Consider the following 57,671-nt stretch of genomic DNA (forward strand, 5'->3'; position numbering starts at 1 on the left):
TTGACATTTTTAATTTCAAATAAAAAATGACACCTTCTATGATTTATATATTCATCATAAAAGATAGCATTTTTACTATTTTTTAAATTACATACTTTTTAAGTCATCATCATTTGCCCTCATTGATAAATTAAAATATAGGCATTGACTGCTTAGTGGCATATACAAAAATAAGTCGCTATCCACTATCTTTAGTGAAAACATTCTTTTATCTGACATTTGTTTCTTCCTTTCTTCAAATAAAAAAGAAGATAGATACTGCCTTGCATATTGCTATGATTTTTTCATAATTATATATTAAATTTTTAAGTCTTTATTATTTAACATCTTGCTAAACATATCATGATACATATCTTTAGAAAATTCTTCTATCTTGGTAATACTTGATATCTTATTTCCTGCATCTTTTGATGAAGCTCCGCAAAGATAAAAGGCTTCATTTTCTGTTCCATAATCTATTGCAATATATCTATCGTGATACTTTTTACTGGCTATTTTTAACTTCAAATCTATGTTAGGATAGCCTTTTCTAAAATCATCTAAGATATTTTTTGTAAGCATATCCTTATTTTTAACATTATCACTAAAGACTATGATTTGAGTTTTATCTCTTGCAGCCCTTAAAAGTTCCAATGTTTTAAGCCCTATATAGTTATCTATAACATAAATACTTCTCTTTGCTGATTTATATATTTTCGTATAAGCAACATTAGCTTCTATCTTATCTCCATTCATCAAAAGGAAATGTTTATATGTTTCAGGGTCTATAAAATTATCCATTACCTTTTTCAAATCTTCTTTTGTAGCCATTTTAGATTTTATTTCTGCAATATCATTTGTGTTTTGGTTGGTTTGAATAGCAATTTGTACTAATTCCTTTGAACTGATAAAATCCTGATTTTCAATAATAAAGTCTTTCATCTGCTTAAACATTCGTATTAAAGCCTTGCTCTGTATAACTGCAAGCTCTCCCCTTAATACAGTCATAAGCATATATATTCCCTGTTCTGTAAAAGCATAAGGTAGTTTTCTACGCCCACCCCAACTTGATGTCGATTTTTTCGATATCAAGTTTTCAAACTCTGACTTCGTCAGCTGAAACATAAAATCAGTATCAAATTTCTCCAAATTATTTTTTACTTGTTCGTTAAATCTTGTCGTCGTATACCCGTAAATTTCAGCAAGTTCAAAATCAAGCATAACCTTTTGATTTCTTATATAGTAAATCTTATTCTTAATAGTATCTTCATTGATTACTACAATTTCCTTATTTTGTTCTGCCACAAAATGTACCTCCAATATATTTTTTTATCATAATCAGTTTATAGTCCACAAGCCCATTCTATCATTACAAATTTAGTTTAATTTATATAATTATACCAAAAATATTACTTCTTTTCTATCTCTCATTTTCCTTATGTGATTTCCAATCTGATATTAGACCCCTATTATTGTTTTTTATTATTTTTTAGATATAATTTCTTTAGAAGTGGATATATGGTAATAGTACCACTTCACTAGATATATAAACCCTTAATGATAGCTTTTTTAATAGTGTCAGTCTATAATGTTCTATAATCATTTCATTAGGGGTTTCCCCTTTATATTTCTTTTTCTTTAAACTTTTTTCTTTTAGATATACTCTTCTTAACATTAAATATATATTCTCTATATTTGATTTTTGTGTTGGACTTTTTGAATCACAATAAAATATTTTAGTTTTTTTTCTTAATTTTTCTTTGCTATAGCATATTTCATTCACTTTTAAAAATTTACTTCCTCTATCTAATAATAAACAACTAAAGAGCTTTTTAAATGTTAAATATCCTATTTTAGCTTCTATTCCATCAAATACTCTAACTACTTCTTTTTGAGTTTTTTCTTAACCCTATACTTGTATAGCAAATTATTCTTATTAACTCCATATGGCTCTAATACGCCTTTATTTATGAAGTTGTATATAGTTTTCTCACATACAGATTATTCTTGCTAGCTTCTCCATGATGCATCTGCTCATTTGTTTACAAATTATATGATAACATATCTACCTGTTTTTTATACTTTTTCGTCATTTAATTATACAATTAAAAAAATGCCACCTCCTATGATTTAATTCATCATAAAAGATAGCATTTTACTAATAATTTTTAGGCTTTATTGAGCATAACCATTGATATATTCTCTTAGTAAGTATCCATAGCAATATTCCAATAACGGTTAGTAAAACTCCAACAGTTAAAGAAATGATTAGGTCAGGGTAAACTCCTAAACTAATGCTAGCATTATTTAACCAATGTAAGTCTATTTTCAGCAATTCAAGCACAAATTTCACAATACTCAAAAATATTGTAAGTGGTCCACTAATCATAAAAGCCCACGCAGTTATTCCTGTTACAGGGAATATTACTAACCAAATACATGTAGCTATGATATACCACATACACCACTTTAAACTTTTCATACTTATCTCCTTTTTTCTACTCCCACTCAATTGTTGCAGCAGGCTTAGATGAAATATCGTATACTACTCTATTTACTCCTCTAACTTCATTAACTATTCTATTTGAAACTATTTCTAAAAATTCATATGGTAGTCTTGAGAATGTTGCAGTCATAAAGTCAATAGTATTTACTGATCTTATCGCTACTACATATTCATATGTTCTAACATCTCCCATAACACCTACTGTTTTAACAGGTAATAGCACTACAAATGCTTGGCTTACCTTGTCGTATAGATCATTTTTTATTAATTCTTCTATAAATATATTATCTGCTTCTTGTAATAGTCTAACTTTTTCTTCTGTAACTTCTTCTATTACCCTAATACCTAAACCAGGCCCTGGGAATGGATGTCTTTTTATTAACTCATCACGTAGTCCTAAATTTTTACCTAGTCTTCTTACTTCATCTTTGAATAAGTTTCTTAAAGGTTCTATTAATTCAAATTTACAGTCTTTTGGTAAACCTCCAACATTATGGTGTGATTTAATAGTATGTGATAAACCATCTTCACTAGCTGATTCTATTACATCAGGGTATATAGTTCCTTGTGCTAAGAACTTAATTTCTTTTTCTTCTTGTAATTTTTTAGCTTGTTCATTGAATACTTCTATGAACTCTTTACCTATTATCTTTCTTTTTTCTTCAGGTTCTACTACACCTTTTAATTTTTCTAAGAATCTCTTTCTAGCATCCACAAAGACTATATTAAATCCATCTATACCTTCATATTGTTTTTTTACCTTTATTGCTTCATCTTTTCTTAATAGGCCAGTATCAACGAATACACAAACTAGCTTATCTCCTATTGCCTTATTAATCAATAATGCTGCAACAGATGAATCTACTCCTCCAGATAGACCTAATAGGACTTTTTGTCCATTAGTTTTTTTCTTTATATCCTCTATCTTTTCCTTTATTACATCTCCCATTTTCCAGTTTTTTTCTATCTTACATATATCAAATACGAAGTTTTCTATCATATTTTTACCATATTGTGAGTGAAGCACTTCTGGATGGAATTGCAATGCATATACCTTATCATCATTACAAACTGCTGCATTAGATGAGCTTGTTTTAGCGATAGTTCTAAATCCTTGTGCCATTTTTGTAATATGATCTCCATGACTCATCCAAACTAATGACTCTTTCGGAACACCTTTAAATAGTGGATTTTCTTCTTCAATAATTTCTAATGTTGCCTTACCGAATTCTCTCTTATCTGACTTTTCAACCATTCCACCATTTAAATATGTAATTAATTGCATACCATAACATATTCCTAATATTGGTATATTCAAACTAAATATTTTTTTATCTATACTAGGTGAGTTTTCTTCATACACTGAAGCTGGTCCACCTGAAAAAATTATTCCTTTTACATCATTTCCTATCTTACTAACATCAACTCTTGATGTGATTTCACAGTACACTTCCATTTCTCTAATTCTTCTTGCAATCAATTGGCTATATTGTGAACCATAATCAATAATTAATATTTTTTCTCTCATCTATTACAACTCCTTTTTAATCTTAATGTATTTAAAAGCACTGATATTGAACTCAATATCATACACATAGACGCTATCATGGGCGTTAATTGTATACCGAATATTCCTGTTGCTATCATTATCCCAAATATATTATATATCAAAGTAAAGAAAAGATTTTCTTTAATATATTTAAGACAAAGTTTGCTATACTCCTGCAATACAGGTATATCCATTAAATCATTTATTACAACATCACTAGTTTCTAATGTAGGTACAGCTCCATTATTAATAGCTATCCCTATATCAGCACTATTAATTGCCGTTATATCATTTATCCCATCACCTACCATAGCTACAACCTTATTCTTTTCAAGAATATTTTCAATATACCTACTCTTATTATACGGCAAAACCTCAAAGGCATATTTTTCTATGCCTAGTTTATCTGCAATATATCTTGTAGTATACATATTGTCACCACTTAGTATACTTGTATCTATGTGATTTTCTTTGCAGTAATTAATAAATAAAGGGGTATTGTCATTAATATCATCAATTAATGTAACTAAACCTCTAATTTCTTTGTATTTAGATATTAGTATAACAGTTTTACCTTCTTTTGACAAGTCATCATATTTATTATTTATTTCACTTACATCTATACCTTTTCTTTTTAAAAGATTTATGCTACCTACAAGATAATCTGAATACCCTACACCTAGACCTTGGTAATTTCTAACCTTAATATCCTTATCCTCAACTACATATTTTCTTTTTAGATATTCTTTAATTGCCTTTGCTAGTGGATGTGATAAGTTTTTTTCCATATTATACACAATATCTATATCTTCTTGTAATATCTCAATGTCCTTTATACTTGGTTTCCCTTTAGTCAAAGTCCCAGTCTTATCAAAAACTATCTTATCTATTCTAGTTGCATTTAATATTGCACTTCCATCTTTAATTAAGATATTCTTTTTTGCTAAGCTACCTATTGTAACAACAAGGCATATAGGGATGGATAACCCTATTGCACAAGGACAAGAAATTAAAAGAACACATATTGCATTATTTATACTTCTACCTAATATATATGTTACAATGGCTATTAAAATTACCGTAGGTACAAATATTTTTGTTACCTTGTCTGTAAAATTTGTAATGGGAGATTGAATTTCACATGCTAATTCCAACATATTTTTTATCTTGTAAATCACCATATCTTCTTTTTTAATATCAACCACATATTTAATACTACCATCTATTAACTTACAGCCTGCATAAACTCTATCATTTTCTCTTTTTATCTTTTGCTTGCTCTCACCTGTTATTAACTTTTCATCAAAGATTCCATAACCTTCTATTATCTTCCCATCAAAACTTGCAACCATGTCTTTATTTAAACTTAGTACAGTCCCTATTTCAATATTTTCTTTAATGGGTATAATATTAGTTAAATTTTCTATAGCCTTACTAGTATTTTTCTTCAATCTTTTTTCTATCTTTTTTCCTAATAGTACTATGAATATGGTCATACAAATACCATCAAAATATATTAGATTGTTTTTCAAATTAAATACACTATACAAAAAAGAAATTAATACTCCCAAACTAATTAGTGAGTACATAGTAAATGTTAGTTTAAATATACTTTTTACACCAATTAGCAATATATCCCTTGATAAGATAAGTACAATTAAGCTTAATATTAACTGTACATACTCACTATTTTGTATATGAAACATAGCTAAAATTAGAACTATAATAGCTATTATTCCAATAGGAAGTAAATTAACTTCTTTTTCCTCTATATTCTCATTGTCTTTAATCAATTCATATCCTAGCTTAGAAACAATATTAACAATATCTACACTATTATCATCTTCTACTACAAGTTTTTCAGAAACAAAATTAACTTTAGCCCTAACACCATATTTTTCTAGGCCTTCTTCTATTTTCACAGCACAAGCACTACAACTCATACCTTTTATTCTATATATCTTCATGATCTCTCCAAATAGTAAGTAATGTTAAGTCATCTTCAAGTGTATATGTATCTAATGTATCTTTTAAAGCTAGTATATTATTTCTTTTCTTTAAAAAGTTTTCTTTTAGTCTTTCAAAACCATATAGCTTATCATCTTTAACAGCTTCAGTTATTCCATCAGTATACAAAAGTATTACATCATCTTTTGAAAAGCTTCTAGTTTTAACCTCAAAGTTAACTAAGTCTGGGAAATCCTCTTTAGAAAATACTCCTAAAACTTGCCCTTCTGTCTGTAATTCTTCCACCTTATTATCATGTATTAAAAGTGCTGGTTCTTGTGAGGCTTTACAGTAGCTTATGGTATTTTCTTTTGTATTAAGTAAGATGTAAAACATACTTGCAAATTTACCCATAGGAAATATCTTATTTATTCTTTCATTCAAAAGACTCATTAAGTCTTCTATGTTCATATAGTTTTTGAATTCTGAGTGTATAACAGCTTTTAGCATTGTTGATAGTAGGGCAGCTGGTATTCCATGTCCTGATATATCTGCAAAAACTACAGCTATCTTATCCTCATCTATTTTAAATATGTCACAAAAGTCTCCTCCTATTTTTTGTGATGGACTAAATATATATTCTATATTATATCCCTTAAAATTAATCTTTTCTGGAGGCATAAGTTTCTTTTGTATATCATTTGCAAGAGCTAATTCCTTTTCAAGATTTTTGTATAGCCCTTTAATCTTATTATTTAACGCTATATTTTCTGCTCTTAACTGTGATTGCATTGAAAGATTTTTTACACTGGCTAATATTTCATCTGTGTTAATAGGTTTTTCTATTATACTATCTACACCCATTTTTACAGTTCTTAACGCCTTATATGCTGTTACCTTATTAATTAAAAGTATTACCTTACTATTAGGATTTTTCTTTTTTATCTTTTGTATTTCTTCAAGCTTTTCTTCCTGATATTTCTCAAAATTTATTATATATATATCCTTATCTAAGCTATCGTGTTCCTTATTTAAAAATCTTTCTTCTTTTCTTTCTTTAGTCTGAAAACCGTTAGTAACAAAAAGATTTCTTAATAGGTTTCTAGTATAGCTGTTATCGATGTATAACTTTACGACAAAAGAAGAAAATATCTTTATCTTATTGTATTCTTCCAAGGTTTGAAACACTCTAAAATACTTATTCATTTCTGCCGTAAATACTTCTTTTGATATGAAGGCTATATCCATATTTTTTGATTTTACAAGTCTGAATACTTTTAATAAATAAATTAAGAATGGGGGATTTATATCTAAATCCCCTAAATCTAATATTATTGTATCAATTTCGTCGTCTATATTAGCTATCTTCTTGTAAGTCTCTTCTTCATTTGAAAAAACTATATATTTTTCCATTTTATCTCATTTCTTCAACTAAATCTGCTAAAATTCCATTTATGAAATTCTTAGTTTTTACATCTCCATAAATTTTAGCTATTTCTACTGCTTCGTTTATTACTATTTCATGTCCAATTTTACAATTTACTATTTCATAAAATGACATCTTTAAAAGTACCTTTTCTACTACACCTAGTCTTTCATATGTCCAACCTTTTAGGTGTTTTTTAATATTTACAACTAAATCTTTTTCATTTTCAAGATAACCATCTATATATTTTACAAAAAATTCTTCTTTAGACTTACTTAACTTATTAACTTCTAAAAATTCTTTAGATCTAGTTTTAGCATCTGCGTTAACTATTTCATGTTCAAATAATATTTTAAATATTTCTTCTCTAATTTTTCTTTGTTCCATTTTTATCCTAATCTAATTCTTCTATATTATCATTTTCACTACTTATTTTTTCTTCTACATTAGTAGACTTAATTTCTTCAACAACTTCTTGATTATTAACCTTACTTATACTCAAATTAATTTTTTTAACATTTAGACCTAACATCTTCTTTATATACTCTTCTAGTTCCTTACTAATTAAGTCTAATTTGCTATTCATTTCATCAGTTTTAAAGTTTTCTATACTTGCGTTAATAATAGCACCATTAACTGTTCTTTTAGCAACTACTTTTGCTTGCTTTACAATATTTTTTGATTCTAAGAAATTCTTTGAAACTTCTTCTAGTGTTTTTAATGTAACTTCAATATTACCATTAGAACCCTTAATTACAACTGATTTTTTCTTTTTAAATACTTTTTCTAATAATGAGAATATTAGTATTAATAAGTAGACTACTATTGCTATTTCAAGTCCAAATCTTGCTATTGCATCATTTGAAAGTTCCATAGAACATTCATCTAATATATAAGTTATTAGACTTGGATTAACTACTAAAAAGTATAGTACTAATATTAGGGATAATAAAAGTAATGTATTAATTATACGTGATATCCATTTAAACATTGTTGCCTCCTATTCTTCATCAACCTTTTCAACTTTTTCGATAACTACATTTATTTCTCTAACATCTACTCCAGCTAATTCTTCTACTTTTTCTTTAATTGCCTTTTGTACATTTTGAGCAACTTCTTTTATTTTACTTCCATATACAACACATATTGAAACATCAATAACGCATTCAGTTTCTCCCATTTCAACTTCCAAACTTTTCTTACTGTCTTGTTTGAATAAGTTAGTAATTTTTGTTTTTATTTCTGGGTCACTAACACCTACAACATTTTCAACATTTTTTAGTACTTCCACTACTATATCTTTTATTACATTAGGTGATATTACTATATTTCCAAATTCGTTCATATTTTCTCCTTTTCTAACTCTATTATACAATTATATCATATAGCGTTATTTCAACTCAATACGTAAATTATTTTTACCCACTATACTTATTAATTCTTCAATGTTTTTCTTAGATAAATATATATATCTATTAGTTTTTGTAGGTAATTTTTGTTTTTGCTTATAGAAAACTACCTTTGAGTATCCACCATTTTTTAATATATATTTTTTTAATTTTCCCAAATTATCCTCATCTACATTGTCTAGTAGTATATTGGTTATACTTGCCTTATGCTTTCCTATCTCACTTAATTTTACTAATAATCCATTTTTTAAAACCAGATTATATTCACTTAAAAAGATATGTTTGTTCTTTATTACATCTAACACTTCTTCTCTAGGAAAACTTAATTTTAAACCAAGCATTTTTTCTTCCATATCAAGTAGTTCTAATATTTCATACTCTTTTGTATCTTTTTGTATGTATTTAACATCATCCTTTTTATCATCAAAAAATATTGTCCTACATACATCTTCTTTTTGTTCTTTTTTCTTTAATGCCATGCTATATATCTCATCAACATTCAAAACGACTTCTTTTCTTGTTATTCCCAAGCTATCAAAAACTCCTGCATCAGCTAATATTTGACACTGTTTTTTTGTTATACCATATTCAAGTAGTCTATAGCAAAAATCAAGAATATTCAAAAACTTACCTTTTTTTCTCTCATTTAATATATCATTACTAAACGATACCGATATACCAGATATATTGCATAGTCCATAACGTATACCATCTTTTTCTACGGTAAATTTCACATCTGATAAATTAATATCTGGCTTTAATATATTAACTTCTTTTGCTACATCTTTTAGATTATCATGTATACCTAATTGAGAATTTAAGTATGAGCAGAAGAATTCTTTTGTATAATTAGTCTTAAAATACGCTGTATAATATGAGAGCATTGCATAAGGTATGGTATGTGACTTATTAAATCCATATTCTCCAAACTTTTCAATTTGATTATACAAAACTTCTACCTTGTATCTATCAAATCCTCTATTAACTGAGTCTTCTATAAATCTTTTTTTATAGTTTTCAAGTATGTCCATCTTTTTCTTACTTATTGCTTTTCTCAAGTCATCTGCTTCATTTAAATCAAAGCCTGCAATTATTCTTGCTATTTTCATAACCTGTTCTTGATAAATTATTACACCATAAGTTGAGCTTAAAACTTCTTCTAATTGTGGGAATAAATACTCTACCTTACCATTACCATTTTTTATACTTATTAACTTATCAATCATACCGCTTTTTAATGGTCCTGGTCTGTATAGTGCTAAAACTGTAGATATATCTTGAAACTCATTTATTATATATCTTTTAATTAACTCTGTTATTCCTCTTGCTTCTACTTGAAATATACCCAAAGTCTTCCCCTTGTTATATTCCTCAAAAGTATTCTTGTCATCTAGGGGTATATCATCTAATTTCACATTAGTTAACTTTGTACATGAACTTAATATATCAAGGTTTGACAACGATAAGAAATCCATCTTTAAAAGTCCCATAGTTTCTAACTCTTCCATTTGATACTGAGTTATATTAACATTAAGTAAACTATCAAAATTAATAGGAACTATATCTGTTAACTTTTCACTAGATATTATTACACCTGATGGGTGTATGGAACTATGTCTAACATTACCCTTAAGTTTTTCTACAACTTCATCTATTACATATTTATTTTCTCTATTTTTAAATACTCTTTTTAAATCCTTTATTAGAGCTTTTTCTTTCATTGTAGAAAAGGTTATAATATTTGAAACGTAGTCTTTACCATACTTATCCATTACATACTGTATTATCTTGTCTTTTTTTGCTGTTTCAAAGTCTAGGTCTATATCAGGCATATTCTTTCTTGCAATATTTAAAAATCTTTCAAACATAAGGTCATATTTTAATGGGTCTACCTTTGTAATACCTAATAGATACGAAACTATACTACCACTAGCACTACCTCTTCCAGGCCCTACTAATATATCATTTTGTCTTGCATACCTTACTATATCTTCAACTATTAAAAAATATCCATTAAATCCCATCTTTGATATTATCTCTAGTTCATAATCAGCTCTTTTTTTAGCTTCATCATATCTTTTAGTATATTTTTTTGCTAAGTTGTCATACACTAAATTTTTTAAATACTGTTCTTGAGGTATATCAAACTGTAATTTGGGTACTTTTTTACTAGATAAGTCTAACTCCATCTTGTACTCTTCTAATATTTTTTCTGTATTTTCTATAGCCTTATCTAAAATATTTTTATCTAAAAAACTTAAGTCTTCCCTTATTTCTTCTTCAGTCTTAAAGTAAAGGCCTTTTTCTTCATACCCCTTCTTATTACCTATTCTTGCAACTATTTTCTGTAACTTTCTGTCTTCTTTTTGTAAATAGAATGTATCATTAACTGCTATTAATTCTACATCCATTTCTTTTGATATCTCTATATACTTTACTAGTCTTTTTTCGTCATTTAAAAAACATGGTAATTCTAAGTAAATATCCTTAAATTTACTAGAATATTCTTTTAATACCTCTCTTACATTAGAATATTCTAAGTCCTTCATTAAAACATATACCTCAGAATTAAGTGAACCTGTAGTTACTAATATATTATTGCATTTTGATATATCAGATATATCTAATACACCTTTTTTCACGTATGATAGACTTGATAAATTCACTAATTCCTTATACCCTTTTTCTCCTTTTGCATAAAGAGTTAAAATATATTTACCCTCTCTTTTTACACCATACACAAAAACTGTTAGTCCCATTAAAAGATTAATGTTGTTTTTCTTGCACAAATTGTACATTTTCATAGCTGAGCACATAGACTTATCTACTAGACCTAGTCCTTTTAACCCTAATTCACTGACTTTTTTAACATAATCACTTATCTTACCTACACCTTCTAAAAGGGTGTAGTCAGTATATACTTTAAGATTTATATACATCTACATCTTCTCCAAACAATCTATGAAATAGTCTATCTCCTCTTTAGTATTATGTAAGCCTAAAGATACCCTTATAGATGAATTAGCCTCTTCTTCACTTAATCCCATTGCAATTAGTACAGGAGAAGCACTAAGGCTACCTGACATACAAGCAGATCCTCCACTTACCATGATACCCTTCATATCAAGCATAGGTAAAAGAGTTTGTATATTTTTACCCTTAACTTGTATACTCAATATATCATCTATCCTATTTTCACCATTTACAATGCACTTGTCACTTAGTTTAGATAATAGGTATCTATTTAATTCTTTTATGTACGCTCTTTCATCTTTCATATTTTTATACGCTAACTCTAGTGCATATGCACTTGCAAGTATAGCATCAAGATTTTCTGTACCTGCCCTCTTATTTCTTTCTTGAGGACCACCATATATTAGCTTTTCTACTGGTATATCATCACGTAAATAAAGGACACCTACACCTTTTGGTCCATAAAACTTGTGTGCTGAACCTGTCATACTATCTATTCCTAATAGGTAGGGGTCTACTTCCATCTTACCTAATAGTTGTGCACCATCGACATGGAAATATATTCCAGTATTAGCTAATAGCTTTGATATTTTATCTATAGGTTGTCTTACTCCAGTTTCATTATTAACTGCCATAACACTAACAAGTGCTGTATTTGTATTTAAATATTTTTTTAAATCTTCTACATCTACTTGTCCATTAGGTAAAGTTTTTACATAGTGTACAATGTACCCCTCGTCTGATAATCTATTCATTAATTTCAAAATACTTGAGTGCTCTATGTTTGATGTTATTATCTCTTTTTTATCAGTTTTAGATAAAAGCCCTCTTATAGCCAAATTATTTGATTCTGTTGCTCCAGATGTAAAAAGTATATCTTGCGTTTTTACATTTAGTAAACTTGCAACAGTAGCTCTAGCCTTTTCTAACATAACCCTTGATTCACGTCCCATACTATGAACTGATGAAGGATTTGCATAATATTTTTCTAAGCATTCTACTAGGTAATCCAATACTTCTTTTCTAATTTTTGTAGATGCTGCATTATCTAAATAAACACTTCTCATTTTTACTCCTATTTTTCTTTATTTACAGCCTTATTATATCATATTTTAAAATTGAAAAGTAGGTTTATTTTATGTTATACTAATTACAGGTGATTTTATGAGATTAATAGTTGGATTAGGTAATCCAGGTGATGAGTACAAAAACACAAGACACAATCTTGGATTTATTGTCCTTGACAATTACCTTACTGAAAAGAATTTGATAAATGGTCTTAAAAAAGATTTTAAATCTGAATATTTAAAGTTTAATGACTGTTTCTTTCAAAAACCTCTTACATACATGAATGATTCAGGTGTTGCAATAGAACAGTTGATGAAGTATTACAAGATAAGTGTCAATGACCTTTATGTAATATATGATGATATGGATATGGAAGTAGGTAAAATACGTATCAAAAATTCTGGTAAATCTGGTGGTCATAATGGTATAAAGTCTATTATATCCCACTGTGGTGACGGATTTACAAGAATAAAAGTAGGAATAGGACATAAAAAAAATGACGCAGTTTCTCATGTACTTGGTACATTTCCTAAAGAAGACAAAGAAATTTTAAACGCAAAACTTACTATACTAAATGAACTAATAGATGACATACTAAATGGTGTAAGTTTTAATAAGTTACAAAATATGTATAGCGGGAAAGGAATAAATGGAAATAAGGAAAAGTAATATCTCTGACATACCCAGGTTATTAGAGATATCTAATGATGCCAAAGAATTTATGAAAAAAAATGGCCTTAACCAATGGAACAATGGTTATCCAAATGAAAAAACTTTTAAAAATGACGTTTTAGATGATATAGGTTACTGTGTTGTCAAAGAAAACATTGTAATTGGATATTTTGCACTAGTATTTGGAAAAGAAAAAACGTACGAAAAAACATATGAGGGTAACTTTAAATACACTGGCGATTATTCAACAATACATCGTTTAATGATTTGCGGGGATTATAGGGGTAAGAACTTAACAAAAGATATATTCTTATACATACAAAAACTTACTCAAGATAAATTAGTACAATTTGTACGAATAGATACACATAAAGATAATATACCTATGAAAAAAGCAATTTTTTCTAATGGTTTTAAATATTCTGCCATAATACATGTAGAAGATGGTAGTGAAAGAATGGCTTTTGAAAAGGAGGTTAATAATGGACTATAAGGTTACATTATTTCAATTTATGGGTGGTTTAGGACTATTCCTATTTAGTATTAAATATATGGGTGATGGTCTACAAATGTCAGCTGGTGACAGATTAAGAAATTTATTAGATAAATATACCACCAATCCATTTTTAGGAGTTTTAACAGGGATACTTGTTACTATTCTTTTACAATCAAGTTCTGGAACTACTGTTATAGTAGTTGGATTAGTTGGAGCTGGACTGCTTAACTTAAAACAAGCAATAGGGATAATAATGGGGGCAAATATTGGTACTACCATTACAACCTTTATTATCGGGTTTAATCTTTCAAAATATTCACTTCCTATTATATTTTTAGGAGCTGCACTACTATTTTTCACAAAAAGATCTACTTTGAATAATATAGGTAGAATACTATATGGTTTTGGAGGAATATTTTATGCATTGACTTTAATGTCATCTGCCATGCAACCTCTTAAGTATGAACCTTGGTTTACACAACTTATGATAGACCTTGGTAAGAATTCAATATTAGGTGTTTTTGTAGGTACTGGTCTTACTATGCTAATACAAGCATCTTCTGCGACTATAAGCATACTACAAAATCTGTACTCCGAACATATTATAACCCTTAAAGCAACATTGCCAGTTTTATTCGGAGATAATATAGGGACTACAATAACTGCAATAATTGCATGTATAGGTGCTACACGTTCAGCAAAAAGAGTTGCAGCATCACACGTACTATTTAATGTAATAGGTACAGTAATATTCTCAATATTACTAACACCATTTACTGAATTTGTACTATTTATTGAAAAACTACTTAAAGTTCCACCTAAATTGACAATTGCTCTAGCACACGCAACATTTAATGGTGTTAACACTTTAATTTTATTCCCATTTATTGGGGCACTTGCGTATATAGTAACAAAACTAATACCATATAACGAAGATGAAGAAACATATAAGCCAAAATTCCTAGACACTATGCTTATACACAACGCTCCATCAGTAGCACTTGGACAAGCAAAAAAAGAATTGTCTGTTATGTTAACTAAGGCAAGAGAAAATTTAGAAAGATCTGTTAACTACTTCCAAACTAGAGATCCTAATGTTGGTAATAGGGTTGCAATTAAGGAAGATGAATTAAATAACTTAGATAGGGCTATAAACAACTATCTTACTGTACTATTCCATGAACATTTGGCACAAACAGACAGTGAAATAGGTTCAAACTTAATGGATATGTCACGTGATATAGAAAGAATTGGAGATCACGCTATGGCATTAGTTAGAGATGTAGACTATCAAATTAAAAAAGGCATGGCTTTTTCTGATGATGCTAAGTATGAAGTTACAATATTATCAAATATTACAAACGAAATGCTTAAACTTGCCTACGAGGCTTTTGTTAATAATGATAAAGAAAAAGCAATAGAAGCACTAGACTTACATAATTCTATTTATGTATACGAAAAAAAATCACGTAAAAAACATATAAATCGTTTGAGAAACGGTGAATGCGATATTAAAGCAGGACTATACTATGTTGATATTATCTGTCACTTTACAAGAATATGTGACCATGGTAGAAACGTAGTTGAAAAAGTAATAAATAACCAAATATAGGAGGATAATATGAAATTTAATTTAGAAAAAAATGGTGGTCTTTTAGTTGAAATATATTTTGAAGGCCTAAGCTGTGAATGTAAGCTATATAATCATTTAAAAGAAAAGAAAATATTTGAAGGTAAATTAGGACAAGTTTATGTTAATACCTTTGAAAATGTTGCCTTTGTTGGACTAGGTAAAAAGGATGAACTTGATTTAAATGAAGTACGTACAGCATTTTTCAATCTTGCTAAAGAATTAGAAAAAAATAACGTAAATGAAATTAGTTTAACTGTTGAAAAAATTGATGGTGTTTGTATGGCTGGATTTACATCAGCTGTTGTTGAAGGTTTAAAACAAGCTGAATACAAGTTTGATAGATTCCATACAGATAGAAAAGAAGCTTTCGAATTAACTGTTAACTACACATTAAATATTGAAGAAGAAAAATTACCTGTTATACAAAAAGCAATAGACGAAACTCAAAGCTTAATTGATTCTGTCTTTATTACTAGAGATCTTGTAAATCTTCCATCAAATTATATTTACCCAGAAACATTGGCTAATAAGGCAAAAGAATTATTAGAAAAAGTTGGTGTAAAAGTTACAATATATGGAGAAGAAGAAGCAAGAAAGATGGGATTAAATGCCTTCCTTGCAGTAGGTAGCGGTTCAGATAGAGAACCTAAGTTTATAGTAATGGAATATTCAAATGATCCAACATCTAATGAAAAATTAGCTCTTGTTGGTAAAGGAATTACATATGATTCAGGTGGATATTCACTAAAACCAAGTGATGGAATGAAGACTATGTTTGATGACATGGGTGGAGCTGGAACAGTTATAGGTACTATACATGCAATTGCAAAATCTAAATTAAAAGCTAATGTAGTTGGTGTAGTTGGAGCTTGTGAAAATGCTTTATCTGGTCATTCATACAAACCTGGTGATATTGTAACATCATTCTCAGGTAAGACTATAGAAATTGATAATACAGATGCTGAAGGTAGAGTTACATTAGCTGACTCTGTATACTATGCTTCAACTGTAATGAAAGCTACTAAGGTAATAGACCTTGCAACTCTAACAGGTGCTTGTCTTGTAGCATTTGGTGAAGTTTATACAGGTGCTGTAACAAATAACCAAGAATTCTTTAATCAAGTTGTAAGTGCTGCTAAATTATCTGGTGAAAAGATATGGCAATTACCTACAGATAAAGAATTTGCTAAATTAAATAAATCAAGAGTTGCAGACATTAAGAACACTGGTGGAAGAATGGGTGGAACTATTACAGCAGGTATGTTTGTTGGAGAATTCAATAACAACTTACCTTGGATACACTTAGATATAGCTGGTACTGCATTCTTATCAAAGGCATACAGCTACTTATCTGTTGGTGCAACTGGAATACACGTTAAAACATTATACAACCTTGTTAAGGGATTATAGAGAAAAAAAAGTGTCAAATTTAATTTGGCACTTTTTTAGTATTCTATTGAATTTTTAAATTTTAGGTAGTATAATATATATGTGTATCGGTTTCTAAGGAGGTTATATGGAATTAACAATAAATGATATTGCTAAATTAGCCAATGTTTCTAAGACTACAGTTTCAAGATTTTTAAATGGTAAGTATGAATTTATGTCTTCTGATACTAGAAAACGTATTCAAGAGATAATAGACAGTACTGGATATACTCCTAGTAATCTTGCAAGAAGTCTTAAAACAAGAAAAGGTAAGATTATAGGTCTGACTATTGCTGATATGCAAAATCAATTTTCTAGTTTCATCTTCAAAGGTATTAGTGAAGTTTGTTGTAAAAAAGGTTATCACGTTTTAGTGACTGAAGTTAATGGAGATGAGAAAGACGCAATAAATTCTCTATTATCATATAATATAGATGGGTTAATAATTAATACAATAGGTGGTAATGATGAATATATTATAGACCTTGCAAAGAAAAAAAATATACCTATAGTCCTAGCTGATAGAAGTATAGGCTCAAAAAACACTATAGATACCGTTACTTGCGATAATTATATAGCTAGCTATAATTTGATGAAACATTTAAAAAAACAAGGTTTTGAAAATGTAGCTTTTTTTACAAGCAATATGAAGAATAATAGTGTTAAGAATTTAAGGTATAGTGCATTTTGTGATGCTATGTCAGATATTTTTAAAAGAAACCCTAAAGACACTACCTATATTGATAACTTTAACTTAAAAGACTTTATACAAAAATACAGAAATTCTAATACAGCCATATTTTGTGTAAATGGATCTATATTACTTAAAGTTTTAGATGAGGTTAATAATCTTAATCTATCATTAAAAGAAGAAAATATAGGGATTTGTAGTTTTGATGATTGGGGATGGCAAGAATTATTAAATATCACAACTATACGCCAAGATTCATATGAGTGTGGTAAGATATGTGCTAATCTTTTATTCAAGAGACTAGAAAATATGGATAAAACTGTTGAATTTATAGAATTACCAACAAAATTAATTGTAAGAAATTCAACAAAAAATGAGGTGTAACATGAAAAATATATTATTATTAGGTGAACCACTAGCGTTGTTGGTTGCTGAAGAAATAGGTGATTTAGAAGATATTAATACGTTCTATAAAACAACAGCAGGGGCTGAGTTAAATGTTGCTGTTGGTTTAACTAGGTTAGGTTTTAATACACAATATGTCACAAATTTAGGTGATGATCCTTTTGGAAAGTCAATATATAATTTTATAAAAAAAGAACATATAGGTCTAAAATATATTAATATTTTAGAAAATAAAAAAACTGGAATAATTTTAAAAGCTAAAACAAATGTAGGTGACCCCAAAGTATATTATTATAGAACCAATAGTGCTGCAACAAAATTAGATATTTCGAATATAGAAAATATTGATTTTGAAAATATCTGCTTATTACATATTACTGGAATACCTCTTGCAATTTCAAATTCATTCAGAAATGCTATATTTTACGCAATAGAAAAAGCTAAAAAACATAATATTACAATAACTTTTGATCCAAATATTAGGCTATCGATGTGGAAGGATATGGATGACTTAAAAGATACTATACTTAAAGTCGCAAGATTATCTGATTACTTTATGCCTGGTTTAAATGAATGTAAGACTTTGATATCTGAAACTAATATTAATAATATTAAGGAAAAGTTCTTATCCACAGGTATTAAAAGGATAATAATTAAAGATGGTTCTCTTGGATCATATTACATAGATAAAAATCAAACAATATTTGAACCAAGTTTTATTGTTAAAAAAGTTGTAGATACAGTTGGTGCAGGTGATGGATTTGCTGTTGGGATAATAAGCTCTATATTAGAAAATATAGACTTACATTCTATGCTAATACGTGCTAACGCTATTGGAGCAATACAAGTAACAAGTAAAAGTGATAATGAAGATTTACCATCAAGAAATGAATTATCTAATTTTATATCTAAAAATGAAAGGAAAAAATTATGAAACAAAAAATTTTAAGTAAAATTAAAGAAAATGGCTTAGTTGCTGTTGTTCGTGGTACAGATGATATTAATGCTGTAGAAATTTCAGAAAAAATAATAGAAGGTGGAATAAAAACTATTGAACTTACATTTTCTACTAGATATGCAGACAGTGCAATAAATAAATTAAGTAGAAAATACCATGATGATGAAAATATTTTAATTGGTGCTGGTACTGTATTAGATGATATTACAGCAAGAATTGCCATATTAAATGGTGCTCAATTTGTTGTATCTCCTCATTTTGATAAGAAGATTTCTAAAGTATGTAATAGATACTCTATTCCATATTTAGCAGGTTGTGGTAGTGTTACAGAAGTTATATCAGCAATTGAAAATGGATCTGATATAGTAAAAATATTCCCTGGAGGAGTATTAGGAACTAACTTTATTAAAGATGTACATGGACCTATTCCTTATGCAAATATGATGCCATCAGGTGGTGTAAATATCGATAATATGGATAAATGGATAAACGCTGGTGCATACGCTATAGGTATAGGATCTGCACTAACAAAAGGTGGTATGGATAAAATCGTTGATACTACTAAAGCATTCGTTGAAAAATATAATGGGATAAAATAAGGGTAGGCTAAAAACTTACCCTACTCTTCATATATTTTTTTAATAATTTTATCTATATTAACCTCTTCAAATCTTATCTCATCAATATCTATTGCTTGGAAGACTTTAGATAGAACTTTTTTTTCAATTTGTATATCTTTTTTTATTGTTAATTTTAAGATGTTGTTTTCTATTCTATATGATTTAACTAGGTCTTTCATGGTTTCCATTGTATTTTTAATATCCCCTACATTTCTTAGAGTTAATTTTATTAATTTATCATTTCCATAGTATTCTTTTAATTTTTCTAGACTATCATCATATATTATTTCACCATAGTTGATTATAATAGCCCTATTACATAAATATTCAACATCTCTCATATCATGAGTTGTTAAAAGAATTGTAACACCCTCATCCTTATTAATCTTTTTTAATGATTTTAATATTTTATCCTTTATTACAACATCTAAACCTATAGTTGGTTCATCTAAAAAAAGTATCTTTGGACTATGTAGCAATGCTCCTGCAATGTCTGCTTTCATACGTTGACCAAGCGATAAAGATCTTATCTGACTATATTTAATTTCATCTAAATTTAAAATTCCATTTAAATATTCATATCTTTTTTCAAAGCCTTCATTTGTTAGTCTGTAGATTTCTTTTAAAAGACATAAATTATCCCAAACTGATAAGTCCCACCAAAGTTGTGTTCTTTGTCCAAAAACTACACCTAGATTATATGCATTTTGCTTTCTGTTTTTTATAGGACTAAAACCATTAACAAGGCAATTACCAGAAGTTGGTGTTAGTATTCCTGTTAGCATTTTAATAGTTGTAGATTTACCAGCACCATTAGGACCTAAAAATCCAACAATTTCACCTTTTTTTACGTTAAAGCTAAGGTGTTTTACAACTTCTTTTTCGCTTTTTTCTCTTTTAAATATTCCTATTCTTTTGTAGGTAGTAAACTTTTTAGTTAAATCATTAACTTCTATTATTCTATGATCCTGAGCTTTCATAACGTTTTTCTCCTTCTTTCCAAAATATGCTAGTAAATACGATTAAGATAACTATTAAAAATATTATAGATACAAAATCCTTTATCTTCATAGGTTCTAGTAATATGTACTTAATAGGGTAATATGCTGTAAATCCATAAGCTAAAATATATGTTAATATCATTTGCATTACTTTCGGATATATTGTTATAGGGTACTTAGCAAAATCTGATACTGAGTATATTGCTCTTAAAACTGTGAAACTACGTTTAATGAAAAATGCAAAAGTTGTTCCTATAATTTTTATAGACGTATAGATTATGCAAGCAATTACTATGAAAAATATTGTTTTTACTAATATTGTGTAGCTAAATGATATATTTAAAGCTTTTAATGAATATATGTATAGGGCAAACCCTGTAATAATTTCTCCTAGTGCATCGAATTGTACGGTTTCTATAATAATCTGAAATAAAGGATTTAATGGTCTTGTTAAGTACTTATCATATGTTCCACTTATTACACCATTTGATGCAAAAAACCAAAGGTAGTCTGAATAAAAATGATCTAGACCTCTTGTTATTTGAGAAAATCCATACAAGGCTATCATTTGATTTAAGTTAAATCCTGCAATTTCTGGAGTTTGTTTGAAAATTATACTAATAAAAAATAATCCACTTATTTGAATTAGCAAAAAGGCTGTGACACCTATAAAAAAATTAACTAGAGAATTACTAAATATCTTAAACGAATATTTAAATCTAATAATATATACTTTGAAATAGTGTAAAAATGTATTCATATTACCCTCCATTTACTGTCAAATACTTTTGTGCTGATAACCAAAGCAAATGTGTTAGTATGCCTAAAATTACACACCATAAAATTTGTATACATATCAATCTATATGTTTCATATGGGCTAAATTGATTAAGAAGTATAGATACTGGTCCGAAATTCATGTAATAAAATGGAGTTAGTTTAAGTATCATTACTACTTTATCAGGGAAAAAGGTTAGTGGGAATAGTTGACCTGTAACTAGTGCCATTATAGTAGATTTTAATGTGAAAAATCCCCAGATGTAATTTAAATAGAAAGCTGCAAGACCTATTATGAAACTTAACATAAAGTTTAGTATAATACTAAATATTACGGTTATAGCATAAAAGAAAATACTTAAATATGTGACGTTAAAATTTGTTTTAGAATAAAGTGTATAACAGACAAGTCCAAATATTACTGGAAAAATTAGAAATAGAAAGGTAAATGATATTTCCCCCATTGTTTCTCCAATTAATCTTTTAAAATATGATACAGGTCTTATAAAGTTATTTACTACCTGACCTGACGAGACCTCATCTGCAATAGTATGTTCAATTTCACTATTATACATTCTAACAGTTAAATTTGACATTATTGTATATAGGATTAGTGAATTGAAATCAAATCCTTTAATTAGGTGATTGCCATTGTTTCTATAAACAACATACCAAATAAACATCATACTTATTACATGGAAAATATTAGCAAGTACACCTATAATGAAATTCCATCTATACACTAAGTTCGTCTTCCAAACACTTCGTATATATATTTCCATCGCCTTCATTTTTACCACCTTTTTAATAATTTATATGTTATTGTATATTTTTTAAGTTTTATTGTCAATTATATTTTGACTAAAATTAATTTTAATATTGAATATTATATAAAAATTGCTTTTTTAATACACTCTTACAAAAAATCCCTCTATCTTTAAAAATAGAGAGATTTACACACTATAACATTTATACCCCACCATATAGCAAGTGGTTAACATTTATCTGATTAAATTATATCACAGTATTATTTCTTTTCCAATACTAATTCCTTATACCCATAATTTGGTATCATAGTCCATCTGTTTTTTAGGTGCTTTGCAATTGACTTAGGATTTCTTTCTCTTGTAAATATTCCTTTCTTATTACCTTGAACTCTAAATAGACCATATTTAGTTTGAAAGTCTGCATAATTCCATGTTTGTTCTCCAATAAAGTATGATAAACTATCGAAAACTTCTTCATTCATTTTGTAATACTCTATTTGAAATTCTTCAGAAAAAGGTGTCATTTCATCTATATCATGTATACCAGCTATAGTATCTACGCCATATTCTGTAAACATTATTGGTTTATTAGGATATTTTTCATGCCATAGATTTAATTCTTCTAGCATTTTTTCTCTAGCAACTTTTAAATCTCCTAAATTTACATACCAACCATAATATCTATTAAGACAAAGTACATCACATAAACTACTAGCTAGACATTTATTTACTGGTGCTAACATAATATTTGCAAAAGTACAAGGTCTTTTTTGCTTATCTAATTTTCTAGCTAATTTAAATAATGGTTCAAAATATTCATAAGCCCCTTTTTCTGCAGTAGATGGTTCATTTGCTATAGACCACATTACAACACAAGCATAATTTTTATCTCTATCTATTAGTTCTCTTATCACTTGTTCATGAGCTTCTTTTGTATTTATTTTTTCCCAAGTATTCTTTTTTTCAGTTGTTCCAATTAAATCAAAACCAAAATTAGCCATAAGACCAACAGCTGTTGTTTCATCTATTACAACAAAACCTTCTCTATCAGCTAATCTCATCATTTCCTCAGAATATGGATAATGTGATGTTCTAAATGAATTTGCACCTAACCACTTCATTCGATTAATATCAGATACATTTAAAACCTCATCTAAGCCTCTTCCATGTATATATGAGTCTTCATGTCTACCAAATCCTTTAAAATAGAATGATTTTCCATTAATTAAAAACTTATTATCTCTAACTTCTACAGTTCTTATTCCAAACTCTTCTGTATATTCATCAATAACTTTGCCATCATTTGATAATAGTTCTACTTTTGCTTTGTATAAATATGCATTTAATGGTTCCCATAATCTTACATTTGTAATTACACCATCAGTTGACACAACAGTATTTTTTTCATCTAATATACTTATTTTCAATTTAGGATTTTCAACATTTGTTTTTACATCAAAACTTACTTTAGCATTATTTTTATTAACTTCATATGTAATTACTATATCATCTATATGTTGCTTAGGTTTTATCCATAATTTAACAGGTCTATGTATACCTGCATAATTAAAGAAATCAAAATTTTCATCAACTTTTTCTTGACCATTTTCATTACTATAGTTTCCAACAGGTAATGAAGTATAGTCTAACTTATTTGAAACAATAACTTTTAATCTATTTTCTCCTTCTTTTACATATTTATTTATATTAAATTCAAAAGGCGTAAAACCACCTTTATGTGTTCCCACTAATTCGTTGTTTATATATACCTTTGCAACATGTGTAACTGAACCAAATCTTAAAAATATTTCGTTTAGTAACATTTCTTCTTTTATCAAAAAGTCTTTTTGATAAATTAAATTTCCTACATAATTTTTCTTATCATGCCCTACCACTTGATCATTAAACGAACCAGGAACAGCTATCATTTCTTCTTTTTCATTCTCAAAATTAAATTTCCATATACCTGATAAATCTATTAAATCACGTGTTTTAGTTTGTAATGGATACAACATATTATCACCTCGTTATAGTTTAGCTTGAAATTGATTAGCCCAAACATTTTCATTAAAATGTTTTCCTTTAAATTCTGATTTACCTAATAGTTTATCTACTAGTTGGTTAATTGTTTCCTTGCAATCAGAATATGCATTAATGTAGCACTTTGCCATTGTTAAGTCATGTAAATGATTTGTAAAATTAAATGAAACAACAACAGTAGGTACTTCATGAACAAACCAAGGTATTTCATTTGACATAGGCCCGCTATATTTAATTCTCATATTATTTTGTTCAGCATACCCTTTAACATCTACAAATACTAATGCTAAATCAACTTCTTTTTTGTATTTTTCTACACTTCCTTTAGCACGAACTCCTCTATCATTTAAAGTTACTATAAATCCTTCTTTTTCTAATTTTTCTACACATAATTTTTCAAATTCTTCGTTTGGCTTATATATTCCATTTTTTTCACCTTCTATTATGTATAGTCTTACTCTTTTATGTTTTTTATTATTAATAGGCAAAACATTTTTTGTATCTTTAATTAAACTTATACCTTTATCTATAGCTTCTTTTTGCATTTCCTTATGTTCTTTGCAACCAATTACATCTAAATCTTTTAGACTTCTTTTTGGTTTTTCAATATTTAGTCCTAACTTTGCCTTAAGACCTAAAATTCTTCTTAATGCATCATGTAATCTTTCTTTTGTTATCACACCATTTTTGTACCCATTTAACATATAGTTAAAGTCTTCATCTATATCATTGAAGAATAAGAACATATCGCAACCAGCTGCTATTGCCTTAGGTACATAATCTTTTCTTTGCATACTAGAAGTCATACCTAGCATATGTGATGCATCTGTAATAACTAAACCATTAAAGTTTAATTTTTCTTTTAATAAGTCTTGTATTAATTCACTTGCTAATGTTGCTGGTAACACATCTTTATCTTCTAATCCTTTAACTAAGTATTTTTGATAATTAGGTAATGCAATGTGACCTGCCATTATCATTTCAACACCATTATTTATATGAGTTCTGTATACTTCTCCAAAACTTTTTTCCCAATCTTCTATACTTAAATTGTTAATTCCTAACACTAAATGTTGGTCTCTTTCTTCTATTCCATCTCCAGGGAAATGTTTTATGCATTTTATTACTTTGCTCTTATCTAAACCTTTTAAATATGAGACTGTATGTTTAATTACAACATCTGTATCTCTACCATATGCTCTTGTATTAACAATTGTATTTCTAAAGTTTTTTATTATATCTACGCAAGGATCAAAATTAACATTTATTCCTAGTGCTTGTTCTTCTACTCCACTAACATATCCAGCATTATATGAAACAGTTTCATCTCCACTAGCTTCACATTGTGCAGCTGTTGCTATATATGTACCATCGCTACAAGCACCATCTCCACCTGAATCACAATTAGCTGCAACTAATAGAGGTATTTTTGAATATTCTTGTAAATCATTTATTAAATTCATTACAGCTTCTTTATTACCACCTTGGTATCTTGCACCTCCTATATGATATTTTTCTATAATTTCCTTATTTGTTAAATCTGTTTCAGTAAATTTTCTATCTTCTAGACTGAAAAGATTAAAGAATAGTTGTCCTATTTTTTCTTCATCACTCATTGAATTTATTGTATTTTCAACCCATGAAATTTGTTTATCACTCAAATTATATGGTTTTTCTTTTAAATTAACTGTTCTTGGCATCTAAGTCACCTAACTTTCTTTCATATTTTTCTATATATTCAGCATCTTTGTATTCATCTTTCAAAAATTTTTCTAGGATATGGTTTATGAATAAATCCCAACTCTCATTTTCTTCGTTTACTATTATAGGGTACATAAGAACATTATTTTCTTTTGCAGACAATATATCTCCTGGTGAATCACCCATCATTACTATATTTTTAGGTTCATACCCTTTATCAATTAAATATTTAATACAATCTTTCTTTGTACCTTGACTTTGACCCATTACATAATCTACATAATCTATTAATCCAAATTTTTCCCATTCGTCTTTTATAGCCTCATTATTTGCTGCTGACACTATTGCTATATCCACATATTTTTTCATCTTATGTATTGCATCTTTAACGCTAGAAAAAGGCTTAGCCATATATTTTATACCTTCTATTTTTTTATTAACTTCATTGCTCCATATAAGTGCCTTTTCTAGCTCACCACTCTTTTTTTTCGAAATTTCTTTCTCTAAAGACTTATTAGATAACTCATTTGTCGAATTTATCCATGCTTTTAAATCATTTAAAGGTTTATTTATACTATCAAACACTAAGGAAAGTCCAACAAATCTATTTACTCCTCTTGTTTTTGAATAAAGATTTATCTTATTCCATTTTTTTAAAAATTCTTCTTTTTCCTTTATATTAAACACTCTTACAGCAATAGGTCCAAAACAATATATATGTTTGTAATTCATGGTATCCATAGCACAACCATCTGAATCTATACATACAATTTTCCTATTTTGCATTTTCTACCTCTCTACGTTTATTTAATTTTTCTGTATTTATCATAACTTGCTTTATACCTAAAGGATATATAAATAGTAGTACTACACCACATAAAATACAACCTACTCCTTGTGCTAATGTGTATATTGAATAAATACTATTGCTTACACTTACACTTTGTATTACTTGACTTGAATTATATCCTATATATGATAATATGAATCCTGTCATACCTCCTGCTAATGCTTGACCTAACTTTCTAGCAAATGAATACACAGCATATACTGTACCATCTTCTCTACAACCTGTTCTAACTTCTTGATCATCTATTATGTCTGTTATAAAGGCCCAAACTATTACATTAAAGTATGATGTACCTAGTGCACATAGTACAAAGAACGCAAAGAATACCCATGCATTATTAAGTCTTAAAAGGTATAGGATTATGAATATACCTCCTGATATTAATAGACCTATTGATCCTGATGTCTTTTTACCTATCTTTTTTACTATTTTACTTGCAATAGGTGAAACAGCAAATGTTAAAATTGCTCCTATCATACCTGAATACGCTAATACTTCTTTGTTTTTAAAATAATCAATATAAATATATGCTGATAAACCACTACCTAACATTGTTGTTAATAAATATATTAAAGATATTACCAAAAATACTTGTAATGATCTATTAACTTTTAAACTATTTCCTATCTTCTTTACTTCTTTTAAAAAACTCTTTTCTTCTTTATTATACTCACAAATTTTAACTTTTACTCTTTCTATAGAAAATTTATAGCAAAACATATAGAATATGAATGATAAAATTGAAAATGCTAAGGCTAAAATTGTAAATCTTTCTGGGACTATTACATTTTCTAATTTACCATTTATATACTTTTCAACAAATATCACTTTAGGAACTATATATGAGATTAATAAAACTGATATACTTGCTCCTACGCTTCTATATACTGATAATGATGCTCTTTTTTCACAATCTATAGTTATGACTGAAGCCATTGATCCATACGGAATATTTATCGCTGTATAGCATATGCTTCCCCAAAAAATGTATGTAACAAATATATATGCTATTTTTATAGGCATTGAAAAATCTTTAACTACATATACAAATAGTAAAAATGACGATAAACTTACAAAAGGTGCAACCATTTTTATCCAAAATCTAAATTTACCTTCTTTTCTTGGTTTGATTATGTCAACTAATCTCCCCATTCCTATATCAGTAAATGCATCAACTATTCTTGCTGTTAAAAATAGTAATCCTACTACTGCTCCTGATATACCTAATACCTTAGTATAGAATACCATTAAATACATCATTACAAATATAAATGACAAATCATTTGCTACGTCACCTGACATGTATGCTAATTTATCTAACATACCAAATTTTCTATATTCCATATATTATACCCCCGAATATGCACTGAATCCGCCGTCAATAGGTATTATTACTCCTGTAATAAAACTTGCTTTTTCATTATCTACTAAAAATTCTAATGCTCCTAGCATTTCTTCTGGTTCTCCAAATCTTTCCATTGGTGTGTTTCTTAATATCTTACCTGTTCTTTGTGTTGGTGTTCCATCATCATTGAATAATAACTTCTTATTTTGATTAGTTACTAAAAATCCTGGTGCTATTGCATTACATCTTACACCTACTTTTGCTAAATGTACTGCTAACCATTGTGTAAAGTTATTTACACTAGCTTTAGCCCCTGAATATGCAACTATCTTTGTTAAAGGTGTGTATGAGTTCATACTTGATATATTTATTATGCTACATCCTTTTTCCATATCTTTTGCAATTACTTGTGTTGGTAATATTGTTCCTAAAATATTTAAATCAAAAACAAAACTTATACCTTTAGGATCTAAGTCAAAAAAGCTTGTACCCTTGTTTTCTTTATCGTAGAATTCTTGGTCTGCTGTTGCTTTTGGATTATTTCCTCCAGCACCATTTATTAATACATCTACCTTACCCAAATCCTTTTTTATATCTTCATAAACTTCTTCAATATTTTTTTTATCTAAAACATTACACTTATATGCCTTAGTCTTTAGACCTTCTTTTGCAAATTTTTCTTCATATTCTTTTGCTTTTTCATAATTTAAATCTAGCATCGCTACCTTTGCACCTAACTTTGCAAAATGTTTTGCTATCATTGAACAAATTACACCTGCTGCTCCAGTTACAACTACTACTTTATTTTTCATTTTTACCCCCTTTTAATTTTTCACACATTTCCCATAATCCGTTTATATATGCTACTCCTAATGCTCTGTCATATAGACCATAACCTGGTTTACCTGTTTCTCCCCATATCATTCTTCCATGATCTGGTCTAAAGTAACCTTTGTAGCCTAGATTATAGTATGTCTTAACTATTTCAGAAAAATCTAAACTACCTTCTTTTGTGATATGACCTGATTCTTCAAAGCTTCCATCTTCTAGTATCTTTATATTTCTTAAATGTGCAAAATGTATTCTTCCTTCACTACCAAATTCTTTAACCATAGCTATATAATCATTTCTAGGATCACATCCTAAACTTCCAGCACACATTGTTAAACCATGGTGTTTATCAGGATATATATCTAAAAATCTTCTTAAATTATCTCTACAAGTTATTATTCTTGGTATACCAAATATTGAATATGGTGGATCATCTGGATGTATTGCCATATATACATCATTTTCTATAGCCACTGGTATTATTTCTTTTAAGAAGTATTCTAGATTCTTCCATAATCCTTCTTCTCCTAATTCTTTATACTCATTAATTAACTTTGCCATTTCTTCAACACTATATGATGAATCCCATCCAGGAAGTGCTAATTTTGTAGGGTCAAGTTTTTTTATTTGATCCTTATAGAATACTAAACATGTTGATCCATCTTCTCTTTTATGATCTAATTCACTTCTTGTCCAGTCAAATACAGGCATGAAGTTGTAGCATATAACCTTTACTCCAGCTTTTGCACATCTTCTAATATTTTCCTTATAGTTTTCTATATATCTTTTGTAATCTCTTTTACCTAATTTAATATCTTCATGTACTGGTATACTTTCTACTACATGGAAGTTAAGTCCTACCTTATTAGCCTTTTCTTTTAACTCTAATATATCTTCCATAGGCCAAACTTCTCCTACTTTTACGCTGTATACAGCTGTTACTACTGTATCCACATTCGGTATATGTCTAATATATTCAACTGGTATATTATCCTCTGTACCGTACCATCTAAATCCTATTTTCATTCTATCTACCCCTTTTTTCAAAATATCTTTTTGCGTTATAGTAACAAATGTTTTGTATTAGTTCTTTTAACATATCCATATCTTTTGGTATTTCGTTTCTTTCAACTAAATCAGCAATAAAGTCACATAAAATTCTTCTAAAGTAATCATGTCTTGTATATGATAAGAAACTTCTTGAATCTGTTAACATACCTACAAATTTTGAGAATAAACCATTATTTGCTAAGCATTTCATTTGTTTTAACATACCTTCTTTAGTATCATTAAACCACCATGCAGCACCAAATTGCATATTTCCATTGTTTGGTTGGAAATTTGCTATGGTGCTTGCTATCAAATCATTATACATAGGGTTTAAGTTATATATTATCATTTTAGGTAAACTGTCATTTTCTACCATTTCATTTAATAAGCCATTTAACTTGTATGCTAAATTTGTATCATCAGTAATTGAATCAAATCCTGAATCATAGCCTAACTTTTCAAAGTACTTCTTGTTATTATCTCTTATAGCACCAAAATGTATTTGCATAGTCCAGTCATATTTTTTGTATTCTTTGCTTAAATCTACTAAGAGTCTTGTCAAATATTTATTTACTTCTTTTTCACTTAATCCCTCTTTATTTAAAGCTTTCTTGAAAATTTCTTTTACTTCTTCTAAACTAGCCTTTTCAAATGGCATATATGTTAGTCCATGATCACAAACACAAGTACCATTTTCATCAAAATATTTTATTCTTTCACTTAATGCTCTAACTAAGTCCTCATATTCCTTTATTTCATAACCTACAACAGAAGGAATTTGGTTAATAAAGTTATAGAACTTAGGTTTACCTATACTTAATGCTTCATCGGGTCTAAATCCTGGTAGCACATTAGTTTTAAAGTTACTTTCACGTATTAATTTATGATATTTTAAGTCTGATATTGGGCTATCAGTTGTACATAAAGTATTTACATTAGATATTTCTATCAACTTTCTCGGACTATACTTTATATTATTAACAGCATCCCAAATAACGTTTGCATTTTTACTTGTTAATATTTCATCTATATTGAAATATCTTTTTAATTCTAGTGCATTCCAATGATAAAGTGGATTTAATATGCACTTATCAAGTGTACTAGCCCATGCATAAAATTTTTCATAATCTGTCTTATCACCTGTAATATATTCTTCACGAATTCCATTTGCCCTCATAGCACGCCATTTATAGTGATCGCCATTTAGCCAAATTTCAGAAATATTAGAAAATTCCTTATCTTCATATATTTCTTTAGGGTCTAAATGACAATGGTAGTCATAAATAGGTACATCTTTCGCATATTCAGTGTATAGCTTATTAGCTAATTTACTATTAAGCATGAATTTTTCCATATCTAATTTCATTTTTGCCTCCTTTTGTCCTCGTTGTCATCTTCTATTACATTGTAACTCGATTTAGAATTTTGTCAATAAAAAAAAAAAAAAAAATAGCCATTTTTTTTATGACTATTTATATTGTAGACTCTCTTTCAATAATTTCTGCTGGTATAACCATACTTTTAGGTTTATCCTTATTTTCTATAAGTTCAACTATCTTATCTACTAAATTTTTAGCTATACTTTCGAAATTTTGTTTAATTGAACTCATGCTTGGATATGTTTCGTTACATATAAAGGTATTACCGAAGGTTATAAACTTAAAATTCATTGGACAAGGAATTTTTAATTTATTAATCGCTCTTACAGCACCTAAACCTAAAACATCACTACCTATTAATACTCCATCATACAAACTATCTTTTAGATACTTTTTAGTTATTAAAGCTTCAACATCAAAACTAGTTCTGTAATTATAGTGTATATTCTCATCATTTATCATGTATCCAACACTTTTTAGAGCATCAGCATAACCTCTAACCTTTTCTTTATTAGTTGTTGTATCTGGATCATCTAGTATTACCGCTATATCCTTACAGCCTTTTTTAATAAGTGCCATTGTTGCAATATATCCACTTTCATACTGATCTGTTCCAACACATACATACTTTTCACTAATACCTGACATCACAACTGGAAGTTTATCTCTAACAGTCTCTTCTATATCTTCCATTTTTTTAGGATTTAAAAAGATTATACCTTCATAAAACCCTTTATCTATTTTACCTAAATTATTTCTTTTAACCTTATCTAAGCTTTCATGTACTATAATAGTATAGTCTTTCATTTTCGCAAAGGTTAATATATGATGTAGTATAATATAGTTCTTACTCAATTCATTACTTTTTGTATTTGTTATTACACCTATTTGTCTTGTTCTACTACTAGCAAGTCTTTTAGCGTTATAGTTCACACTAAAGTTTTGTTCTAATAAGATCTTTTTAACTTTTTCTTTTGTTTCTTCCTTTACATTATCTTCATTATTAATAACTCTAGAAACTGTTTTAAACGACACACCTGCCAATTTTGCAATATCTTTAATCGTTAATTTCTTCATAATACCTCTTCAACAATTCATTTTAATTCTAGCTCTATTCTACAACATTTTTTTATAAAACAAAAGAAAAAAAGTTGTCATACAACAACTTCATTTTTCTTATATAAGCATAAATCACACACTTATAGCTATTCTTTTAGCTATTGACCCTAAAAGTGTAAAATCAATGTATTTCCCCAAATACATATGCATTATACCTTTAATCTTATATAATGTCAAACTAGACTTTTTCCTTCATTTTTTTCCAGTATTTAAAGATGTAATTAGTGTAATTTAATAAGTCTTAATTTTTTGTATTTTGAAAAAATTGAAAAAATATTTTTTTGAGTGATTATCTTAATATTATAAATTTTTTATTATTTTTTTCACAACATATCTGCCATTTATAAATATATTTTCTATCATTTGTTAAGTTATTATCCACCAAACTTCTTTTGATTTTGTGCATTTTTTTCATAGTTTTTACTTGTATTTTTCATTTTAATCTTTTTTTATTGATTAAAGTACCTGAATATAGTATAATGTATTCAAAGAAAGTTGAAAGGAGATACATACTATATGAAGTTAGTATTAATACGTCACGGACAAAGTGCTTGGAATTTAGAAAATAAGTTCACTGGATGGACAGATGTAGATTTAACTGAAAAAGGTGTTGAAGAAGCTAAAAATGGTGGAAAAACACTTAAAGATTTAGGATTAGAATTTGATGTAGCATTCACATCTTACCAAAAAAGAGCAATCAAGACTTTAAACTACGTACTAGAAGGAATAGACCAACTATATCTTCCTGTATATAAATCATGGAGATTAAATGAACGTCACTACGGTGCATTACAAGGTCTAAATAAAGCTGAAACTGCTAAAAAATATGGTGATGAACAAGTTCACATCTGGAGAAGAAGCTTCGATGTTGCTCCACCTAAGGTTGAAGTAACTGATAAAGAAAGATATCCTAAATTCGACAGAAGATACAAAGATTTAACAGATGAAGAATGTCCAAGAGGAGAAAGCTTAAAAGATACAATTGCAAGAGTATTACCATACTGGAACGATGTTATTTCAAAAGAAATAAAAGATGGTAAAAATGTAATTATTGCTGCTCACGGTAATAGTTTAAGAGCATTAATTAAATATCTTTTAAATATTTCTGATAAGGATATACTAGATTTAAATTTAACAACTGGTAAGCCTTTAATTTTTGACATAGATAAAGATTTAAATATTCTTTCAAAACCTGAAAGTTTTTAATAAATAGCTAGGTTATGCCTAGCTTTTTTTTTGTTTTTAATATTGAAAATTTTGCCAAAAAGTGCTATTATTTACTTAACTAAAAAATGTAATCAGAAGGAGTAAATTATGAAAAAAATAGCTATTCTAACTAGTGGCGGTGATGCACAAGGTATGAACACTGCAATTCGTGCCGTTGCAAAAACAGCAATGTTTAAAGGTTGGGAAGTTTATGGTATCAGAAGAGGTTACAAAGGTATGCTTGAAGATGACATATACAAAATGACACCACTAGACGTTTCAAATATTGCAGATAAAGGTGGAACAATATTAAAGACAGCTAGATTGCCTGAATTTAAAGATCCTAAAGTAAGAGCATTAGCTGCAGAAAATTTAAAGAAAAGAGGTATTGACTCTCTTGTTACAATAGGTGGTGACGGTTCATATCATGGTGCATACTATTTAAATATTGAACATGGTATACAAACTGTTGGATTACCTGGTACAATAGACAATGATATTGCAGGTACTGATTTCACTATTGGTTTTTACACTGCATTAAACATTGTAATTGACGCTATATCAAAATTACGTGATACTGCTCAATCTCATGACAGAACTATCCTTGTAGAAGTTATGGGAAGAAATTGTGGAGATATTGCTTTAAATGCTTGTATCGCTGGTGGTGCAAACGGTGTTATTATCCCTGAAATGCCATATAAAATAGAAGCTATTGAAGAAATAATAAGAAAAAGAAGAGAAGAAGGAAAGAATTTTGATGTTATAGTTGTTTCTGAAGGTGTAAAAGAAGGCACTCAAGAAATTGCAAGACAATTAAAAGAAAGAAATCCTAAATTAGATGTAAAAGTTACAACTCTAGGACATATACAAAGAGGTGGATCTCCTACAGCATTTGATAGATTACTTGCAACTAGATTAGGTGTAGCTGCAGTTAATTTAATAGAAAAAAATGAAGCAGATGGAGTTATGCTTGGAATAGAAAAGACTTTAGTTGTTACACACAAATTACAATATGCTTGGGAAAACTATGAAAAGAAAGATCAAAAATTCTATGAAATTGCAATGATGTTATCAATCTAATATAATATATAATATAACTTAGGAGGAAATATGAAAATTAAAATGACAAAAGTTGTTTGTACTATAGGGCCTAAAAGTGAAGATCCAAAGGTATTAAAACAATTACTATTAAGTGGAATGAACGTAATGAGATTAAACTTCTCACACGGTGACCACGAAGAACATGGAAAAAGAATTAAAACATTAAGAAAGCTTTGTGAAGAAACAGGAAAATTTGTTGCAATAATGCTTGATACTAAAGGACCAGAAATTAGAACTGGTGAATTTAGAGATGGTGACATTAAATATGATTTAGTCGAAGGTCACAAAATCACATTAACAACTGACTATGCATTCAAAGGTGATGACAAGAAAATATCTGTTTCATACAAAGATATTACAAAAGACTTAAAACCTGGAGATACTGTTTTAATTGATGATGGTTTAATCGCATTAAACGTTGATTCAATCGAAGGTGAAGAATTACACTGTACAGTTAAAAACAGTGGTGCTTTAGGACAAAAGAAAGGTGTTAACTTACCAAATGTTTCAGTAAGCTTACCTGCTTTAGCACCTAAAGATATATCTGACTTAAAATTCGGTTGTGAACAAGGTGTAGACTATGTTGCTGCTTCATTTATAAGAAAAGCATCAGACGTTGCTGAAGTTAGAAAAGTTCTTGATGAAAATGGTGGAGAAAACATTAAGATTATTCCTAAGATTGAAACTCAAGAAGGATTCGACAACTTTGATGAAATACTAGAATTATCAGACGGTATCATGGTTGCAAGAGGTGACTTAGGAGTTGAAGTACCAGTTGAAAGAGTACCATACATGCAAAAGGTTATGATAAAGAAATGTAATGAAGCTGGAAAACCAGTTATTACAGCTACTCAAATGTTAGACTCTATGCAAAAAAACCCTAGACCTACAAGAGCAGAAGCAGGAGACGTTGCTAACGCTATACTAGATGGTACTGATGCTGTTATGTTATCAGGAGAATCTGCAAATGGTAAATACCCAGTAGAAGCTGTTAAAACTATGGCTAGAATTTCAAGTGTAACTGATGAAATAGGAGTTGGAAGAAGAAGTTATACACCAGCATCTATGACTATTACTGAATCTATTAGTAAGAGTGCAGTTTATGCAAGTGAAACATTAAATGCTAAATTAATAGTTTGTTGGACTAAGACAGGTAGAGCTGCTAAGATGATAAGAAAGTATAACCCTACTGTACCTATCATTGCTTTAACTGACCACCCACAAACTGCAAGACAATTATCTGTTGTTAGAGGTGTAAGATCAGTATTAGCTACAGGACTTGATAAGACTGAAGACTTCTTCAAAAAAGCTGTAGAAGTTGCTGAAAGTCATGCATTTACAACTGAAGACGAAAATTACACTGGTATTAAAAAAGGTGATTTAATCGTATTAGTTACAGGTATATCTGAAACAGGAACTACAAATACACTTAAAGTTACTAGAATAGGAGAAAACCAATAATAGTAAATATAAAAGGAGTATATTTACCAAAATATACTCCTTCTTTTTTGTAAAGGAATATATATGACAAAATTAGATGAATTAATAAAGGCTTTTTCTGGTCTACAAGGTATAGGAAGAAAAAGTGCTGCAAGAATTGCTTTTGATTTATTAAAAAAAGATGAAAAAGAAGTTAATAAATTCATAAATACTTTGACTGAAGCATATAATACCATTAAACCCTGCACTGTATGCAATACTTTAACTGACAGTGGTGTATGTAATATATGTACTAATGAAAAAAGAAACCATTCTGTAATATGCATAGTTGAAGACACTAAAGATGTTTTTGCAATTGAAAATTCTAATGTATATAACGGCATATATCATGTACTTGGTGGAAAAGTTGATCCCCTAAATGGTGTTGGTATAGATGACCTTAATATTTCAACACTTTTAAATAGGCTAGATAATGTAAAAGAAATTATCTTTGCACTAAATCCAGACCTTGAAGGTGAAACTACCATACTTTACTTAACAAAGCTATTGCCTAAAAGTATAAAAATAAGTAAAATAGCAAGTGGTATACCTATGGGTGGTAATATTGAATATACCGACATAGTTACGCTTACTAAATCATTAGAAGGGAGACAAACGATAAATAATGAATAATAATTATTCTTTTTTTACATCAGAATTTGTATCACCTGGGCATCCAGATAAAATATGTGATCAAATTTCAGATGCAATATTAGATGAATGTTTAGCAGATGACGTAAATTCAAGAGTTGCTTGTGAAACATTTGCAACTACTGGTTTAATTTTAATTGGTGGTGAAATAACTACTAATACATATGTTGATGTACAAACAATCGCAAGAGGCGTTATAAAAGAAATAGGATACAAACCTGGACTAGGATTTGACTATGACTGTGGTGTAATAAACACTATTCATGCTCAATCACCAGATATCTCTATGGGTGTTGATACAGGAGGTGCTGGAGACCAAGGTATCATGTTTGGTGGAGCTGTTGATGAAACACCTGAACTTATGCCACTTGCAATTACACTAGCTCGTGAAATAATAAAGAGATTGACTAAGTTAACTAGAGATAAAACTCTTCCTTGGGCAAGACCTGATGCTAAATCACAAGTTACACTAAAATATGATAATGATAAAATAGTTGGTATAGATGCTATTGTATTATCTGTACAACATGATGAAAGTGTAACACAAGATATGATTAAAGAAGAAGTTAAAAATCTTGTATTTGAACCTGTACTAAGAAAATATGGATATGATTTACAAGATGTTAAAAAAATCTTCATAAATCCAACAGGACGTTTTGTAATAGGTGGTCCTCATGGAGATACTGGTCTTACAGGTAGAAAGATAATAGTTGATACCTATGGTGGATACTTTAGACACGGTGGTGGTGCATTTTCTGGTAAAGATCCATCTAAAGTTGATAGATCTGCTGCATATATGGCAAGATACATTGCAAAAAATATCGTTGCAGCTAAATTAGCCAAAAAATGTGAAGTTCAATTATCATACGCAATTGGTGTAGTAGATCCAATATCTATTAAAGTTGAAACATTTAATACATCAAATGTTCCAGAACAAAAAATTGAGGAAGTTATACCTCAACTATTTAATTTATCACCACGTGGTATAGAAAAAACATTGAATTTAAGAACACCTAATTTTAAATACAAAGACCTTGCAGCCTTTGGGCACATTGGTAGAACAGATATAGAATTACCATGGGAAAAAATTGATATGGTAGATAAATTATTGGGGGCAATACATGATTAAAAAACTACTTATTTTACTTCTTTTTTGTTTTACTTTTAGTTGTGGTAATACAAATACAACTTTAACATACAATATGGTATCAGAACCTACTACAATAGATCCACATCATTTTAATGAATTAGTAAGTGTACAACTTATGAATAATATTTATGAAGGTCTTCTTAGATTAAACGATAAGAATGAATATGAACCTTGTCTTGCTAGTTCATATACAAAAAATGGAAATACATTAACTTTTACAATAAGGAAAAACTTAAAATGGAGTGATGGTAGTCCTTTAACTATAGATGATATATTATTTGGATTTAAAAGAGCATTAAATCCAAAAACTGCGTCTAGATTTGCCGAATTACTTTATCCTATTAAAAACGCAAAAGAATACAATGAGGGTAAAGTTAGTGAAGATGAACTAGGTGTTAAAAATGTTAATGGTAAACTTGTAATAACACTAACTAAACCAACTGTATATTTTGAAGATATACTAACCCTACCCATATCTTTTCCTGTAAAAAAAGGAACGACAAAAGATATAGGGGACTTTAAAACAGCACTATACAATGGACCATACACAATACAAAAAATGGATAACTCAAGTATTCTTCTAAAAAAGAATAAGTACTATTGGAATAGTAAGAATGTATACTTTAGTAATGTAAAGCTACTATTTATCTCAGATTTCTCTGTTTTAGAAAATTTAATAAAAAACGATGAAGTTGATCTTGCTCGTGTTGAACCTTATGATCTTGAAAGTAAGAAGAAGAATAAGGAGTTAATAAATTATCAAAATGGTAGACTTTGGTACTTAGACTTTAATCTTGATAATCCAATACTAAGTAAAAAAGAAAATAGACTTGCTATACGTGATAGTATAGATAGACAAAAATATGTAAATGTGATTAAAGAAGATGGATCTATTGTAAGTAAATCAATAGTATCTAATGTATTTAAGAAATATAGACAAATGTATCCAGATAAAGATTACTTTAAGGACAATGTTAAATCAAACATATTATCTGGTAAAACTTTAAGACTTCTTACTGGTAATACATCTATAGAAGTTAAAGAAGCAAACTTTATACAAGAAGAATTAAGAACTAAATTAAATTTAAATGTAGTTGTTACAACTGTAACATTTAAAGATAGACTAGCTCTAACAAGAGCACGTGACTTTGACATTGTATTAAATACATATAGTCCGAAATTTAATGACCCCGTTAGTATGCTATACAGATGGGGCAATAAGGGAAATAAAGAATATGATGATATATTATCGAAAATAGATAATGAACAAAATGAAAATGCTCGTTATTTACTTGTAAATAAGGCTGAAAGATTATTAGTCGATAATGCCATCATTGCACCTCTTTACTACTCTACTGAAAATTGGTTCATACGTAAAGGTCTTAAAAATATTGTAATACACCCCATCACTAATACGATGGATTTATTTAGAATAAAGAAATGAGAATGATACTCTGAAAGACAAAAATGATACTCTGAAAGGTGAAAATGATACTCTGAGATTTTTAAAAATGTCGGTCTAAAATGTCGGTCTAAAATGTCGGTCAAGAACAAAAATATCGGCTTAAGGTTTATTACCTTATAGCCGATATTTTATAAAAACATTGCTAAATATGTGGGTAGATATATAACATTATCTTTAACTTCTAAATCCTTGGGATATATTACATATCGATTTTTTATCCTATTTGAATACTTCTCACAAAAAATATCTAATGATTTATGTGCCTTGTAACTTGAAGATTTAACTTCAATAGGGCTAATTTTTTTACCATCTGAAATTAAAAAATCAACTTCATAATTACGTTTTTGTACTTCATTATACATAGTATGATAGTACAACTTATGACCATTTGTAACTAAAGTTTGTGCTATAACATTTTCATAAAATATCCCTAAATTAACATTCAATTTATCACTTAATAATTTTAAATAAATGTCATTAGAAGTAAATTCCCTGTCTTTAAACATTAATGTTACAAGTAATCCTACATCAGATAAGTATAACTTGAAATTATCCTTATTATACATACTACTTAATCCAGTATTTGGATCATTTACGTTATATGCAGGCAATACTGTCTTAGATTGTATAAGTTCATATAATTCATTTAATGCACTTTCTTTACTACCAGTAATTACACTTGAAATTTTAAAACCTGTACTATGTCTATTTAATTCACTAGGTATAGCTTCATATATACTAGATACTTTACCACTATTATCTATTTTGTAAAAATCATCGGAATACAAATTGATTATTTCTCTTTTAACATCATCTACCATTTTAAGATTATTTGTATTAATATATTCATTAATAGCTTGTGGCATACCTCCAACTAGCATATATAATCTAAACTTTCTCATTTGATTTCTATGTTGTAAATTACCTAAAGAAATCTTTTTATCAAATACTTCTTTTAATAATTTAGCTGTTACATTATCACCTATAGCCCACAAAAATTCTTCATAGTCTAATGGATACATATTAATTTTTTTCTCCTCACTAGGAATTAGAATATCTTTTACATTCTTTTTTATTGAAATTAATGATCCTGTTTCAATGTAGTCATATCTACCATCTGCAACTAAATGCTTTATTGCTTGTCTTGCAGTTGGACAAAACTGCACTTCATCAAAAACTATTAGTGATTCTCTTTCAAATAGACTTACATTATATTGTAATTGTAACTTCAAAAATATATATGATAAATTTGTTATATCATTAAATAGATTAATGATTTCTTGAGGAGCTATTGAAAAATCTATGAAAATGTAGCTCTTATACTCTTTCTTTGCAAACTCTCTAACTATTGTAGATTTTCCTACACGTCTTGCACCTTCAATTAAAAGTGCTCTACTCCCTTTACACTCATTTTTCCAAGCTAATAATTTGTCATATATTTTACGTTTAAACATAGATTTTCACCTTCCGCGTTTTTTATAATACGATTATATCATGTTCCCGCACTTTTTGAAAGCTACTTTTATGCTGTTCCCGCACTTTTTCACATTTTAACTTTTTATTACATTTTTCTATTTATTTTTTTTAATTTTTATGATATTATACTCATATAGATAGATTTCCTTTATTATTGTTTTGGTTTTCATATTATAGGGTCTATCTATTTTTTTATTAATTTTAACTCCATTCCCTAATACAATATTATTTTCACTATATATTTCATTATTATTACCATGTACCACATTACCATTTTAATTTGTTTCAGATAAATCACTTTTTAAACTATTACTACTATATTTATTACTAGAAGTATTAACAAAACTAGATCTCATATATATGTACCTGTTTCACTAAATATTTGATATGGTTTTTCATCAGTGATTTGACTACAGGTTGACCTCTGCAATTACCATATTTATTTGGAAATCATATACTATATCTTAAAGTTACTTTCTTCTTCTTACTTTTTTCTATAATAAGTCATCTCTTATATATTATTCAGCTAAATCTTACCTCCCAAAAAAAAAAAAAAAAAAACAGCTTTCGCTGCTTTTCTGTTTCTTACTTATTTTCTTCTTCTAGCATTGATAAGTAAGCTGCACCATATATTCCTGCATCATTTCCAAGTATTGCTGGTTTAATTTCTAAGCCTTCTAATACTGGTGGTAGGACGTATGCTTTCATTTTCTTTTTTATTCTATCAAATAGTATATCTCCTGCTAGGGCAACTCCCCCTCCTATTACTACAACTTGTGAATCTGTAATATTTAATACATTTGATATACCTAATGCCATCTTATCTGTAACACTTTCAACTATATCTAGTGCGAATGCATCACCTTTTTTAGCTGCATCAAAGACATCTTTTGCTTCAACTTTTCTATCTTGTACCATTTCATAAAGAAGATTATTCTTATTAACTTCTAATCTAGATTGTGCTTCTCTTGCTATACCTGTTGCTGATGCATAAGCTTCAAAACAACCTTTTTGTCCACAACCACATAAAGCTCCATTTGCCACTAACTTTATATGCCCTATTTCTCCACCTGCACCAACTTTACCTGAAATTAATTTACCATTTGCAACTACACCTGCACCTATTCCAGTACCTATGGCAAGTCCTAGAACATCTGTATAACCTTTTGCTGCTCCTGTCCAAACTTCACCTAAAGTTATTACATTAACATCATTGTCTAGGTATACTGGTTTTTTCAAGTATTTTTCAAATTCTTTTGCTAAATTCAAATTTTTACCCCAAGGAAAATTAGCAAAGAACTTAACAATTTTTTTCTTAACTACGGGTCCTGGAATTCCAACACCAAATGATACAACATCTTCCATTGAAATTTCTGCTGCTTCAATTTCATGAATTAATACTTCACAAATTCTTTTAACAGTTATTTCATAACCTTCTTCAGATGAGGTCTTAATATTAGTCTTTAATATTAATGTCCCTTTTTCATCTAACAACCCTATTTTTGTATTTGTTCCACCCAAATCAATTCCACCATAATACTTCATTTTTCTATCTCCTATATATCGAATATTATATTTTTTAATCTTGTCATACTTTCAATGCTATACTTAATTCCTTGAACACCTAATCCACTATTTTTCACACCTAAAAATGGAAAATTATCTGGTCCTCTTTGTGTCTTATTGTTAATATGAACACTTCCTACTTCTAATTTTCTTGCAACATAGAAAGCTTTTTTCATATCTTTTGTAAATACAGAACTTTGTAATCCATATTCAGACTTATTTGCTATTTCTATACCTTCTTCAACATCTTTTATTGAAATTATTGGTAAAACTGGTCCAAAAGGTTCTTCAAAATATATTCTCATATTTTCTTTAACACCATCTAACACACATGGGTATATTAGATTCTTTTCTCTTTTATCACCTATTAATACCTTGGCACCTTTACTTTTTGCATCATCAATTAAACCTTGTACATAATCTGCACTCTTATCATCAATTAATGGTGTAACAGTTGCATTATCCATAGGATCTCCAACCTTTATTTTCCCTACTTTATCTAGTATCAATTGAACTAGTTCTTCTTTCACACTTTCAACAACCAATACACGTTTTATAGCGGTACATCTTTGACCTGAATAACTAAAAGCACCTTTTACTATTTCGCTACTTGCCTTTTCTAAGTCTGCATCTTGTAGGACTATTGCGGCATCTTTACCACCTAATTCCATCATAAGACCTTTTAATCCAGCTTGATTTGAAATTCTTTCTCCAACTTTTGTACTTCCAGTAAAGTTAATAAATGATATATCTTTATGTGTATTAATGTAATCTCCTATTTCACTTCCACGACCTGTTACTATTTTCAACACACCCTTAGGTAGTACTTCATTCATTAATTCAACTAATCTTGTACAAACTACAGACCCTTGTGTAGGTGGTTTAAATAGGACAACATTACCTGTTATTAATGCAGGAACTATCTTAGATAAAGAAAGGTTAATAGGATAATTAAATGGTGCTATACATAACACTACACCTAGAGGTTCTCTTATGCTAAGACATATCTTATCTTTAACTCCATAAGATTCCCCACTAGACATTTCACCTTGTAATCTTATACCTTCTTCTATAGTATAGTCTATCATTTCAACTGATCTTAAAACTTCTGTAAGACTATCCTTATACCCCTTAGAAATTTCTTTAGTCATCAAAACTGCTAATTCTTCAGAATGTTCTTTTAAAACTGCACTTACTTTTTTTAAATATTCTGCTCTTTTTGTAACAGCTAATTCACTAAATGCCTTAAAATTTTCTTTTAATTCTTTTATCATATCATCTATATGTTCTTTTGTCATAGCAGGCACTTCGCCAATATATTCATTGTTAATAGGGGAATATATTTTAATACTACTCATTTGTTACCTCCTTTAGCCATTCATTTATTTTACCATATACTACGTCCTTATTTACTTCAAGTAAACTATTTCTTCTACCTTTTTCATTTTTAAATATTCTAATATTTCTTGTATTACTATTTATTCCTATCATATATTTCTTTATTTTATCACTATTTAAATATATGTCTTCTCCACCATAAATATTTAGTATATTAACCCCATCTGGAATATTTTTAAAATTCTTTTTTACATATCTACATAGTCTTAACATATCATTAAAGTATGCAGGACTTGCAGATATCATATATTTTTTATCTTCTCTTAATTTTTTCTTAAAATTACTATCAGCTGTTATCATACCATGCACACCTTCTTTAAGGTATTTTTTAGATGTACTATAGTAATACTTATTTAATCTGCTATTTTTTACATTTGCTTTTTCTTCTATTTTAGATAAAAGTATATTTGCGTTAATTGTAATTAAGTTTTCCATAAATAGGGAAGAAAGTATAAGGGTATTAAATTTATTACCTATGAAGGTATAGTAACTAATTAAAGCTCCTATCCCTTGACCTACTAATATTATATCGCTATATCTTACATTAACAAATTTTTTATGTATAAATATATCTATATCTTTTAAAACTGCTTCTATTCTTCCATCGCCAAAATCTGTATATTCTTTTTCACGTAAATTACCATTACCTCGTATTTCTGGTACATATACATCATAGCCCTGATTAAAAAAATATTCTATAAAATCTATGTATAGGTCTATATCCTCAAACATATCATGTATCAATACTATCTTCTTACATTTTTTATCAGTATGTTCTTTCATATAGTACTCTATATTTTTTTGATTATAGCCCTCAAAAAACTCTTTAACCATTGCTAAATCCTCTTTTCTTTTTTTATTTAAATTATATCAGAACTTAAAGTAAATATCTAGTATTTGGAAGTGTAAAAAAATATGTGTTTTATTAACAAAAGTAAAAAAAGTTCTATGCAAGCCCTTGCAAAAAATATCTATTCTTTTTATTAGTTTTTATAATATATATTGTCCTGTAGTTTTTTTATGTTGCAAAGTATAATAAAAAAACAAAAATATATTTAAACATTTTTCGGATTATATCTTATATTTCTTGCAGTTTAATCTTACATTTTTCTTATTTTTATTAAAATATCTCAGATTTTTTTAATATACCCACCCTTAGGATATGCACTTTATGCTTTTTTTAACTTTGTTATTTTTTTATTTTTAATATATGTTGATTTTTTTTTTAGAAACATATATAATAGTTCTGTACTTAAAAATAGGAGGGATTTTTTTATGACAAAAAGGGAAAGACAAATATATGAGCTTATAAAATCTAGACCTAGTATTACTCAAAATCAAATAGCAAGAGAACTTAAGATCTCAAGAGCTTCTGTTGCAGTACATATTACACATATAATTCAAAAAGGATTTATACTTGGAAGACAATATGTTATTAAAACAGATCCAGCAATACTAGTTATAGGGGCTTGTAACTTAGATTTACAAGGTGTACCTGAAGATACCTTAAAATTTCACGACTCAAACATTGGAAAAATAAATATTAGACTTGGCGGTGTCGCAAGAAATATAGCAGTCAACTTGAAGAAATTAATGACTAACATTAAATTCATAACAGTTTTAGGTGAAAATTTCTATAGCAATAAATTAATAGACGATTTAAATATTCGTAGAATAGACACAACTGATATTTTAAGAGTTCCTGATGAAACTATATCTATGTACTTATCAATATTAGATAATAACGGTGAAATGGTTTCTGGTATAACCGATATGGATATATTAAAATATATCACACCAGACTTCTTAAAAGAAAAAGTTGATGTTATTAAAAACGCTGAAATTATCGTAGTTGATACTAATATTTCTCAAGAAAGCTTAGAATATATAGCAAGTATCAAAGGAACTAATCAAAAATTAGTTGTTGATACTGTTTCAATTAAAAAGTCTGAAAGAATTAAAAATATTTTAGATAAGATTGATGTTTTAAAGACTAACAAACTTGAACTTGAATCTATCTTCGGTAAAACATTTAGAAACAAAAAGGAAATGAGACAAGCTATGAGAGAACTTATAGCCAAAGGTGTTAAAGACGTTTACATAACTCTTGGTTATGATGGCATCTTAGCTATGAATGCTAAAAAATCTTTAAAATTGCCTCTACCTATAGTAAAACATGTTGAAGATATTACAGGTGCTAGTGACATATTTACAGCTGCTTTAGTATACTGTGCAAAGAATGACTTACCATTAACTAAAACTGCTAAAGTTGCACAAGCTGCATCAATTTTAAAGATGTCACAAACTGGAACTATTCCAGAAGAATTTTCATTTGACTTATTAAATGAAAAAGTAAAAGAACTATACAATCAAGCTATATTCAATGGCGAAGATGATGAAGAACTATAAAATATACATTGCTCCAATGTCTGGTATAACCGATTATTCGTATCGTCAGATATTAAAAAAGTTCCATCCAGATCTTATGTATACTGAGATGGTTAATTCCACTTTATTTACTCGTGAAAATGAGAAAACATTAAAAACTATCATGAGAATGAGTAAAGATGAAAATACTGGCATACAATTATTCGGTTCTGACATGGATGAACTTTTTTCAAATTTTTGCAAACTACATGAAATGGGCTACCATGATTTACTTTTAAATATGGGCTGTCCTAAACCAAAAATTTTGAAAAATGGTTCTGGAGCTGGCTTACTTGATAGAATAGATGATATCGATTCACTGCTTACTAGACTAAATAGGGAAAAAATTAAAGTGTCACTAAAGATTAGACTCTGTGACAAAATCGATGAATACTTTGCCTTAGCGTATAAGCAGGAAATTCCTTATCTTTGTGTTCACGCAAGAAGCTTACAAGAAAAATTTGAGTCTGATTCACATTTTGAAGAAATCAAAAGGTTATCTAAATTACCCAGAAACTTTGAATTTATCGCTAATGGTGGGATATATTCACTTGAAGACTTCAAAAATATACAAGACATAAATATAGATGGTATTATGCTTGCAAGAGGAATAATAGGAAATCCTTGGCTAATTTCAGAAATACAAAATGGCATTAATTATACACCTACATTAGATGAAATTAAATCTACATTAATTGAACACATTCAATTAATCAAAGAAGACAAAGGAGAGAAAAAGGCTGTTATAGAAATAAATAAATTTTTAGAACACTACTTTAAAAACTTTAATATCAACTATACCGACATTATGTTAGAAATGGATTATGCTAAAAAAATTGAGTATATAAAAAGGGCTATCTAAACTAGTTAGAGAACCCTTTCTTTTTTATTTAGTTGCTTTTTCAACATCTTCATTTAATTGTTCTTTTGATCTTCCACCTATTAATGTATCAACAGGTTTTCCATCTTTAAATATTACTAATGTCGGAATACTTCTAACTCCATAGAATGCTGCTAAATCTGGATATTTATCAACATCTACTTTTACTATTCTGTATTCTACTTCCATAGATAACTCATCTAATACAGGCCCTAATGCTCTACATGGTCCACACCATGTTGCAAAAAAGTCTACTACTGTAACTCCTTTTTCTAAAATAGCTGTTGCTAATAAGCTATCTACTACATTTTCTCCTTCATAATGAACTACTTTACTCATATTCTCCCCCTTATTTTGCAGATAATGCTGCCATTGTTATATAGTTATATGGTTGGTTAAAGTGTGGTAAGAAGAATATATCTAATAATTTAAACTTATCTATTGTTATACCTTCTTGTATTGCTAGTGAGAATACATGTATACCCATAGATATGTCATATTTAGATGCAATTTGTGCTCCAACTATTCTTCTTGATTCTTTTTCATAAACTATTTTTATCATAACTTTTTCATTTTCAGATTCCATAAATCCTGGTTTTTGAAGATCGTTATAACTTGTAGATAATACATCCATTCCTAATGCTTTCGCCTTTTCTTCACTTAAACCTGTTGAAACCATATTAAATCCATAAATTGATATACCATTTGAACCTTGTACACCTATTGATTCTAACTTAGTTCCACAAGCATTGTGTGCTGCGATAATACCTGATCTAACTGCATTAGTTGCTAATGCAATGTAGTCTATACTTCTTGTTGCATTATCATATATACTTGCACAGTCTCCTATTGCATATACATCTTTTTGACTTGTTTCTTGGTTTCTATTAACCTTGTATGCATTCTTGAATAATTCTAACTTATCTTTTAATAAGTCTGTGTTAGGTCTAAATCCTACACAAAGTATAACCATGTCTGTGTTTATAGTTCCCTTATCTGTTTTAACACCAGTTACCTTTGTATCTCCTAGTATTTCTACTAATTTTTCACCATAGTGAGTTTTGATTCCATGTTCAACTAATACCTTATTCATTTCTTCTCTGAATTCTTTATCATAGTATGTTGTTAAACACATTTCTTTAGCATCAAGTAATGCTACTTCTTTACCTATTCTCTTAAATGCTTCAGCTAATTCAACTCCTATGTATCCTGCACCAACTACTGTTACATGGTTTATCTTTTCATGATCAATTTTATCGATTACTTCTTGAGCGTTTTGGAATAGTTTTACAAATTGTACATTTTCTAAGTCTCTTCCAGGTACCTTTATATCTATTGGTAATGAACCAGTTGATAATATTAATTTATCATATTTTTCTTCATATTTCTTTCCATCTTTTCCTACTGCATAAACAACTTTTTTGTCAAAGTCTACATTTGTAACTTCTGTTTCCATATGTACAGTTGCACCTTTTCTTTCAAAAACGTCTTTTGAGCAATAGAACAATCCATCTGAACCCTTTATTTGCTTACCTATCCATAATGCCATTCCACAACCTAAAAAGCTAATGTTGCTATTTCTTTCAAATACAACTACTTCATTTCCTTTATAGTTGTCTAAAATTGTATTTACAGCAGCTGTTCCTGCATGGTTTGCACCTATTACAACAATTTTCATTTTCATACCTCCATGTTTTTTTATTCAAGTTTATTTGACATCTTTATTATATCATATCTTTTAATTTTTTCAAGAATTCTTTTAAATCTGCCACTGTTATACTCGAATTAGATGCAACATTTTTCCATATTTTACTGTATTTTGTAGCGTAAAATAGACCTAATGTGTGCATAGTAAAATGATAAACTCTTCCATCATATTTTTCTAAAAATTTTATCATTTTTTCTAATATTTCTATTCTTGATATCTTATCTTCATTAAATAGCATGGGGTTATCGTAACTTGCTCTACCTATCATAACAGAATCTACATGCTTTAATTGTTCTTCTACATCTTCTAATGTCTTTATACCACCATTTATCTCTATATCGTATTCTGGTCTATCTTTTTTTAACCTATACACCATATCATAGTCTAATTGTGGTATAGTCCTATTTTCACTTGGACTAAGACCTTTTAATATTGCTATTCTTGCATGAATGATATTTCTTTTAACACCTGCTTTATGTAATTTATCAACAAAATTAATTAATTCTTCATAGCCAACTATTTTTCTATCATTTTTTAGTATACCTGTACCATCTATACCTATTCTATGTTTTACCGTTACATCTTTTTGACAAATATCTTGTATTACCTTAACCATATCACAGACCAAATCTGGTTGGGACATTAAATATGCTCCCATATGGTTATCCGATACCCTATCAGATGGACAACCTGCATTAATATTAATTTCATCAAAACTATATTCTTTCAGTATTTCACAAGCTTTTTTTGTATACTCTATACTAGAAGTTGCTAATTGAAATACTAATTTATGTTCATTTTCATCAAATTTTAATATTCTATCTCTATCACCATTTATTACTGCCTGAGCCGTAATCATTTCAGTGTATAGGGTAGATTTTGTATTAAACATTCTAATAAATTGCCTAAAATTATATGTCGTCCTATCCACCATAGGTGCTATACTCATTTTTTCTACCATCTAGTTATTTTCCTCTTTTATTTTACTCCAAACTTCTTTCATGCTCTTTTCAAACTTGTTGTCTGAATACTCATAAAATTTAATTGGATTATTCATATATACTTGTTTTGTGTAATGATTCTTAAAATTATGTGGATAAACATATTGCTTAATACCTTCTCTTGTTAAGTGCTTAGGTACATCTTGGACTCCATTTTCACGTATATTTTCTAGTGCACTGTTTATCGCGTTATAGCTACTATTACTCTTAGGTGATAGGGCAAGATATATTACGCACTCTGCTAAAATTATTCTAGCTTCTGGTAAACCTATCTTTTCAACTGCACGCATACACGATACAGCCACATCTAATGCCTTTACATTTGCAAGCCCTATATCCTCACTAGCTAATATTACAAGCCTTCTTGCTATATACAATATATCTTCTCCGCCATCTATCATACTTGCTAGCCAGTAAATGCTTGCATTTTCATCACTACCCCTAATACTTTTTATCATGGCAGATATCCTATCATACTTGTCACTATCGTTATATCTTCTCCTAATATCTAAGCCCTGCTTTACAACATCAAAGCCCACTTTACCAATCAATTCTAGTGTGTTTATAGCTATTCTAGCATCTCCATCATAAATAGATAATATATATCTTCTTATTTCTTCTGTCACTTGTATATCATATTTTTTTGAAACATTGTCCACTATTTTTAAGATTTCATCAGTACTTAATTTATCGAATTTTAAAACTACACATCTTGATACTAATGCCTTGTTTAGGTTATAGAAAGGGTTTTCTGTTGTTGTACCAATAAGGATAACATTACCCTCTTCTATGTCTTGTAATAAGGAGTCTTGTTGTGATCTATTAAATCTGTGTATTTCATCAAAAAGTAATATTGTCTTTTTGTTATTTAAGTTCATCATTTCTTTTGCTCTTAAACAAACACTTTTTACTTCTTGTACACCTGTGTTAATAGCATTTAGGTACTCAATATTATACCCCAACTCTTTAGCAAGTATTCTTGATAAAGTTGTTTTACCAGTCCCAGAAGGCCCATATATTAAAAGATTTACTAATTCTTTTTTCTTTACTATTTTCTCTATTATTCCCATAGCATAAGATTGACCTACAAATTCTTTTAAACTTGTAGGTCTTGCTCTATATGCCAATGGCTTATTTTCTTTTTTACTATATATCCCTAATTGTTCCATATTATCTTCCATATATTTCAGTTATATGCCCTATAGCACCAGCTAATTCATGTGTTAATACTCCTTCTCTTAACTTGAATTGCCAGTTACCTGAACCTACACCTGGAACATTCATTCTTGTATCGCTACCATAACATAAGTAGTCTTGTATAGGAATTATACTATACTTTGCTACACTTCTATGTGCAAGACGTATAAGTCTCCAACACATACCATCATCGCTTGCTGAGTCTGTATAATCTCTTACAAGTCCTCTTTCATATTCATTTAATGAATTGTACCAACCTTGTGTTGTATCATTGTCATGTGTACCTGTATATACTACACAATTAGTTGTTGTGTAATTGTGTGGTAAGTAAACATTATCTGGATCATCATCAAATGCAAATTGAAGTATCTTCATTCCAGGATATCCTGTTTCTTCTACCAATTTAATATCTTCTTCTTCAAGATTACCTAAATCTTCTGCAATAATTTTTAAGTTTGGATATTCTTCTTCTATTGATTTGAATAAGTCTATTCCAGGTCCTTCTACCCATTTACCATTTATTGCAGTTTCTTCACCATAAGGTATTTGCCAGTATGCTCTAAATCCTCTAAAGTGATCTATACGTATTATATCGCATAATTTCAAGTTAGCTTTTATTCTATCTTTCCACCACTTATACCCTGTTCTTTTTAGCTTCTTCCAGTCATATAGAGGGTTACCCCATAATTGACCTGTAGCACTAAAGTAATCAGGTGGAACTCCTGCTACACAAACTGGTTTTCTATCTTTGTCGAATAAGAATATTTCTGGATTTGACCATGCATCTGCTGAATCAAATGATACAAATATTGGTATGTCCCCTATAATTTCTATTCCCTTGCTATTTGCATATTTTTTAACATCATTCCATTGTTTGAAGAATAGGAATTGTATGAATTTTTGCACATCTACTTCTTTTTCTAATTTCTTAGCATATTTGTCCTTAGCTCTCTTATGTGCTAATCTTAATTCATTATCAGGCCATATATCCCATGATGCTCCATTGAAATAGTTCTTGACTGCTATAAACAACGCATAGTTATCTAGCCATTCTGCATTTTCTTGTTTAAACTTATCGAATTCTTTTTCTAAGATTTCTTTTTTATCATATGCTTTCATAAGTATTGGGTTTTTTACATTGTATAACTTACCATAATCTATTACTAAATCATTTGTTCTCATAGGTTGTATATCATCGTATGTAAGCAAACCATTTTCAACTAACTTTTCTAGGTCAATTAAATATGGATTACCTGCAAATGCTGAAAAACATTGATATGGTGAATCACCAAAACCTGTGGGTCCTAGAGGAAAAATTTGCCATAATTTTTGTTTTGCCTCATGTAGAAAATCAATAAATTCAAAACACTTTTTACCTAATGTACCTATACCATATTCACTTGGTAATGAAATAGGTTGCATTAAAATTCCTGCTTTTCTTTCTTGTTTCACTTTAATACCTTCTTTCTATATTAACTCAAGTATAACGCTATCTGCTAGCATTATTCCCTTTTTCGTCAAGTATATTCTATTATCTTTGTGTGTGATTAGCCCTCTTTCTATTAGACTATCAATTTTATGCTTATCTTCTTTAAAAAATTTTGCTCCCGTTTGAAGTTTTCTTAACCCTAGAATATATTCTAATTCTTTTTTATCTTTTTCATTAACTTTTTCTAGAGTTAGTTGGTTAATTGGAAGCTTACCTTCATCAATTTCTCTGTAATATGTTAAAAGTTTTCTTGCCTTCTCATATCTTTCGCCTTGTAAATAGCTTGATGCACTTATACCAACACCAATATATTCTTTATTTTCCCAATATTTCATATTATGTCTACCATACAACTTCTTTTTGCAAAAACTTGATATCTCATAATGTTCATAGCCTAATTCTTCTAAACTATTCATAACATACTCGTACATATTAGCTTCCATATCTTCATCTAGCTTTTCTAATTTATGCTCCCTTAAAAGTTTAGAAAATCTTGATTTTTCTTCCCATATTAAGGAGTATATGGATATATGATCTGGATTAAGTTTTTTTATCATAGATATATCATACTCTAAATCTGACATACTCTGTCCTGGAACGGCAAATATTAGGTCTATTGAGATATTTGTAAAGCCTGCTTTTCTTGCCTGAATAAATGTATCTATGTTATCCTTTGCTGTATGTTCTCGATTCATAAGCTGTAATATTTTATCATTAAAACTTTGCATACCTATGCTGAGTCGATTAATTCCTAGTGAATGTAACTGACATAGTTTGGTATAGTCCATATTTGTTGGATTAAGTTCTAAAGTAATTTCTGTTTTTTCTGTAAATTTAAGTGTATTTAATATTCTTCCTATTTGTTCTACACTAAGTACAGATGGTGTACCTCCACCAAAGTAAATACTATCATATACGATATCTTTATCATACATAGATATTTCCTTTATTAAATATTCTGTATATTTTTCATACTGATTTTGCATATTAGTTAGAATGTAAAAGTCACAGTATGAACATTTTTTATTACAAAAAGGAATATGTATATATATACTATCTACCATAAATTTCTCCTTGGCACTTTATAAGCCGAATTCTGTATTTGTTAATCATTTTTCTAGACTTATACTTGCGTATAGGTTCAAGCGAATACCCCAAAGACTCAGCGGGCAACCGATATATCTTTAATTTTTCTTGCTTCAGAAGGGGTTTACCTAGCTATCTTAGTCTCCTAAGACACTGGTGAGCTCTTACCTCACCGTTTCACCCTTACAATTTCTTGCGGTCTATTTTCTGTGGCACTTTCCTTAGAATTACTTCTAGCAGCCATTAACTGCCTTCCTGCCCTATGAAGTTCGGACTTTCCTCAAAGTTTTACCCTTGCGATTAACCAAAGTACCAAGGCTACTAAATTATACTATAATTTGCGTTGTTTTTCAAATTATAATTAATTCATCACTTCCTTACGAATAATTTATGTGAATTTCCACATTTTTTATTCGTACATATTTTGCCATAAAATATGTACAAGTAAGAAAGGTATGTATAATTCCTTTTATTTCATTAAATATTGAAAAAATTTAAATCTTGAATTATACCATTGTGCGATTATACTAATAATAATAAGGAGGACATATATATGCTAACTAAACGGAGTATTGATTTGATTTATGATATTTCCACAGAAAAATATACTCTCACTGAACTAGCTAATAAACATCATATATCTGATAGAATGTTAAGATATGATATAAATGAAATAAATGAAGTTTTTATTAAATATTTTAATGATAATATTATTGAAATAAAAAATTCAAATGTATATTTATTAATAGATCCTACAACATATAATAAATATATTTCTCAATTACCTATAGAAATTTATACTCTTACTTCAAATGAACGTGAATACTTAATTATTTTAGATATTTTATTATTTAACAATAAATTTAAGATTCAAGAAATATGTGATACATATTTAGTTAGTAAAAGTACTACAAGACAAATCATAAAAAATATTTCTTATATACTATCAAAATATAAATTAAAACTTTGCGTATCATCAAGCATAAATAAAGGTTATACACTTGTAGCAAATGAATTAGACATTAGAAAATTTTTGATTAATCATTTACAAGACAAACGGCAAATAACAGAAAATAATCCTTTTATGGAAAAATTAATTGAAAATAAAATAAATAAATTCTCTTGTGCAACTACAATAAAACAAGCTAAAAATGAAATTTTAAATTTTTTAAAAGAATATGACCTAAACATTAATGATGAAGCTTTTATGATTGTTTCTTATTACTTATTTCTTGCTAAAAATAGAAATTATCAAGGTTTTCATATTAAAAATGAAAGTATAGATAATAGAACATTTTTATACAACACAAAAGAATATAATTGTGTTAAGCAAAAAATAAATAAAGTATATTTTAATGAAAATGATATTTTAGTTATAACTGATTTTTTAATAGGTCTGTATAATTTTAATAAAAACTATTCTTTCTTCGCAAATTGGGTTTTAACTGAACAACTAGTATTTAATATTTTAAAAAAATTAAGTAATGAATTTAACATAGATTTTACTAAAGATAAAATTTTAATAAATGAATTATTGCATCATATTAAACCTGCAATTTATAGGATGAAAAATAATTTAAAATTAAGTGAAAGTATTGTGGATCAAGTTATTAAAGAATATGGTGAAACTTATTTCAAAGTAAATAAAGCTTTAGAATATTTGAAAGATATTCTTAATATAGAATTAGATGCTGATGAAATATCCTTTATCACAATTATGATACAAAGATCTATAAAAAGAAATTCGAAAATTAAAGTAAGTAATTATCCTAAAATACTAATAATTTGTGGATTTGGTTACTCAAGTTCAAAATTAATAGCAGAAAATTTAAATGAAAATTTTTATGTAAATATAGTGGATACTATTCCATATAATAAGCTACAAAATTATAAAAATATATCTAATATTGATTTAATAATAACAACAATAGATATTACTCTAAATACTCATGATATTTTAAAAGTAAACACTATTTTCAATGAAGAAGATATAAACAAATTATCTGATTATGGACTTGTAAAAAGAAATATAAAAATTCCTGAAAAAGAATTATTAGAGTTTATTGAAAATAACAGAAATCTCTCTAAAGAAAATTTAAAAATAAAAATAAGAGAAAACTTTAAAAATTATATTTTAGAAGAAATTGATGAGAATAATTACAAAAATTTTTATGAATTTTTAAATAAAAATAATACTAGATTCCAATTAGATATTAATAACTTAGATGAACTTTTAAATACAATCAATGAATTAATGTGTTCTAATGGATATACTACTCCAAAATATATTAATTCTCTAAAAATACAAATTAAAAAATATGGTTCATACATACAAATTGGTAAAAAAACAATTCTACCTCATGGAGAATTAAATGTTGATGTTTTAAAAACTGGGTTTGTTTTAATAACTTTAAAAAATCCAATAAATTTCTTTGGAGAAAAAATAAGTATAATTATTGCTCTAGCATCTAAAAATGTTGAAGAACATAGACTTGCAGTTTTAGATATAAATAAATATTTGAAAAATAATGATTTTGAAACAAAATTAGAAAAAATAAAAAATTACATTGAATTAATTAAATTTTTAAAGTCATTATTTGTAGAAGGTGATTCTAATGAAAATAGTAGATATTAATAATATCTTATATAAAGAAAAATTAAAAACGAAAGAAAAGATTATAAAAAAAATGCTAACTAAAGTTACTAATGATACATTAAAAGAAAAAAATCTTTTCAATGAAATTATCAAACGTGAAGAAATAGAAAATACTGTCATTGGCTTTAATTTCGCTATACCACATTCGAAAACTGATTTTGTTGACAAACCTTATGTTATTTATGCACAATTAGAAAATGAAATTGAATGGGCTAAAAATGAAGAACTTGTAAAATATGTCATGCTAGTTCTAGTACCTAAAAAAAATTCTGATGTTCACATTGATATTTTAAAAGATATCTCAACGAAACTTATTAATGAGGACTTTAGAAAAAAATTAGAAAATGTAAAAAATATTTCAGAAATATATGAAGTATTAAATGTTTAAGGAGATGAATATATTATGGCAAAATTTGTTGCAATCTGTGCATGCCCTATGGGATTAGCACATACATTTATGGCAGCTGATTCTTTAAAAAAAGCTGCTGAAGAATTAGGAGTAGAAATTAAAATAGAAACTCAAGGTGCTGATGGCATAAAAAATGAATTAACAAAAAAAGATATTAAAGAAGCTGATGCTGTTATACATGCAATTGCTATCACACCTCAAGGTATTGAAAGATTTGATGATGTTGATGTTTATGAAATATCATTGAAAGAAGCTATTAGAGAAGGAAAACAAGTTCTTCAAGAAATAATGGAAGAATTAAATTTAAAATAGGAGGATAGTTTATGGCTATAAGAAGAAGAGGACATGAAGTCTCAGGATTTCAAAGTTTTTACAAACATATTATGACAGGTATATCATATATGATACCTATTCTAATTATGGGTGGATTAATTGGAGCATTTTCACAAGTAATTCCATATGTAATTTTTAAATTAAGTCCATCAGTATCAATTTTAGATGCTATAAATTCTGGTAATTTTACAGGTATGAATCTACAATTATTAAAATTAGCTTCACTTATGGAAAGCTTTGGATTCACATTATTTTCATTTGCTATACCTATGTTTGCAGCATTTGTTGCAAATTCAATAGGTGGTAAGACTGCATTAGCTGCAGGATTTATAGGTGGATATATTGCAAATAAACCTATATCTGTTATAAAACT

General features: G+C 28.3%; 51 protein-coding genes and 1 other RNA gene (1 of these 52 running past the window's edge). 19 read left to right on the plus strand and 33 right to left on the minus strand.

Annotation, left to right across the window (positions count from 1 at the left end; genetic code table 11):
- Positions 1-87 precede the first annotated feature (87 nt).
- The 11 genes from VC03_RS06865 to VC03_RS04660 form a co-directional block, all read right to left on the minus strand.
- A complete protein-coding gene (locus VC03_RS06865) occupies positions 88-219 on the minus strand; it encodes a hypothetical protein (protein ID WP_257719618.1) in 132 nt (43 codons plus the stop codon).
- 78 nt (positions 220-297) lie between these two features.
- The gene (locus tag VC03_RS04610; protein WP_046328876.1) at positions 298-1,284 is read right to left on the minus strand and encodes an ORF6N domain-containing protein; all 987 of its coding nucleotides are present in this window, start codon (positions 1,282-1,284) and stop codon (positions 298-300) included.
- Positions 1,285-2,137: 853 nt separating this feature from the next.
- Positions 2,138-2,461 (minus strand): hypothetical protein, encoded by a 324-nt coding sequence (locus VC03_RS04620; protein ID WP_046328878.1) that lies wholly within the window; start codon positions 2,459-2,461, stop codon positions 2,138-2,140.
- Positions 2,462-2,477: 16 nt separating this feature from the next.
- Positions 2,478-4,013: a glutamine-hydrolyzing GMP synthase gene (gene guaA / locus VC03_RS04625; protein WP_046328879.1), complete on the minus strand. Its 1,536-nt coding sequence runs from the start codon at positions 4,011-4,013 to the stop codon at positions 2,478-2,480.
- Positions 4,010-6,001, minus strand: coding sequence for a heavy metal translocating P-type ATPase (locus VC03_RS04630; protein WP_046328880.1), 1,992 nt, complete (start codon positions 5,999-6,001; stop codon positions 4,010-4,012). Before VC03_RS04630 ends, guaA begins: the two co-directional genes overlap by 4 nt.
- The gene (locus VC03_RS04635; protein ID WP_046328881.1) at positions 5,988-7,394 is read right to left on the minus strand and encodes a PP2C family protein-serine/threonine phosphatase; all 1,407 of its coding nucleotides are present in this window, start codon (positions 7,392-7,394) and stop codon (positions 5,988-5,990) included. The genes VC03_RS04630 and VC03_RS04635 overlap by 14 nt, the downstream gene beginning before the upstream one ends.
- Position 7,395: 1 nt before the next feature.
- Positions 7,396-7,794, minus strand: a complete 399-nt coding sequence (nusB, locus tag VC03_RS04640) for a transcription antitermination factor NusB (protein ID WP_046328882.1) — start codon at positions 7,792-7,794, stop codon at positions 7,396-7,398.
- Positions 7,795-7,801: 7 nt separating this feature from the next.
- Positions 7,802-8,398 carry an alkaline shock response membrane anchor protein AmaP gene (gene amaP / locus VC03_RS04645; protein WP_046328883.1) on the minus strand — a complete coding sequence of 199 codons (597 nt, stop codon included), beginning with the start codon at positions 8,396-8,398 and terminating at the stop codon, positions 7,802-7,804.
- Between the two features lie 9 nt (positions 8,399-8,407).
- Entirely contained in the window at positions 8,408-8,752 is a 345-nt protein-coding gene (locus tag VC03_RS04650; protein ID WP_046328884.1) for an Asp23/Gls24 family envelope stress response protein, read from the minus strand.
- A gap of 45 nt (positions 8,753-8,797) precedes the next feature.
- A complete protein-coding gene (dnaE, locus tag VC03_RS04655) occupies positions 8,798-11,755 on the minus strand; it encodes a DNA polymerase III subunit alpha (RefSeq protein WP_046328885.1) in 2,958 nt (985 codons plus the stop codon).
- The gene (locus VC03_RS04660) at positions 11,756-12,856 is read right to left on the minus strand and encodes a cysteine desulfurase family protein (RefSeq protein WP_046328886.1); all 1,101 of its coding nucleotides are present in this window, start codon (positions 12,854-12,856) and stop codon (positions 11,756-11,758) included.
- 97 nt (positions 12,857-12,953) lie between these two features.
- Between VC03_RS04660 and pth the strand changes: the two genes are divergently transcribed.
- From pth to VC03_RS04695, 7 genes are all read left to right on the plus strand, one after another.
- Positions 12,954-13,526 (plus strand): aminoacyl-tRNA hydrolase, encoded by a 573-nt coding sequence (gene pth / locus VC03_RS04665; RefSeq protein ID WP_046328887.1) that lies wholly within the window; start codon positions 12,954-12,956, stop codon positions 13,524-13,526.
- Complete coding sequence (locus VC03_RS04670) at positions 13,507-14,022, plus strand: hypothetical protein (protein WP_046328888.1); 516 nt, start codon at positions 13,507-13,509, stop codon at positions 14,020-14,022. Before pth ends, VC03_RS04670 begins: the two co-directional genes overlap by 20 nt.
- A complete protein-coding gene (locus tag VC03_RS04675; protein ID WP_200893818.1) occupies positions 14,012-15,637 on the plus strand; it encodes a Na/Pi cotransporter family protein in 1,626 nt (541 codons plus the stop codon). Before VC03_RS04670 ends, VC03_RS04675 begins: the two co-directional genes overlap by 11 nt.
- A gap of 9 nt (positions 15,638-15,646) precedes the next feature.
- Positions 15,647-17,068: a leucyl aminopeptidase gene (locus VC03_RS04680; RefSeq protein WP_046328890.1), complete on the plus strand. Its 1,422-nt coding sequence runs from the start codon at positions 15,647-15,649 to the stop codon at positions 17,066-17,068.
- Between the two features lie 106 nt (positions 17,069-17,174).
- On the plus strand, positions 17,175-18,161 hold the full coding sequence (locus VC03_RS04685; protein ID WP_046328891.1) for a LacI family DNA-binding transcriptional regulator: 987 nt from the start codon (positions 17,175-17,177) through the stop codon (positions 18,159-18,161).
- A 1-nt stretch (position 18,162) separates the two neighbouring features.
- Positions 18,163-19,116: a sugar kinase gene (locus VC03_RS04690; protein WP_046328892.1), complete on the plus strand. Its 954-nt coding sequence runs from the start codon at positions 18,163-18,165 to the stop codon at positions 19,114-19,116.
- Entirely contained in the window at positions 19,113-19,739 is a 627-nt protein-coding gene (locus VC03_RS04695; RefSeq protein ID WP_046328893.1) for a bifunctional 2-keto-4-hydroxyglutarate aldolase/2-keto-3-deoxy-6-phosphogluconate aldolase, read from the plus strand. The genes VC03_RS04690 and VC03_RS04695 overlap by 4 nt, the downstream gene beginning before the upstream one ends.
- 20 nt (positions 19,740-19,759) lie before the next feature.
- On the opposite strand, the gene VC03_RS04700 is transcribed toward VC03_RS04695, so the two are convergent.
- The 11 genes from VC03_RS04700 to VC03_RS04750 form a co-directional block, all read right to left on the minus strand.
- The gene (locus VC03_RS04700; RefSeq protein WP_052727705.1) at positions 19,760-20,740 is read right to left on the minus strand and encodes an ABC transporter ATP-binding protein; all 981 of its coding nucleotides are present in this window, start codon (positions 20,738-20,740) and stop codon (positions 19,760-19,762) included.
- Entirely contained in the window at positions 20,721-21,521 is an 801-nt protein-coding gene (locus tag VC03_RS04705; protein ID WP_052727706.1) for an ABC transporter permease, read from the minus strand. The genes VC03_RS04700 and VC03_RS04705 overlap by 20 nt, the downstream gene beginning before the upstream one ends.
- Before the next feature lies 1 nt (position 21,522).
- Entirely contained in the window at positions 21,523-22,329 is an 807-nt protein-coding gene (locus VC03_RS04710; RefSeq protein ID WP_046328894.1) for an ABC transporter permease, read from the minus strand.
- Positions 22,330-22,565: 236 nt separating this feature from the next.
- Complete coding sequence (gene uidA / locus VC03_RS04715; protein ID WP_046328895.1) at positions 22,566-24,320, minus strand: beta-glucuronidase; 1,755 nt, start codon at positions 24,318-24,320, stop codon at positions 22,566-22,568.
- 12 nt (positions 24,321-24,332) lie between these two features.
- Positions 24,333-26,045 carry a glycoside hydrolase family 3 protein gene (locus VC03_RS04720; protein WP_046328896.1) on the minus strand — a complete coding sequence of 571 codons (1,713 nt, stop codon included), beginning with the start codon at positions 26,043-26,045 and terminating at the stop codon, positions 24,333-24,335.
- Positions 26,029-26,832 (minus strand): HAD family hydrolase, encoded by an 804-nt coding sequence (locus VC03_RS04725; protein WP_046328897.1) that lies wholly within the window; start codon positions 26,830-26,832, stop codon positions 26,029-26,031. The genes VC03_RS04720 and VC03_RS04725 overlap by 17 nt, the downstream gene beginning before the upstream one ends.
- The gene (locus VC03_RS04730; protein WP_046328898.1) at positions 26,822-28,240 is read right to left on the minus strand and encodes an MFS transporter; all 1,419 of its coding nucleotides are present in this window, start codon (positions 28,238-28,240) and stop codon (positions 26,822-26,824) included. Before VC03_RS04730 ends, VC03_RS04725 begins: the two co-directional genes overlap by 11 nt.
- A gap of 3 nt (positions 28,241-28,243) precedes the next feature.
- Positions 28,244-29,053: an SDR family oxidoreductase gene (locus VC03_RS04735; RefSeq protein ID WP_046328899.1), complete on the minus strand. Its 810-nt coding sequence runs from the start codon at positions 29,051-29,053 to the stop codon at positions 28,244-28,246.
- A complete protein-coding gene (gene uxuA / locus VC03_RS04740) occupies positions 29,043-30,098 on the minus strand; it encodes a mannonate dehydratase (protein WP_046328900.1) in 1,056 nt (351 codons plus the stop codon). Before uxuA ends, VC03_RS04735 begins: the two co-directional genes overlap by 11 nt.
- Before the next feature lies 1 nt (position 30,099).
- Entirely contained in the window at positions 30,100-31,488 is a 1,389-nt protein-coding gene (gene uxaC / locus VC03_RS04745; protein WP_046328901.1) for a glucuronate isomerase, read from the minus strand.
- Positions 31,489-31,594: 106 nt separating this feature from the next.
- Positions 31,595-32,578, minus strand: coding sequence for a LacI family DNA-binding transcriptional regulator (locus VC03_RS04750; RefSeq protein WP_046328902.1), 984 nt, complete (start codon positions 32,576-32,578; stop codon positions 31,595-31,597).
- A 558-nt stretch (positions 32,579-33,136) separates the two neighbouring features.
- On the opposite strand from VC03_RS04750, the gene gpmA reads away from it, so the two are divergent.
- The 6 genes from gpmA (at position 33,137) to VC03_RS04780 (ending at position 39,651) form a co-directional block, all read left to right on the plus strand.
- Positions 33,137-33,826, plus strand: a complete 690-nt coding sequence (gpmA, locus tag VC03_RS04755) for a 2,3-diphosphoglycerate-dependent phosphoglycerate mutase (protein WP_046328903.1) — start codon at positions 33,137-33,139, stop codon at positions 33,824-33,826.
- Positions 33,827-33,934: 108 nt separating this feature from the next.
- On the plus strand, positions 33,935-34,906 hold the full coding sequence (pfkA, locus tag VC03_RS04760) for a 6-phosphofructokinase (RefSeq protein WP_046328904.1): 972 nt from the start codon (positions 33,935-33,937) through the stop codon (positions 34,904-34,906).
- Between the two features lie 30 nt (positions 34,907-34,936).
- Positions 34,937-36,388 carry a pyruvate kinase PykF gene (pykF, locus tag VC03_RS04765; protein ID WP_144406237.1) on the plus strand — a complete coding sequence of 484 codons (1,452 nt, stop codon included), beginning with the start codon at positions 34,937-34,939 and terminating at the stop codon, positions 36,386-36,388.
- 63 nt (positions 36,389-36,451) lie between these two features.
- Positions 36,452-37,039: a recombination mediator RecR gene (gene recR / locus VC03_RS04770; RefSeq protein ID WP_046328905.1), complete on the plus strand. Its 588-nt coding sequence runs from the start codon at positions 36,452-36,454 to the stop codon at positions 37,037-37,039.
- On the plus strand, positions 37,032-38,186 hold the full coding sequence (gene metK, locus VC03_RS04775; RefSeq protein WP_046328906.1) for a methionine adenosyltransferase: 1,155 nt from the start codon (positions 37,032-37,034) through the stop codon (positions 38,184-38,186). The genes recR and metK overlap by 8 nt, the downstream gene beginning before the upstream one ends.
- Positions 38,179-39,651, plus strand: a complete 1,473-nt coding sequence (locus tag VC03_RS04780; protein WP_052727707.1) for a peptide ABC transporter substrate-binding protein — start codon at positions 38,179-38,181, stop codon at positions 39,649-39,651. Before metK ends, VC03_RS04780 begins: the two co-directional genes overlap by 8 nt.
- Before the next feature lie 149 nt (positions 39,652-39,800).
- Here VC03_RS04780 and VC03_RS04785 read toward each other — a convergent pair whose 3' ends face one another.
- The 4 genes from VC03_RS04785 to VC03_RS04800 form a co-directional block, all read right to left on the minus strand.
- Entirely contained in the window at positions 39,801-41,126 is a 1,326-nt protein-coding gene (locus tag VC03_RS04785; protein ID WP_046328907.1) for an ATP-binding protein, read from the minus strand.
- A gap of 607 nt (positions 41,127-41,733) precedes the next feature.
- Positions 41,734-42,693: an ROK family protein gene (locus VC03_RS04790; protein WP_046328908.1), complete on the minus strand. Its 960-nt coding sequence runs from the start codon at positions 42,691-42,693 to the stop codon at positions 41,734-41,736.
- Positions 42,694-42,704: 11 nt separating this feature from the next.
- A complete protein-coding gene (locus VC03_RS04795) occupies positions 42,705-44,072 on the minus strand; it encodes an NADP-dependent glyceraldehyde-3-phosphate dehydrogenase (RefSeq protein WP_046328909.1) in 1,368 nt (455 codons plus the stop codon).
- Entirely contained in the window at positions 44,065-44,946 is an 882-nt protein-coding gene (locus VC03_RS04800; RefSeq protein ID WP_046328910.1) for a serine aminopeptidase domain-containing protein, read from the minus strand. The genes VC03_RS04795 and VC03_RS04800 overlap by 8 nt, the downstream gene beginning before the upstream one ends.
- 441 nt (positions 44,947-45,387) lie before the next feature.
- On the opposite strand from VC03_RS04800, the gene VC03_RS04805 reads away from it, so the two are divergent.
- Positions 45,388-46,521: a carbohydrate kinase gene (locus tag VC03_RS04805; RefSeq protein WP_046328911.1), complete on the plus strand. Its 1,134-nt coding sequence runs from the start codon at positions 45,388-45,390 to the stop codon at positions 46,519-46,521.
- A complete protein-coding gene (locus VC03_RS04810) occupies positions 46,508-47,401 on the plus strand; it encodes a tRNA dihydrouridine synthase (RefSeq protein WP_046328912.1) in 894 nt (297 codons plus the stop codon). The genes VC03_RS04805 and VC03_RS04810 overlap by 14 nt, the downstream gene beginning before the upstream one ends.
- 24 nt (positions 47,402-47,425) lie before the next feature.
- Here VC03_RS04810 and trxA read toward each other — a convergent pair whose 3' ends face one another.
- The 7 genes from trxA to rnpB all read right to left on the minus strand — a co-directional run bounded on the left by trxA (position 47,426) and on the right by rnpB (position 54,216).
- On the minus strand, positions 47,426-47,758 hold the full coding sequence (gene trxA / locus VC03_RS04815; protein ID WP_046328913.1) for a thioredoxin: 333 nt from the start codon (positions 47,756-47,758) through the stop codon (positions 47,426-47,428).
- Between the two features lie 10 nt (positions 47,759-47,768).
- Entirely contained in the window at positions 47,769-49,097 is a 1,329-nt protein-coding gene (gene nox / locus VC03_RS04820) for a H2O-forming NADH oxidase (protein ID WP_046328914.1), read from the minus strand.
- A gap of 46 nt (positions 49,098-49,143) precedes the next feature.
- Complete coding sequence (gene dusA / locus VC03_RS04825) at positions 49,144-50,088, minus strand: tRNA dihydrouridine(20/20a) synthase DusA (RefSeq protein WP_046328915.1); 945 nt, start codon at positions 50,086-50,088, stop codon at positions 49,144-49,146.
- Positions 50,089-51,297, minus strand: coding sequence for a replication-associated recombination protein A (locus tag VC03_RS04830; RefSeq protein WP_046328916.1), 1,209 nt, complete (start codon positions 51,295-51,297; stop codon positions 50,089-50,091).
- Position 51,298: 1 nt separating this feature from the next.
- Positions 51,299-52,777: a 4-alpha-glucanotransferase gene (gene malQ / locus VC03_RS04835; protein WP_084710366.1), complete on the minus strand. Its 1,479-nt coding sequence runs from the start codon at positions 52,775-52,777 to the stop codon at positions 51,299-51,301.
- A 15-nt stretch (positions 52,778-52,792) separates the two neighbouring features.
- Entirely contained in the window at positions 52,793-53,878 is a 1,086-nt protein-coding gene (gene hemW, locus VC03_RS04840; RefSeq protein WP_046328917.1) for a radical SAM family heme chaperone HemW, read from the minus strand.
- 6 nt (positions 53,879-53,884) lie between these two features.
- An RNA gene (gene rnpB / locus VC03_RS06635) (RNase P RNA component class A) lies at positions 53,885-54,216 on the minus strand.
- Between the two features lie 237 nt (positions 54,217-54,453).
- Here rnpB and VC03_RS04845 point away from each other — a divergent pair.
- The 4 genes in view from VC03_RS04845 to VC03_RS04860 are tightly spaced (at most 15 nt apart) and all read left to right on the plus strand, a layout consistent with a single transcriptional unit that may run on beyond the window.
- A complete protein-coding gene (locus tag VC03_RS04845; protein ID WP_046328918.1) occupies positions 54,454-56,535 on the plus strand; it encodes a BglG family transcription antiterminator in 2,082 nt (693 codons plus the stop codon).
- Positions 56,516-56,944 (plus strand): PTS sugar transporter subunit IIA, encoded by a 429-nt coding sequence (locus tag VC03_RS04850; protein ID WP_052727708.1) that lies wholly within the window; start codon positions 56,516-56,518, stop codon positions 56,942-56,944. Before VC03_RS04845 ends, VC03_RS04850 begins: the two co-directional genes overlap by 20 nt.
- Positions 56,945-56,959: 15 nt before the next feature.
- On the plus strand, positions 56,960-57,277 hold the full coding sequence (locus VC03_RS04855; RefSeq protein ID WP_046328919.1) for a PTS fructose transporter subunit IIB: 318 nt from the start codon (positions 56,960-56,962) through the stop codon (positions 57,275-57,277).
- 11 nt (positions 57,278-57,288) lie between these two features.
- Positions 57,289-57,671: the 5' portion of a PTS fructose transporter subunit IIC gene (locus VC03_RS04860; RefSeq protein ID WP_046328920.1), read on the plus strand. It continues 811 nt past the right edge of the window; 383 of the gene's 1,194 nt are visible here — the first part of the coding sequence; its start codon is at positions 57,289-57,291; its stop codon lies beyond the right edge, outside the window.

The organism is Sneathia vaginalis (assembly GCF_000973085.1).
Taxonomy (GTDB): domain Bacteria; phylum Fusobacteriota; class Fusobacteriia; order Fusobacteriales; family Leptotrichiaceae; genus Sneathia; species Sneathia vaginalis.

What these genes read in the sequence shown, in the direction of transcription:
- VC03_RS06865 (WP_257719618.1), bottom strand. Translation starts at nt 219, where the DNA reads ATGTCAGATAAAAGAATGTTTTCACTAAAGATAGTGGATAGCGACTTA.
- VC03_RS04620 (WP_046328878.1), bottom strand. Translation starts at nt 2,461, where the DNA reads ATGAAAAGTTTAAAGTGGTGTATGTGGTATATCATAGCTACATGTATT.
- guaA (WP_046328879.1), bottom strand. Translation starts at nt 4,013, where the DNA reads ATGAGAGAAAAAATATTAATTATTGATTATGGTTCACAATATAGCCAA.
- VC03_RS04630 (WP_046328880.1), bottom strand. Translation starts at nt 6,001, where the DNA reads ATGAAGATATATAGAATAAAAGGTATGAGTTGTAGTGCTTGTGCTGTG.
- VC03_RS04635 (WP_046328881.1), bottom strand. Translation starts at nt 7,394, where the DNA reads ATGGAAAAATATATAGTTTTTTCAAATGAAGAAGAGACTTACAAGAAG.
- nusB (WP_046328882.1), bottom strand. Translation starts at nt 7,794, where the DNA reads ATGGAACAAAGAAAAATTAGAGAAGAAATATTTAAAATATTATTTGAA.
- amaP (WP_046328883.1), bottom strand. Translation starts at nt 8,398, where the DNA reads ATGTTTAAATGGATATCACGTATAATTAATACATTACTTTTATTATCC.
- VC03_RS04650 (WP_046328884.1), bottom strand. Translation starts at nt 8,752, where the DNA reads ATGAACGAATTTGGAAATATAGTAATATCACCTAATGTAATAAAAGAT.
- dnaE (WP_046328885.1), bottom strand. Translation starts at nt 11,755, where the DNA reads ATGTATATAAATCTTAAAGTATATACTGACTACACCCTTTTAGAAGGT.
- VC03_RS04660 (WP_046328886.1), bottom strand. Translation starts at nt 12,856, where the DNA reads ATGAGAAGTGTTTATTTAGATAATGCAGCATCTACAAAAATTAGAAAA.
- pth (WP_046328887.1), top strand. Translation starts at nt 12,954, where the DNA reads ATGAGATTAATAGTTGGATTAGGTAATCCAGGTGATGAGTACAAAAAC.
- VC03_RS04670 (WP_046328888.1), top strand. Translation starts at nt 13,507, where the DNA reads ATGGAAATAAGGAAAAGTAATATCTCTGACATACCCAGGTTATTAGAG.
- VC03_RS04675 (WP_200893818.1), top strand. Translation starts at nt 14,012, where the DNA reads ATGGACTATAAGGTTACATTATTTCAATTTATGGGTGGTTTAGGACTA.
- VC03_RS04680 (WP_046328890.1), top strand. Translation starts at nt 15,647, where the DNA reads ATGAAATTTAATTTAGAAAAAAATGGTGGTCTTTTAGTTGAAATATAT.
- VC03_RS04685 (WP_046328891.1), top strand. Translation starts at nt 17,175, where the DNA reads ATGGAATTAACAATAAATGATATTGCTAAATTAGCCAATGTTTCTAAG.
- VC03_RS04690 (WP_046328892.1), top strand. Translation starts at nt 18,163, where the DNA reads ATGAAAAATATATTATTATTAGGTGAACCACTAGCGTTGTTGGTTGCT.
- VC03_RS04695 (WP_046328893.1), top strand. Translation starts at nt 19,113, where the DNA reads ATGAAACAAAAAATTTTAAGTAAAATTAAAGAAAATGGCTTAGTTGCT.
- VC03_RS04700 (WP_052727705.1), bottom strand. Translation starts at nt 20,740, where the DNA reads ATGAAAGCTCAGGATCATAGAATAATAGAAGTTAATGATTTAACTAAA.
- VC03_RS04705 (WP_052727706.1), bottom strand. Translation starts at nt 21,521, where the DNA reads ATGAATACATTTTTACACTATTTCAAAGTATATATTATTAGATTTAAA.
- VC03_RS04710 (WP_046328894.1), bottom strand. Translation starts at nt 22,329, where the DNA reads ATGAAGGCGATGGAAATATATATACGAAGTGTTTGGAAGACGAACTTA.
- uidA (WP_046328895.1), bottom strand. Translation starts at nt 24,320, where the DNA reads ATGTTGTATCCATTACAAACTAAAACACGTGATTTAATAGATTTATCA.
- VC03_RS04720 (WP_046328896.1), bottom strand. Translation starts at nt 26,045, where the DNA reads ATGCCAAGAACAGTTAATTTAAAAGAAAAACCATATAATTTGAGTGAT.
- VC03_RS04725 (WP_046328897.1), bottom strand. Translation starts at nt 26,832, where the DNA reads ATGCAAAATAGGAAAATTGTATGTATAGATTCAGATGGTTGTGCTATG.
- VC03_RS04730 (WP_046328898.1), bottom strand. Translation starts at nt 28,240, where the DNA reads ATGGAATATAGAAAATTTGGTATGTTAGATAAATTAGCATACATGTCA.
- VC03_RS04735 (WP_046328899.1), bottom strand. Translation starts at nt 29,053, where the DNA reads ATGAAAAATAAAGTAGTAGTTGTAACTGGAGCAGCAGGTGTAATTTGT.
- uxuA (WP_046328900.1), bottom strand. Translation starts at nt 30,098, where the DNA reads ATGAAAATAGGATTTAGATGGTACGGTACAGAGGATAATATACCAGTT.
- uxaC (WP_046328901.1), bottom strand. Translation starts at nt 31,488, where the DNA reads ATGAAATTAGATATGGAAAAATTCATGCTTAATAGTAAATTAGCTAAT.
- VC03_RS04750 (WP_046328902.1), bottom strand. Translation starts at nt 32,578, where the DNA reads ATGAAGAAATTAACGATTAAAGATATTGCAAAATTGGCAGGTGTGTCG.
- gpmA (WP_046328903.1), top strand. Translation starts at nt 33,137, where the DNA reads ATGAAGTTAGTATTAATACGTCACGGACAAAGTGCTTGGAATTTAGAA.
- pfkA (WP_046328904.1), top strand. Translation starts at nt 33,935, where the DNA reads ATGAAAAAAATAGCTATTCTAACTAGTGGCGGTGATGCACAAGGTATG.
- pykF (WP_144406237.1), top strand. Translation starts at nt 34,937, where the DNA reads ATGAAAATTAAAATGACAAAAGTTGTTTGTACTATAGGGCCTAAAAGT.
- recR (WP_046328905.1), top strand. Translation starts at nt 36,452, where the DNA reads ATGACAAAATTAGATGAATTAATAAAGGCTTTTTCTGGTCTACAAGGT.
- metK (WP_046328906.1), top strand. Translation starts at nt 37,032, where the DNA reads ATGAATAATAATTATTCTTTTTTTACATCAGAATTTGTATCACCTGGG.
- VC03_RS04780 (WP_052727707.1), top strand. Translation starts at nt 38,179, where the DNA reads ATGATTAAAAAACTACTTATTTTACTTCTTTTTTGTTTTACTTTTAGT.
- VC03_RS04785 (WP_046328907.1), bottom strand. Translation starts at nt 41,126, where the DNA reads ATGTTTAAACGTAAAATATATGACAAATTATTAGCTTGGAAAAATGAG.
- VC03_RS04790 (WP_046328908.1), bottom strand. Translation starts at nt 42,693, where the DNA reads ATGAAGTATTATGGTGGAATTGATTTGGGTGGAACAAATACAAAAATA.
- VC03_RS04795 (WP_046328909.1), bottom strand. Translation starts at nt 44,072, where the DNA reads ATGAGTAGTATTAAAATATATTCCCCTATTAACAATGAATATATTGGC.
- VC03_RS04800 (WP_046328910.1), bottom strand. Translation starts at nt 44,946, where the DNA reads ATGGTTAAAGAGTTTTTTGAGGGCTATAATCAAAAAAATATAGAGTAC.
- VC03_RS04805 (WP_046328911.1), top strand. Translation starts at nt 45,388, where the DNA reads ATGACAAAAAGGGAAAGACAAATATATGAGCTTATAAAATCTAGACCT.
- VC03_RS04810 (WP_046328912.1), top strand. Translation starts at nt 46,508, where the DNA reads ATGAAGAACTATAAAATATACATTGCTCCAATGTCTGGTATAACCGAT.
- trxA (WP_046328913.1), bottom strand. Translation starts at nt 47,758, where the DNA reads ATGAGTAAAGTAGTTCATTATGAAGGAGAAAATGTAGTAGATAGCTTA.
- nox (WP_046328914.1), bottom strand. Translation starts at nt 49,097, where the DNA reads ATGAAAATTGTTGTAATAGGTGCAAACCATGCAGGAACAGCTGCTGTA.
- dusA (WP_046328915.1), bottom strand. Translation starts at nt 50,088, where the DNA reads ATGGTAGAAAAAATGAGTATAGCACCTATGGTGGATAGGACGACATAT.
- VC03_RS04830 (WP_046328916.1), bottom strand. Translation starts at nt 51,297, where the DNA reads ATGGAACAATTAGGGATATATAGTAAAAAAGAAAATAAGCCATTGGCA.
- hemW (WP_046328917.1), bottom strand. Translation starts at nt 53,878, where the DNA reads ATGGTAGATAGTATATATATACATATTCCTTTTTGTAATAAAAAATGT.
- VC03_RS04845 (WP_046328918.1), top strand. Translation starts at nt 54,454, where the DNA reads ATGCTAACTAAACGGAGTATTGATTTGATTTATGATATTTCCACAGAA.
- VC03_RS04850 (WP_052727708.1), top strand. Translation starts at nt 56,516, where the DNA reads ATGAAAATAGTAGATATTAATAATATCTTATATAAAGAAAAATTAAAA.
- VC03_RS04855 (WP_046328919.1), top strand. Translation starts at nt 56,960, where the DNA reads ATGGCAAAATTTGTTGCAATCTGTGCATGCCCTATGGGATTAGCACAT.